General features: G+C 57.5%; 58 protein-coding genes, 1 tRNA gene and 1 riboswitch (2 of these 60 running past the window's edge). Of the genes, 17 read left to right on the forward strand and 42 right to left on the reverse strand.

The window, feature by feature from the left end; translation table 11 throughout:
- From F0155_RS02095 to F0155_RS02115, 5 genes are all read right to left on the reverse strand, one after another.
- Positions 1 to 223 carry the 5' portion of an ACT domain-containing protein gene (locus tag F0155_RS02095; RefSeq protein ID WP_150522826.1) on the reverse strand. It extends 197 nt beyond the left edge of the window, so the window shows 223 of its 420 coding nt (coding positions 1-223); it begins with the start codon at positions 221 to 223; its stop codon lies beyond the left edge, outside the window.
- Positions 224 to 243: 20 nt separating this feature from the next.
- Positions 244 to 630 (reverse strand): cupin domain-containing protein, encoded by a 387-nt coding sequence (locus F0155_RS02100; RefSeq protein WP_150522827.1) that lies wholly within the window; start codon positions 628 to 630, stop codon positions 244 to 246.
- Positions 627 to 1,598, reverse strand: a complete 972-nt coding sequence (gene speB, locus F0155_RS02105) for an agmatinase (RefSeq protein WP_150522828.1) — start codon at positions 1,596 to 1,598, stop codon at positions 627 to 629. Before speB ends, F0155_RS02100 begins: the two co-directional genes overlap by 4 nt.
- Positions 1,599 to 1,694: 96 nt before the next feature.
- The gene (locus F0155_RS02110; protein ID WP_150522829.1) at positions 1,695 to 2,195 is read right to left on the reverse strand and encodes an SRPBCC family protein; all 501 of its coding nucleotides are present in this window, start codon (positions 2,193 to 2,195) and stop codon (positions 1,695 to 1,697) included.
- Positions 2,192 to 2,572, reverse strand: a complete 381-nt coding sequence (locus F0155_RS02115) for an ArsR/SmtB family transcription factor (RefSeq protein WP_150522830.1) — start codon at positions 2,570 to 2,572, stop codon at positions 2,192 to 2,194. The genes F0155_RS02110 and F0155_RS02115 overlap by 4 nt, the downstream gene beginning before the upstream one ends.
- 148 nt (positions 2,573 to 2,720) lie before the next feature.
- Between F0155_RS02115 and F0155_RS02120 the strand changes: the two genes are divergently transcribed.
- On the forward strand, positions 2,721 to 3,323 hold the full coding sequence (locus tag F0155_RS02120; protein ID WP_150522831.1) for a periplasmic heavy metal sensor: 603 nt from the start codon (positions 2,721 to 2,723) through the stop codon (positions 3,321 to 3,323).
- A 593-nt stretch (positions 3,324 to 3,916) separates the two neighbouring features.
- On the opposite strand, the gene F0155_RS02125 is transcribed toward F0155_RS02120, so the two are convergent.
- The 6 genes from F0155_RS02125 to F0155_RS02150 all read right to left on the reverse strand — a co-directional run bounded on the left by F0155_RS02125 (position 3,917) and on the right by F0155_RS02150 (position 8,244).
- Positions 3,917 to 4,720 (reverse strand): hypothetical protein, encoded by an 804-nt coding sequence (locus F0155_RS02125; RefSeq protein WP_150522832.1) that lies wholly within the window; start codon positions 4,718 to 4,720, stop codon positions 3,917 to 3,919.
- Positions 4,721 to 4,875: 155 nt separating this feature from the next.
- Positions 4,876 to 6,048, reverse strand: coding sequence for an isovaleryl-CoA dehydrogenase (locus tag F0155_RS02130; RefSeq protein WP_150522833.1), 1,173 nt, complete (start codon positions 6,046 to 6,048; stop codon positions 4,876 to 4,878).
- An 18-nt stretch (positions 6,049 to 6,066) separates the two neighbouring features.
- Positions 6,067 to 6,513, reverse strand: coding sequence for a GNAT family N-acetyltransferase (locus F0155_RS02135; protein ID WP_150522834.1), 447 nt, complete (start codon positions 6,511 to 6,513; stop codon positions 6,067 to 6,069).
- Between the two features lie 89 nt (positions 6,514 to 6,602).
- Positions 6,603 to 7,046, reverse strand: coding sequence for a PaaI family thioesterase (locus tag F0155_RS02140; protein ID WP_150522835.1), 444 nt, complete (start codon positions 7,044 to 7,046; stop codon positions 6,603 to 6,605).
- Positions 7,046 to 7,447 (reverse strand): MerR family transcriptional regulator, encoded by a 402-nt coding sequence (locus tag F0155_RS02145; protein ID WP_150522836.1) that lies wholly within the window; start codon positions 7,445 to 7,447, stop codon positions 7,046 to 7,048. The genes F0155_RS02140 and F0155_RS02145 overlap by 1 nt, the downstream gene beginning before the upstream one ends.
- Before the next feature lie 86 nt (positions 7,448 to 7,533).
- Positions 7,534 to 8,244, reverse strand: a complete 711-nt coding sequence (locus F0155_RS02150; protein WP_150522837.1) for a glycoside hydrolase family 25 protein — start codon at positions 8,242 to 8,244, stop codon at positions 7,534 to 7,536.
- Positions 8,245 to 8,447: 203 nt separating this feature from the next.
- Between F0155_RS02150 and F0155_RS23865 the strand changes: the two genes are divergently transcribed.
- Both F0155_RS23865 and F0155_RS02160 read left to right on the forward strand, forming a co-directional pair.
- Positions 8,448 to 9,086, forward strand: a complete 639-nt coding sequence (locus tag F0155_RS23865) for a MarR family winged helix-turn-helix transcriptional regulator (protein WP_192913736.1) — start codon at positions 8,448 to 8,450, stop codon at positions 9,084 to 9,086.
- A 250-nt stretch (positions 9,087 to 9,336) separates the two neighbouring features.
- Positions 9,337 to 11,187 (forward strand): amidohydrolase, encoded by a 1,851-nt coding sequence (locus F0155_RS02160; RefSeq protein ID WP_150522839.1) that lies wholly within the window; start codon positions 9,337 to 9,339, stop codon positions 11,185 to 11,187.
- A gap of 79 nt (positions 11,188 to 11,266) precedes the next feature.
- Here the strand turns inward: F0155_RS02160 and F0155_RS02165 are convergent, their stop codons facing one another.
- Positions 11,267 to 11,860 (reverse strand): TetR/AcrR family transcriptional regulator, encoded by a 594-nt coding sequence (locus tag F0155_RS02165; RefSeq protein ID WP_150522840.1) that lies wholly within the window; start codon positions 11,858 to 11,860, stop codon positions 11,267 to 11,269.
- A gap of 75 nt (positions 11,861 to 11,935) precedes the next feature.
- On the opposite strand from F0155_RS02165, the gene F0155_RS02170 reads away from it, so the two are divergent.
- Complete coding sequence (locus tag F0155_RS02170) at positions 11,936 to 12,235, forward strand: DUF1330 domain-containing protein (RefSeq protein ID WP_150522841.1); 300 nt, start codon at positions 11,936 to 11,938, stop codon at positions 12,233 to 12,235.
- Between the two features lie 23 nt (positions 12,236 to 12,258).
- Positions 12,259 to 12,582, forward strand: a complete 324-nt coding sequence (locus F0155_RS02175) for a TfoX/Sxy family protein (protein ID WP_150522842.1) — start codon at positions 12,259 to 12,261, stop codon at positions 12,580 to 12,582.
- A 5-nt stretch (positions 12,583 to 12,587) separates the two neighbouring features.
- Here the strand turns inward: F0155_RS02175 and F0155_RS02180 are convergent, their stop codons facing one another.
- From F0155_RS02180 to F0155_RS02220, 9 genes are all read right to left on the reverse strand, one after another.
- Positions 12,588 to 13,577, reverse strand: a complete 990-nt coding sequence (locus F0155_RS02180; protein WP_150522843.1) for a DUF808 domain-containing protein — start codon at positions 13,575 to 13,577, stop codon at positions 12,588 to 12,590.
- Between the two features lie 42 nt (positions 13,578 to 13,619).
- Positions 13,620 to 15,245, reverse strand: coding sequence for a saccharopine dehydrogenase family protein (locus F0155_RS02185; RefSeq protein WP_150522844.1), 1,626 nt, complete (start codon positions 15,243 to 15,245; stop codon positions 13,620 to 13,622).
- On the reverse strand, positions 15,242 to 15,697 hold the full coding sequence (locus tag F0155_RS02190; protein ID WP_150522845.1) for a thiol-disulfide oxidoreductase DCC family protein: 456 nt from the start codon (positions 15,695 to 15,697) through the stop codon (positions 15,242 to 15,244). The genes F0155_RS02185 and F0155_RS02190 overlap by 4 nt, the downstream gene beginning before the upstream one ends.
- A gap of 38 nt (positions 15,698 to 15,735) precedes the next feature.
- On the reverse strand, positions 15,736 to 17,145 hold the full coding sequence (mgtE, locus tag F0155_RS02195; protein ID WP_150522846.1) for a magnesium transporter: 1,410 nt from the start codon (positions 17,143 to 17,145) through the stop codon (positions 15,736 to 15,738).
- Between the two features lie 380 nt (positions 17,146 to 17,525).
- Positions 17,526 to 20,111 (reverse strand): methyl-accepting chemotaxis protein, encoded by a 2,586-nt coding sequence (locus F0155_RS02200; protein WP_150522847.1) that lies wholly within the window; start codon positions 20,109 to 20,111, stop codon positions 17,526 to 17,528.
- 70 nt (positions 20,112 to 20,181) lie between these two features.
- Positions 20,182 to 21,345 carry an ABC transporter substrate-binding protein gene (locus F0155_RS02205; protein WP_150522848.1) on the reverse strand — a complete coding sequence of 388 codons (1,164 nt, stop codon included), beginning with the start codon at positions 21,343 to 21,345 and terminating at the stop codon, positions 20,182 to 20,184.
- A gap of 230 nt (positions 21,346 to 21,575) precedes the next feature.
- Positions 21,576 to 23,411, reverse strand: a complete 1,836-nt coding sequence (locus F0155_RS02210; protein ID WP_161599738.1) for a hybrid sensor histidine kinase/response regulator — start codon at positions 23,409 to 23,411, stop codon at positions 21,576 to 21,578.
- 227 nt (positions 23,412 to 23,638) lie between these two features.
- A tRNA-Leu gene (locus F0155_RS02215) sits at positions 23,639 to 23,725 on the reverse strand.
- A gap of 182 nt (positions 23,726 to 23,907) precedes the next feature.
- Positions 23,908 to 24,174, reverse strand: coding sequence for a FliM/FliN family flagellar motor switch protein (locus F0155_RS02220; protein ID WP_150522850.1), 267 nt, complete (start codon positions 24,172 to 24,174; stop codon positions 23,908 to 23,910).
- A gap of 110 nt (positions 24,175 to 24,284) precedes the next feature.
- Here F0155_RS02220 and lipB point away from each other — a divergent pair, with 110 nt between their 5' ends.
- Entirely contained in the window at positions 24,285 to 24,992 is a 708-nt protein-coding gene (gene lipB, locus F0155_RS02225) for a lipoyl(octanoyl) transferase LipB (protein WP_150522851.1), read from the forward strand.
- 4 nt (positions 24,993 to 24,996) lie between these two features.
- On the opposite strand, the gene F0155_RS02230 is transcribed toward lipB, so the two are convergent.
- Entirely contained in the window at positions 24,997 to 25,893 is an 897-nt protein-coding gene (locus tag F0155_RS02230) for an NAD-dependent epimerase/dehydratase family protein (RefSeq protein WP_150522852.1), read from the reverse strand.
- 201 nt (positions 25,894 to 26,094) lie between these two features.
- The gene (locus F0155_RS02235; RefSeq protein WP_150522853.1) at positions 26,095 to 27,006 is read right to left on the reverse strand and encodes a DMT family transporter; all 912 of its coding nucleotides are present in this window, start codon (positions 27,004 to 27,006) and stop codon (positions 26,095 to 26,097) included.
- 87 nt (positions 27,007 to 27,093) lie between these two features.
- Positions 27,094 to 27,256: riboswitch (FMN riboswitch) on the reverse strand.
- Between the two features lie 182 nt (positions 27,257 to 27,438).
- Between F0155_RS02235 and F0155_RS23770 the strand changes: the two genes are divergently transcribed.
- The 3 genes from F0155_RS23770 to F0155_RS02245 are packed head-to-tail and all read left to right on the forward strand — an operon-like array spanning position 27,439 to position 28,737.
- Entirely contained in the window at positions 27,439 to 27,621 is a 183-nt protein-coding gene (locus F0155_RS23770) for a hypothetical protein (protein WP_208999092.1), read from the forward strand.
- Positions 27,618 to 28,193: a phytochelatin synthase family protein gene (locus F0155_RS02240; protein WP_208999093.1), complete on the forward strand. Its 576-nt coding sequence runs from the start codon at positions 27,618 to 27,620 to the stop codon at positions 28,191 to 28,193. Before F0155_RS23770 ends, F0155_RS02240 begins: the two co-directional genes overlap by 4 nt.
- Positions 28,194 to 28,239: 46 nt before the next feature.
- The gene (locus tag F0155_RS02245; RefSeq protein WP_150522854.1) at positions 28,240 to 28,737 is read left to right on the forward strand and encodes a GNAT family N-acetyltransferase; all 498 of its coding nucleotides are present in this window, start codon (positions 28,240 to 28,242) and stop codon (positions 28,735 to 28,737) included.
- A 9-nt stretch (positions 28,738 to 28,746) separates the two neighbouring features.
- Here F0155_RS02245 and F0155_RS02250 read toward each other — a convergent pair whose 3' ends face one another.
- A complete protein-coding gene (locus F0155_RS02250; protein ID WP_150522855.1) occupies positions 28,747 to 29,421 on the reverse strand; it encodes an HAD family hydrolase in 675 nt (224 codons plus the stop codon).
- 444 nt (positions 29,422 to 29,865) lie between these two features.
- The gene (locus tag F0155_RS02255) at positions 29,866 to 31,878 is read right to left on the reverse strand and encodes an acetyl-CoA carboxylase biotin carboxylase subunit (protein WP_150522856.1); all 2,013 of its coding nucleotides are present in this window, start codon (positions 31,876 to 31,878) and stop codon (positions 29,866 to 29,868) included.
- A 243-nt stretch (positions 31,879 to 32,121) separates the two neighbouring features.
- Between F0155_RS02255 and folB the strand changes: the two genes are divergently transcribed.
- Both folB and F0155_RS02265 read left to right on the forward strand, forming a co-directional pair.
- The gene (gene folB, locus F0155_RS02260; RefSeq protein WP_150522857.1) at positions 32,122 to 32,493 is read left to right on the forward strand and encodes a dihydroneopterin aldolase; all 372 of its coding nucleotides are present in this window, start codon (positions 32,122 to 32,124) and stop codon (positions 32,491 to 32,493) included.
- 94 nt (positions 32,494 to 32,587) lie between these two features.
- Entirely contained in the window at positions 32,588 to 32,896 is a 309-nt protein-coding gene (locus tag F0155_RS02265) for a hypothetical protein (RefSeq protein WP_208999094.1), read from the forward strand.
- Positions 32,897 to 32,932: 36 nt separating this feature from the next.
- On the opposite strand, the gene F0155_RS02270 is transcribed toward F0155_RS02265, so the two are convergent.
- Positions 32,933 to 33,334, reverse strand: a complete 402-nt coding sequence (locus tag F0155_RS02270; RefSeq protein WP_150522858.1) for a hypothetical protein — start codon at positions 33,332 to 33,334, stop codon at positions 32,933 to 32,935.
- Positions 33,335 to 33,512: 178 nt separating this feature from the next.
- Here F0155_RS02270 and F0155_RS02275 point away from each other — a divergent pair, with 178 nt between their 5' ends.
- Positions 33,513 to 35,300 carry a methyl-accepting chemotaxis protein gene (locus F0155_RS02275; RefSeq protein ID WP_150522859.1) on the forward strand — a complete coding sequence of 596 codons (1,788 nt, stop codon included), beginning with the start codon at positions 33,513 to 33,515 and terminating at the stop codon, positions 35,298 to 35,300.
- 69 nt (positions 35,301 to 35,369) lie between these two features.
- Here F0155_RS02275 and F0155_RS02280 read toward each other — a convergent pair whose 3' ends face one another.
- Positions 35,370 to 36,902, reverse strand: coding sequence for an acyl-CoA carboxylase subunit beta (locus tag F0155_RS02280; protein ID WP_150522860.1), 1,533 nt, complete (start codon positions 36,900 to 36,902; stop codon positions 35,370 to 35,372).
- Between the two features lie 298 nt (positions 36,903 to 37,200).
- Between F0155_RS02280 and F0155_RS02285 the strand changes: the two genes are divergently transcribed.
- From F0155_RS02285 to F0155_RS02300, 4 genes are all read left to right on the forward strand, one after another.
- Complete coding sequence (locus tag F0155_RS02285) at positions 37,201 to 38,625, forward strand: circularly permuted type 2 ATP-grasp protein (RefSeq protein WP_150522861.1); 1,425 nt, start codon at positions 37,201 to 37,203, stop codon at positions 38,623 to 38,625.
- A gap of 3 nt (positions 38,626 to 38,628) precedes the next feature.
- Complete coding sequence (locus F0155_RS02290; RefSeq protein WP_150522862.1) at positions 38,629 to 39,579, forward strand: alpha-E domain-containing protein; 951 nt, start codon at positions 38,629 to 38,631, stop codon at positions 39,577 to 39,579.
- Positions 39,580 to 39,594: 15 nt separating this feature from the next.
- The gene (locus tag F0155_RS02295) at positions 39,595 to 40,407 is read left to right on the forward strand and encodes a transglutaminase family protein (protein WP_150522863.1); all 813 of its coding nucleotides are present in this window, start codon (positions 39,595 to 39,597) and stop codon (positions 40,405 to 40,407) included.
- 355 nt (positions 40,408 to 40,762) lie between these two features.
- A complete protein-coding gene (locus tag F0155_RS02300) occupies positions 40,763 to 41,494 on the forward strand; it encodes a proteasome-type protease (RefSeq protein ID WP_150522864.1) in 732 nt (243 codons plus the stop codon).
- Here F0155_RS02300 and F0155_RS02305 read toward each other — a convergent pair whose 3' ends face one another.
- From F0155_RS02305 to F0155_RS02320, 4 genes are all read right to left on the reverse strand, one after another.
- On the reverse strand, positions 41,495 to 41,833 hold the full coding sequence (locus tag F0155_RS02305) for a DUF4377 domain-containing protein (protein WP_150522865.1): 339 nt from the start codon (positions 41,831 to 41,833) through the stop codon (positions 41,495 to 41,497).
- A 167-nt stretch (positions 41,834 to 42,000) separates the two neighbouring features.
- On the reverse strand, positions 42,001 to 42,771 hold the full coding sequence (locus F0155_RS02310) for an ATP12 family chaperone protein (protein WP_150522866.1): 771 nt from the start codon (positions 42,769 to 42,771) through the stop codon (positions 42,001 to 42,003).
- Complete coding sequence (locus tag F0155_RS02315; protein ID WP_150522867.1) at positions 42,771 to 43,451, reverse strand: HAD-IA family hydrolase; 681 nt, start codon at positions 43,449 to 43,451, stop codon at positions 42,771 to 42,773. The genes F0155_RS02310 and F0155_RS02315 overlap by 1 nt, the downstream gene beginning before the upstream one ends.
- 232 nt (positions 43,452 to 43,683) lie before the next feature.
- Positions 43,684 to 44,412 carry an outer membrane beta-barrel protein gene (locus F0155_RS02320; RefSeq protein WP_150522868.1) on the reverse strand — a complete coding sequence of 243 codons (729 nt, stop codon included), beginning with the start codon at positions 44,410 to 44,412 and terminating at the stop codon, positions 43,684 to 43,686.
- Between the two features lie 191 nt (positions 44,413 to 44,603).
- Between F0155_RS02320 and F0155_RS23570 the strand changes: the two genes are divergently transcribed.
- On the forward strand, positions 44,604 to 44,774 hold the full coding sequence (locus F0155_RS23570) for a hypothetical protein (protein ID WP_192913737.1): 171 nt from the start codon (positions 44,604 to 44,606) through the stop codon (positions 44,772 to 44,774).
- A gap of 36 nt (positions 44,775 to 44,810) precedes the next feature.
- On the opposite strand, the gene F0155_RS02325 is transcribed toward F0155_RS23570, so the two are convergent.
- From F0155_RS02325 to secY, 11 genes are all read right to left on the reverse strand, one after another.
- Positions 44,811 to 45,812, reverse strand: coding sequence for an RluA family pseudouridine synthase (locus F0155_RS02325; RefSeq protein WP_150523077.1), 1,002 nt, complete (start codon positions 45,810 to 45,812; stop codon positions 44,811 to 44,813).
- 111 nt (positions 45,813 to 45,923) lie between these two features.
- Positions 45,924 to 46,310 carry a fluoride efflux transporter CrcB gene (crcB, locus tag F0155_RS02330; RefSeq protein ID WP_150522869.1) on the reverse strand — a complete coding sequence of 129 codons (387 nt, stop codon included), beginning with the start codon at positions 46,308 to 46,310 and terminating at the stop codon, positions 45,924 to 45,926.
- 171 nt (positions 46,311 to 46,481) lie between these two features.
- A complete protein-coding gene (locus tag F0155_RS02335) occupies positions 46,482 to 48,884 on the reverse strand; it encodes a patatin-like protein (protein ID WP_150522870.1) in 2,403 nt (800 codons plus the stop codon).
- 26 nt (positions 48,885 to 48,910) lie between these two features.
- On the reverse strand, positions 48,911 to 50,233 hold the full coding sequence (locus F0155_RS02340; RefSeq protein ID WP_150522871.1) for a replication-associated recombination protein A: 1,323 nt from the start codon (positions 50,231 to 50,233) through the stop codon (positions 48,911 to 48,913).
- A gap of 15 nt (positions 50,234 to 50,248) precedes the next feature.
- Complete coding sequence (locus F0155_RS02345; RefSeq protein ID WP_150522872.1) at positions 50,249 to 51,694, reverse strand: Do family serine endopeptidase; 1,446 nt, start codon at positions 51,692 to 51,694, stop codon at positions 50,249 to 50,251.
- A gap of 244 nt (positions 51,695 to 51,938) precedes the next feature.
- Positions 51,939 to 52,364, reverse strand: a complete 426-nt coding sequence (rplQ, locus tag F0155_RS02350) for a 50S ribosomal protein L17 (RefSeq protein ID WP_150522873.1) — start codon at positions 52,362 to 52,364, stop codon at positions 51,939 to 51,941.
- 84 nt (positions 52,365 to 52,448) lie between these two features.
- Complete coding sequence (locus F0155_RS02355; protein WP_192913742.1) at positions 52,449 to 53,492, reverse strand: DNA-directed RNA polymerase subunit alpha; 1,044 nt, start codon at positions 53,490 to 53,492, stop codon at positions 52,449 to 52,451.
- Positions 53,493 to 53,562: 70 nt separating this feature from the next.
- Entirely contained in the window at positions 53,563 to 53,952 is a 390-nt protein-coding gene (gene rpsK, locus F0155_RS02360) for a 30S ribosomal protein S11 (protein ID WP_008191596.1), read from the reverse strand.
- Between the two features lie 66 nt (positions 53,953 to 54,018).
- On the reverse strand, positions 54,019 to 54,387 hold the full coding sequence (gene rpsM, locus F0155_RS02365; protein ID WP_150523078.1) for a 30S ribosomal protein S13: 369 nt from the start codon (positions 54,385 to 54,387) through the stop codon (positions 54,019 to 54,021).
- 253 nt (positions 54,388 to 54,640) lie between these two features.
- On the reverse strand, positions 54,641 to 55,234 hold the full coding sequence (locus F0155_RS02370; protein WP_150522875.1) for an adenylate kinase: 594 nt from the start codon (positions 55,232 to 55,234) through the stop codon (positions 54,641 to 54,643).
- On the reverse strand, positions 55,231 to 55,709 hold the 3' portion of the coding sequence (secY, locus tag F0155_RS02375) for a preprotein translocase subunit SecY (protein WP_150522876.1). It continues 853 nt past the right edge of the window; only the last 479 of its 1,332 coding nucleotides appear in the window; its start codon lies off the right edge, out of view — the gene reads right to left on this strand; the stop codon is at positions 55,231 to 55,233. The genes F0155_RS02370 and secY overlap by 4 nt, the downstream gene beginning before the upstream one ends.

The raw sequence follows: 55,709 nt of genomic DNA on the forward strand, positions 1-55,709 counted from the left end.
TGATGCGTTTGAACTGTGGCAGGCCGGTCTGGCCCAGCGCTTCGGCAGCCTGCGGCGTCAGGATCGCGGTTAGCCCCTCCGCTTCGTGAAACAGCCCGACCGGATCATGCGCGGCAAGGTCCGCCATCGACGTCTTTTCGAAGGTGCAAAAGACATAGGGCTGCGCGTCAAGCTCAGGACGCATGCCGGAAATCAGCTTTTGCAGATTTGTTTCGCCTGCCACTTATTGCTCCTTAGGCCCTTTCAGGACGCTGTCGGCTCCCAAACCCCATCGACATAAGTTGCTTCTTCATCTCCCGGCCAAGGTGGCATGGAAATGCAGATGAACTTCAAAGGCGTCGTTCCGGTGCAGCGATACTGAAACGAGGTCCCAACGGGAATATCAATCGAGACACCAGCGACAAGATCCACTGTTTCCTCGCCGTCTCCGTTCCTTCGCCAGATCTGTCCTTGCCCTTCCAGAACATGCCAGAACTCGCTGACCGTGCGGTGCCGGGTCGCGCGGTTGATCTGCCCCGGTGGAACCGTCGAATGGATCATGTTGCCGGTCGGACCATCCATGATGAAGCGAATGTCCGCGCCCGCTGGCGACCTTGCATCCGCCACTGCCCCGAGTTTCGTGGTTTTCATGCGTCGACCTTGGAGACCGAAAGCGCCATGTTGCACAGGATCTCGAACATGATCGACACACCGAGATAGGCCGTTGCGCCGCTTTGGTCAAAGGGCGGCGAGACTTCCACCATATCCGCGCCGACGATATTCACGCCATCCAGCATGCGAGCAACCTGCAGCGCCTGATAGGAATTCGGACCGCCAACTTCCGGTGTTCCCGTTCCCGGCGCATAGGCAGGATCGACGAAATCAATGTCATAGGACACGTAGGTTTCGCCCGTCCCGGCAATTTCCTTCGCCTCCGCCATGACATCCTCCGGGCCGCGGGCATGAAACTCCTCGATCGGGATCACGCGAATGCCGACGGAATCGGCAAAATCACGATCTTCATTGTCATAGGCCGTGCCACGAATGCCGATCTGCACCACGCGTTTGGGATCGAGCAGGCCCTCCTCCACGGCGCGACGGAACGGTGTTCCGTGCGTGTACATCATGCCGCCGAAATAGCTGTGAAAGAGATCCGTGTGGCTGTCGAAATGGATCATGCCGAGCGGCTGGTTCTTGGCAAGCGCCCGCAAGATCGGCAGGGAACAAAGATGATCACCCCCGGCGGTCAGCGGGCGAATGCCCTTTTGCACCAACCGCTCATAATAGGCCGTGATCCGCGCCAAACTGTCGTCAAGGCTCGCCGGATTGGGGCCCACATCCCCCAGATCGGCGCAATTGACCATCTCGAACGGGCGAATGCCTGTTGCGCCATTTTGGGCCCGGATCATGGTGGAGGCGTCCCGCAGCTGGCGCGGCGCATGACGCGGCCCCGGCCTGTTGGTCGTGCCCGCATCCCACGGCGTTCCCACCAGTCCGATCTGAACATCGCCAATCCGCTCGTGTTCCAGCGGGACATGTGGCAGGCGCATGAACGTCGGCACACCGGCAAAACGCGGCAGCTCAAACCCTGAAATCGGATGAAAGAACGGATCGGACAAGGGAGGCTCCTGCAAACAGACAAGGGAATATTTAGGGATACCCTAGCCAGTTCCTGTGCCTGCTTCCAGAAGCGGTTTTCCAAATTGCCATTGAAATCACGCGGCCTGCTGCAGCTCGGCGAGAAGCTCTTCCAAAATGGCCATGCCAGCGGCCCACCCCTTGTCCGCGCCAGAAATGGCACCGGCGAAACAGGTTATCTCCGCGTCGGTCGCCTCATGCGGCACCCAGGTCAGTTTCATGACCGTCTCGTTACCAACTTCTTCGAAGGTCACCGTCGTCAAAAGCACGCGCGGCCAGTCGGGCATCATCGGGTTGGCGGTGACCTCCCATTTGTCATTGGTGCTGGCCATAAGGCAAACCAGTTTCGACGGCTCGTCCACCTCGACATATTCTGTGCGCTGATAGCCCGAGTTGCCACCCATCTTCATTTCGTTGAGCCACAGACCGCCGGGGCGCACATTCAATTCGTGAATGACCGTTTCGACATTGGGGCCATACCAGCGCGCCAAAAGCTCGGGATCTGTCCAGGTTTTCCAGACCAACTCACGCGGGGCCTTGAAGGTTCGCTCCAGCACATATGTCGGCAATTCCCTCATGTTTTCGTTCCCTCCCCTTTGGTGTTGTCCTGAACCTGCTGCAAATCTTCCAGCAGCGTGTCGAGCTGATCGAAACTTCCCGACCAGAATTTTCGAAATTCCTCCAGCCAGGCTACAGCCTCTGCCATCGGGCCCGCCTTCAGGCGCGCAGGTCTCTGGGTGCGGTTGATGCCACGCTCAATCAGCCCCGATCTCTCCAGCACCTTGAGATGCTTCGAGATGGCCGGCTGGCTGATTTTAAACGGCTCGGCAAGCTCATTGACCGTCGCCTCCCCTTGGGCCAACCGCACAAGGATCGCTCTGCGCGTCGGGTCGCTCAGAGCCGCAAACACGGCATCCAGATTTCCGTCCGCTTTTCTATAACCAATCAATTCCATAACCTTATGGTTATATAATGAGTGTGCCCTGTCAAGCGGATATGGCCCGGCTGCAATTTGGCATTACGAAGATTTAATGATGGAATAGTGGCCTGACACACCTGCACCTGCTTTACTTTACGGAATATTTCAACGGGAGGGACAGGCCATGCGCAGCTGCACGGCGATTGCGGGTATTCTTTTGGCAGCGATCACCGCGTTTCCCGCGGGAGCGGATAATAGCGGCGGGCACGGATCACCTGACAAGCCATATGCCGGGTTTGAAAATCGCCAGATCAAGAGCCTATCCGACAGTGATTTGAAGCAGTTGCGCGAGGGCTCCGGTTGGGGCCTGGCGCTGCCTGCAGAACTCAACGGACGCCCCGGCCCCGCGCATTTGCTGGAACTGAAGGACCAGATCGGCCTGACGGGCGATCAGGTGGCTGCCATCGAGGAAATCTATGCGGACATGAAACGCGAGGCCATTGCCGCCGGAGAGCGTTTCATTTCAGCTGAAAAGGCCTTGAGCGTCGCCTTTGAAGCGCCCGACCTTGATAGCGCAAAGCTGGAAGCCCTTCTGCAGGAAGCTGAAGACGCCCGCGCAGCGCTCCGCCTCGTACACCTGAAGCGCCACATCGACACCCCGCCGCTTCTGACCGCGCACCAGATCCAGCGCTATCAGGTCCTGCGCGGCTATGCGTCCGACCCATGCTCCAATGTCCCGGATGGCCATGACGCCGAGATGTGGAAGAAACACAATGGCTGCGGGTGAGTTTTGGTGAACAGCTGAGAGGTTGCGGCTCGAAGGCCGGGACTGCAAAGCGGCGCATTCACGTTTATGCGCTGCCCCGGACTTGATCCGGGGCCTACTCGCCATCACCCGACCTGAGACATCGCTTGGCTTCGGTAGGTCCCGGCTCGGAGGCCGGGACGGCACAGCGGATGGAGAAGTGGCACCCGTCTCCCAGTTCGTCATCCCGGCCAAGCGCAGTGCGAGCCGGGATCGGGGAGCCCCGAACCTCGGAGCATGAGCACCCAACCGTGATCCAGGCTCGCCGATCCCGCGTCAAGCGCGGGATGACGACGGAGCGTTGATGCGGCTTATCACTCCGCAGAAAAGCCTATGGTGGCCAAGGATGCACGACAGCTCCCTCTCCCAGTGGGAGAGGGTTGGGGTGAGGGACTGAAATGCTGCGCATCCATTGAGAGACCGCCTCCCCTCACCCGGCGCGGTGCGCCGACCTCTCCCCATGGGAGAGGTGAATGAGAGAACATTTTCTATTAGCCTGCTACAATAAATTAATTGGTTGGGATCGTAACCGACCGTCGAGTATACAATGTTTTCCGGAAAAGACAGAGACTTACTCATTTTTCGCGCTGACTTTGTCTATATCTCTTTATGTATCCTGCATCCTTGATATCGTCAGCGGGCAATTCCAGCGCACAATTCATAATTGTAGCCATTGAATTATCTGAGAGCTGAAAATCGTTGGTAATAAAGCCGCTGTTCCTTTTCTTGTTTTGATCAAGTCCCTCGAAGAAAGCTTTTAAAAAATCGACAAGAGAGCCCCGTTGACCTGTGATCGCGGCTGCGGTCATTGGGTCAGATGCTGAAATTTCAGCCTCATTTGCATCTCTTGCAAGCTCACATAGGAATTCTGAAAGACTAGGCCAATACTTGCAATCAAAACGAGTAATTAACTTCATCATATCTTCTTGAACCCAAAACTTATACATGTAATTTTCGCGCCCAGCGGCATCGAGAACTAAGCAAATATCGTAGTGAGTATCGCTCGAAACACTCGACTTATTGTTAAGTGACCCGCGCTCATCGATCAACTTCGCTAGCTTCAATGACGTTTCATAGATTTCATCGTTGAGCTGCTTGAGTTTTTTCAGCTCCATCCTTGTTGCTCTAACTTTTTCAGGGTTCCAGAATGCGGCACTTATGAATATCAAATGAAACAACTCAGATATTGCCGTCTGATCCCCGTTTAGTTTTCGATAAATCTCCTCGTATACTGGAACGAGTTCATTCCGCCTTTCCAACAAGCGATGCGCAACTTTATTGCAACTGGCAAGAATACCGTGTGCTGAATTGTAATCTACGTGTTCAATGATGACACGCTCACACTCAAGAACTGCAGACTTAGATTTTTCTACACCCATTCGCTAACCTCCTTTGATCAGCACCTTGATTACCAAGGTGAAATGGACCCCTCAGCACCTGAGTGAAAGAAATTTCATCGTTGCTCGTGTACCCTTTGTATCAATTAGCTAAAAAGGGACCGCGCGGGCCCCTTCTCTCAACACGGATTATTGCCTCAAGCGGTCTTGTTGAAAATCTCGCGGCCGATCAGCATGCGGCGGATTTCCGAGGTTCCCGCGCCGATTTCATAGAGCTTGGCATCACGCAGAAGGCGGCCGGTCGGGTATTCGTTGATATAGCCGTTGCCGCCGAGAAGCTGGATGGCATCGAGGGCCATCTTGGTCGCGTTTTCAGCTGCATAAAGGATCGCACCAGCAGCGTCCTCGCGTGTGGTCTCGCCCCGGTCACAGGCCTGCGCCACGGCATAGACATAGGCCTTGGACGCATTCATGGAGACATACATGTCCGCGACCTTACCCTGCACCAGCTGGAACGTGCCGATGGACTGGCCGAATTGCTTGCGCTCATGGATATAGGGGATCACGATGTCCATTGCCGCCTGCATGATGCCGACGGCACCGGCAGCCAGAACCGCGCGCTCATAATCGAGACCGGACATCAGGACGTTGACGCCCTTGCCGACTTCGCCCAGCACGTTTTCTTCCGGAACTTCGCAATCCTGAAACACCAGTTCGCCGGTTTCAGAGCCGCGCATGCCCAGTTTGTCGAGTTTCTGGGCGACGGAGAAGCCCTTGAACCCCTTCTCGACGAGGAACGCGGTGATGCCTTTCGGGCCCGCGTCCGGATCGGTCTTGGCGTAGATGATCAGCGTGTCGGCAGACGGGCCGTTGGTGATCCACATCTTGTTGCCGTTGAGGATGTAGCGATCCCCCTTCTTTTCGGCCTTCAGCTTCATGGAAACGACGTCGGACCCCGCGCCCGGCTCGGACATTGCCAGCGCGCCCAGATGCTCGCCGGTGACCAGCTTGCCGAGATAGCGCTTCTTCTGGTCTTCACTGCCCCAGCGACGGAGCTGGTTCACACACAGATTGGAATGCGCACCGTAGGACAGGCCGATGGAGGCCGAGGCCCGGCTGACTTCTTCCATGGCAATGCAGTGTTCGAGATAACCAAGGCCGGCCCCGCCCCACTCTTCTTCTACCGTAATGCCATGCAGGCCCATTTCACCCATTTCTGGCCAGAGTTCGCGCGGGAACCAGTCCTCGCGGTCGATCTTTTCGGCCAGCGGCGCAATGCGGTCCTGCGAGAACGAGCGCACGCTGTCGCGCAGCATGTCGGCGGTTTCGCCAAGGTTGAAGTTGAACGCTGGAAAATCGTTGCGGATCATGACAGCTCCTTCTCGCGCTCAAGCGCGGTCATAACAAACGTAAGTTGAGAGGGTTCCGATGCGGTCATAGAGCTGACGCGCACGGGCGTTGTCGCCATTTGTGTGCCAGTAGACCTTGCCGGACGCGCCTGCCTTGGCGTCAGCGGCGGCATAAACGGCCTCGATCAGTTTTCGGCCGGCGCCAGTGCCGCGTGTTTCATCGGTCACGAACAGGTCTTCCAGATAGCATTTCAGCTCTCTGGACCATGTGCTGTGGTGGAAGAGATAGTGAACGAAGCCGACCAGCTTGCCGTTCCTTTCGGCGACCAGACCATTGTGGCCCTCGTCACCCAAAAGACGCTTGAACAGCGTATCGGTCACATCCGACGGCAGGGACACTTCATAAAATGCAAGATAGTCCTGCCACAGCGGCTCCCACGCCGCACGGTCTGATGTCTCGATTGGCCGGATTACGATATCGCTCATAAGTCTGGTTTGCCTGTCTTGTTCTTCAATCAAAAAAGCCCGGCATTTTCAGAAATGGCCGGTTTGAACATTCGTTTCAGGTTCTGCGGTCAGTCCTTCACGCCTTCAACACTCATGAGGGTGAAGAGACCCGTTGCCACATGCACCTGCTCGGCATCGCCGAGGCCATAAACATCTGCCTTGGCGATGGTCAGCGTTCGCCCCGGCTTGATGACCCTTCCGCGAGCGATCAGTGTTTGCTGCCGCGCCGGGTTCAAAAGGTTGATCTTGTACTCGCTGGTCAAGACGCCAAACCCGTCCGCAAACAAGGTTAGCGCCGCAAATCCGGCCGCACTATCGGCCACGGAGGACGTTGCACCGGCATGAAAGAAGCCGTGCTGCTGGGTGAGTTCGCCCTTGAGTTCCATCTCGATATCGACGGCACCGGGCGACACATGGGTCAGCCGCGCCCCCAGATGGTCCATGAACTTCTGCGCCGCGAAGCTGTTGCGGACGCGCTGTTCCCAATTCTGGCTTCTTACTTCAAAAAGCATCAGGCACCTTCCTTGTCGAAGGAGCCACCTATGGCTTCCATGCGCGCCTTTGCACCGGCCTCCACCTCATCCAGTTCGGCCAGTGTCAGTTCGATATCCCGTTGCTTTTCCATCAGTTCGGCGCGGCGATTGGAGATACGCTGCATGAGAAGCCGCAGCTGCCCTGCCTCACCCGGCGCCTTGCCGTACATCTCGATCATTTCACTGATTTCAGCGAGGGAAAAGCCGAGCCGCTTGCCGCGCAGGATCAGCTTGAGGCGAGTTCTGTCTGCCGGACGATACAACCGCTGGCGACCACGACGCTGCGGCGACAAAAGTCCCTGCGCTTCGTAAAACCGAAGCGTGCGGGTCGTGATGTCGAATTCCTGCGTCAGCTGGGTGATTGTGTAAAGTCGCTGCATGCCAACTCCCTGTTGGCGCGACACTCACCGCTTTTTACGTTTTAGTCAATACGTTCTTTTTTGCCAATTATTTTCAATATCTTGCTTCATTTCAAAATTGCATCCAGAGCGACACTTCCATCAAGAACGTTCAGATCAACCTCGCCCTGAATGCCCTTGACCGCCCCTTGCTGGTGATACTGCCAGATCACCCAGTCGCGCACATAGCCGGGTGAATGCCAGAGCGAGCGCGCCCACACGCGGCGGTTCAACCCCTGCCCCTTGATGTAGTCGCAATAAAAGTCGTCCGGCACATAGAGGATAACCTCGCGGCCCAGCGCCTTTTCGATCGTCGTAACAAAGGAACTGACTTCTTTCAGCACCTCCTCCACCGAAGGCCGCCTTGCACAATTTCCGGTATATTCCAGATCAACAACCGGCGGCAGCATCTTGTCGCCGACAGGCAGCACGCTGAGGAAATTTTTCGCCTGCTCGAAGCCGGAACTACACAAGGTGAAGAAGTGATAAGCCCCGCGCGCAAGACCGGCCTCGCCCGCGGCCTTCCAGTTTGTCAAAAACGCCTTGTCGCGAAAGTCCCCGCCCTCGCTGGCTTTCATGTAGGCAAAAGCGACATCGTCTGCGGCAACGCTTTGCCAGTCGATCTCGCCCTGATGATGGGAAACATCAATTCCCCTCAACGGATATGTTCCGCGATCCGGTTCCCACGACATGAAGAAATAGGCCACCCCTGCCAGACACAAAATGCCACCAAGAACAGTGTAGAGTACAAACTTCAGAACGGCGTGAAAGAAACGCATGCAGGCTGCCAATAGAATCGAGTTGGCTCCACCCTACAGGTGAGCTGTTTCCCGAACGTAAAAAATGCCAAATCTGCGCCCTTCCCAACGCTCCACGACAGGGTTTTCCAAAGGCTGACAGAAGCTGTGTATGGCTGACACCGAGCCTTGCAGGCCCATCGCGCGCGATTTATTTTGCAGCGATGGAAAATGATCTGTTTCAAATGTCCCTGCTCGCCGGGCTGGTTCCCGACGACGAGCAAGCCGCGAAAAAGACTGCCAAAAAGGCAAAAGCCGGTAAGGCTGCCAACGGCGACCTTGCAGTGGAAAATTCACAGGCTGCGGCTGATAAGCCCGCTCGCAAGACCCCTGCCGGAAACGGCAAGGCTGCCAAGGCGTCTTCCGAGCCGGATGAAACAGCGGCGGTAGACCCCGTTTCAGGCGTTGATGCCCTTTTGTGCTTTGCGCTTTATTCCGCAAACCATGCGATGAACAAGGTCTACAAACCTCTCCTGAATGAGGTGGGCCTGACCTATCCGCAATATCTTGCGATGACCGTTCTTTGGGAAAAGGACAAGGTTCCGGTCGGCGACCTGACCGAAAAGCTGCAGCTGGAGACCAGCACCATCACGCCCTTGCTCAAGCGCATGGAGACCATGGGTCTCGTCAACCGCGCCCGCAGCAAGAAGGACGAGCGCCAGGTCCGCATTTCCCTGACCAAAAAGGGCAAGGACTTGCAGGCCAAAACCAGTCATTTCCAAAAATCCTTTGCCGATGCTACCGGCCTCTCCTCAAAGGCCTATGCGGACCTTCACAAGAAGGTCCTCGCCTTGCGGGAAACCATGCGGGCTTTCGAAGGCTAGGCAACGCGGACGACTTGTCGCATGCGTAATGTTCCCTAGCGCCCGTTGCGGCGCATCAGCACACTCCCCAATTGCACCGTCAGGCGGTTAACGCTACCGTTGTTGCGTCGTGGTTGAAGTCATTTCTTTCAATCGCGCTCATTGCACTCAGCGGCCCGCCTAACGTCAAGACTTGGCGGTTTCCATTGCGTCGATGCAAGGCGGGCGGGCGGTTTCGCTGCGCCCTTGCGTTCAAACGGGACTATCACTGATGAAATTCTTTCGCTCCTTTTCCTCACCTTCCCGCGCCTTCTCGCTGGCCACACTTGCGGTCGGGTTGCTCGCCTCAAGTTCACTTGCAGCACAAGACTTCGCCGATACGATCTATTCCGGTGGGTCTATCCTGACCATCAACGATGCAGCACCTCGCGCCGAGGCTGTTGCCGTCAAGGATGGGCGCATTCTGGCTGTCGGATCACTGGATCAGGTTCTTGCCACCAAGGGCGAGGCTACGAAGATGGTCGACCTGACCGGCAAAACCATGCTGCCGGGGTTCGTGGACAGCCACGGCCATGTTGTCATGGGCGGCATTCAGGCGCTTTCAGCGAACCTTCTTCCTGCTCCGGATGGCGATGTGAATGACATTGCCGCTCTTCAGGCTACCCTCAGCGGCTGGAAGGACGCCAACAAGGAGACCGTCGACAAGGTCAACATGATCATCGGCTTTGGCTACGACAATGCGCAGCTCAAAGAGCTCCGCCACCCGACCCGACACGATCTTGATGCAGTCTCCACCGACATACCGATCATCATCATCCACCAGTCCGGCCATATTGGCGTTGCCAACACCAAGGCTCTTGAGCTTGCCAAGGTAACTGCCGACACGAAGATTGACGGCGGTGTCTTTCAAAAGGACCCGGACGGATCCCCTTCGGGAGTTATGGAGGAATATGCCTTCTTCAGTGTTCTGATCCCGATGCTTTCGGAACTGGGCGCAGAGGGAACGCTGGCCTTTGCCGAGGCAGGTACCAAGCTTTGGGCCAGTTTCGGCTACACGACCGCTCAGGAAGGGCGGAGTTCGGCGGGCGTTGTTGCAGCGCTCCACACGCTGGCAGATGCTGGCAAGCTGGATATCGATGTCGTTGCTTATCCGGATTATTTCGAGGCCAGAGACTTCATCAAGGAGAATGTCTCCAAGACCTATGACAACCGTGTGCGAGTGGGCGGCGTCAAGCTGACCATCGACGGGTCACCGCAAGGCTTCACCGCTCTGCGGGATCGACCGTACTATGCACCGGTCGGCAACTATCCGGCTGGCTATCACGGGTATTCGGCCATCACGATGGACCAGACCGTTGAGGCCATCAACTGGGCCTACGAGAACGATATCCAGATCCTCACCCACTCCAACGGTGAAGGCGCGTCCGATATGCTGCTGGCCGCCATCGGGCAGGCACAGTCCGTCCATGGCAAGAAACCGACCCGCCCGGTGCTCATTCACGGCCAGTTCCTGCGCGAGGATCAGGTTGACACGATCCAGCGGCTTGGCGTCTTCCCGTCCCTCTTCCCCATGCACACCTTCTATTGGGGAGACTGGCACCGCGACCACACGGTCGGTCCGGTCAATGCCGACAACATCTCTCCGACCGGCTGGGTGCATTCGCGGGGCATGATGTTCGGCTCTCACCATGATGCACCGGTCGCCTTCCCGGACAGCATGCGCATTCTGTCCGCAACAGTGACCCGGCGCACGCGGTCCGGCGATATTCTGGGTCCGGCACAGCGCGTTGACGTGATGACTGCCCTCAAGGCCATGACCATATGGCCGGCCTGGCAGCATTTCGAGGAAGACCAGAAAGGCTCTATCGAAACGGGCAAACTGGCGGATTTCGTGATCCTGTCGAAAGACCCGACGGCCATCAACCCCGAAGACCTTGATACGATCCGCGTTCTCGCCTCGATCAAGGACGACAAGATGATCTACGAGGCTCCAACGGGCCAAAAGCGCGCGGATCTTCAGCCGCTTCCCTTTGTCGCCAATCCCGATGCCGCGCACGAAATGCTGCACGTCCTGCATCATGCCATCGGCGGAAAGCCGGGAGCCGACGTACATCGCCACTGATATCGGCCACGGGGCTACTTTCACAAACACAAAGCCGCTGACACCCGTCAGCGGCTTTTTTCATCTGCACGTCAATCGATCAGGCAGCGAGCGTTTCGCAGTGAATTTGCGCGGCTTTTGCCGCATGGCGGATGACCGGTATCGGAGCCTTTGCCCGGATAAGTACAAAGAGACCCACGACTACGGATGTCAGGAAATCCGCTTCCTGCGAAACATCCACATTCGGCATCAACTGCCCGGCCTTGCGCGCGTTTTTAAGCGCATTAGCAAAGGCTCCTGATAGGCGTTCGAAATATCTTTCGACAAACTTGTCTCCGGACGGATCGTCGGCACCAAACTCCACCGCCGTGTTGCACAAAAGGCAACCGAGCCCCGCTGCCGGTCCATCTGCCGCTTCACCATAAAAGGCGAGCAGATCGAGAATATGCTGCAGGCTAGCATCCGGCTGTTCGAGGGGGCCGAAGCGCAGACTGATCACGTCGTCGTTGTAGCGCTGCAGAGCTGCTTCGAAGAGCCCCTGCTTGCTGCCGAAATCGGAATAGAGGCTGTAGCGACTGACGCCGATACGCTCGACAAGGAGATCGGCAGACGTGCCCGCGTATCCCTTCTCTCGAAACACCTGCATTGCCTTCAGCAGCAATTCTTCCCGGCTATGTGTTTTCCTGCGTCCCATACCAGATCCGATTGACAGTCACGCCTCCTGAATATATCAGAATACTTGTTCTGAAATAAATATGTGAGATTTGCCATGAGCGAAACAGCGACACTTGTTGTGACTGCAACCCCAAATCCGGATGAAATGGCTTCTGTTCAGGACTACCTGAAGAGTGTGATGCCTCTGCTGCTTGAAGCTGGTGGTACACCAGTAAAGCGTTTGAAGGTGAGCGATGTCATCAACGGCCATGCGAGTGCAATGGTGCTGGTGATGGACTTCCCGTCTGCCGATGCAGCCCGTGACCTGTTTTCTTCGCCCGCCTATGGTGATCTGGTTGCCACTCGGGACAAGGGATTTCGGGAAATGAACATCCTTATTACGGGCCCGATGTAGGCCACTGACGAAAGGCAGCCCCAATGGCGGAAGATACGGAATTCACATCCTTCGTGCTCGACCAGCTAAGCGGTTTTGGCACGTTCGAGACCAAGAAGATGTTTGGTGGAACCGCGCTTTTGCGCGACGGGGTTGCCTTCGCCAAGGTCAAGCACGGCTGCCTGTGGCTGAAAGCCGATGACCGAAACAGGGCTGATTTTCAGCAGCGTGACATGCCGCAATACACCTACGGCAAGGACAACAGCCGCAAGCTCAACTTCTTCCAGACACCACCAGACATATTGGAAGACGCGGACGAACTGATCGAGTGGGCCCACAAGGCAAATCTGGCAGCTCAGGGGTCCTGAAGAAATCACTGCCCGTCAGGCGCATCCTTCTTGCCGCGCAACATGTGCCAGAGGGGCTCGATCACCTTGGCGACAATGGGGATCAGCAGCAGGCCCAGAGCGAGGCCGAAGACGCCGTCCATGGCGGCTGTTGCAAACCAGGTCACGAAGCCTTCCGCCGTCACGCCCCAGGACAGAGCCATCTGCGTCGCCTGATCGGCAAGGTGATGGATGGTCGTGTAAACGCCCTTCTGGCCGAGGTCCTTCAGGCCGTGAATGACAATTGACCCGCCGACCCAGAGCATCGCTGCCGTGCCAACGGTCGTCAGAACCTTCAGGAAGGTCGGCATGGACTTCACGATGCCCCGACCAAGGGCGCGGAACATCGCAAGAGAGCTTTCCTGAGACAGATGCAGGCCGAAATCATCCGCCTTTACGATCAGGGCGACGGAGCCGTAGACCATTACCGTGATACCGACCGCCACCACAGCGAGTGTCGCGGCTTCCATCCAGATGGTGCCATCGGGGATGGCGGCAAGTGCGATAGTCATGATCTCTGCGGAGAGAATGAAGTCTGTCTTGATTGCCCCGCTGACCCGTTGTTCCTCAAGATGAGCGGCATCGACAGCTTCCGCGACTGTTTTCGGTACTTCCGCGTGTTTGTGGGCAAGGACGTGCCAGATCTTTTCCGCCCCCTCAAAACACAGATACGCCCCGCCAAGCATCAAAAGCGGCGTGATGACCCAGGGCGCAAACGTGTTGAGCAGCAGTCCCGCTGGGAGCAGGAAGACCAGCTTGTTGAAGATCGACCCACGGGCAATGCGCCAGACGATGGGGAGTTCGCGTGCGGGCGAAAATCCGGTGACATATTTGGGAGTGACTGCCGCATCGTCGATCACCGCGCCCGCTGCCTTGGTCCCTGCCTTTGCGGCCTGCGCTATCACATCATCCACAGATGCTGCTGCCACCTTGGCAATCGCGGCAACATCATCAAGAAGGGCAATCAATCCGCTCATGTCCGGTCCTTGAGTATTTTTGCGTGCCCTCGGGTAACGAACCTAAGGTGATTTGGCAATGGGTGGCCGGAGTGAAATTCCCGCAGGGGCACGTGAGAGATGCCCGCGATAGCGAATGATCAGGTGTCCGGATACGGGTGCTTTAAGTGCCACATCGAAATGAAAGCGACCCTCCTCGACATATTCCCGCGCCTCTGACCGGGGCAGCAGGAAGGCCGGGATCGGGAGGACGCCGATGCGCCCGGAAGTGACGGGAAAATGCAGGCTCCCGTCATTGACATGAAGACCGAGCCGGAAGGTCATCAGGCCGAAGCGCTCGGTCATGCCCCGGTCGGTCGGGCTGAGGTGCGAGTGGAAGCGGTTAGCGCCGAACCGCCGCTCCCATGTTTCCCCGGTTTCGTCGGCAGACTTGGTGACTTCAACGTCTACGCCCGCGCCTTGTGCAGGAAACCGCATGACAAAGGCAATCAGCCGAGGAAAGATGCCCTTTCCGCGTTCGACATCGGCCTTTCCCGCCCAGCGGCTGACTCCAATGGTTTCATGGGTTTCGCGGATCTCCGGCGGAAGGCGGTCAAATGCTTCCCTCAACACCTTTCGGAAGGCCGGCACGACAGGTTCGCGGACAATCTCCGTGGTCGTTTTCAGTCCGTCCATTGCGGCTTCCGCCTCTTGAAGCGACACGGCACCAAGGGCGGGCGCAGCTCCTGACGGCAGGCTCTTTCTGCGCAACAGCGCGCGCGCTGAAATTGCCGGGATGAAGGGACCGTCCCCCTCCTCTGCCAGCAAGCGCCAATAACGCCGCTCGCCGCCAGCCACCACCATTACCGACATGCCGCCACTGCCGGTGCCGAAAGGCTCCAGCAGGTCTGCTGCCCGTTTGAACACCTTCACCAAAGGCAGGCTGACCGCGAAAGGAAAGACGCGGCGGAGCAGCGCAAAGGCGGCAAGCCCGTAGCGCATGACGGCAAGCTCCAGTCCGGCGCGAAACAGCACCGTATCCGCGTTGAAATGGGCAGGAAACAGCCGGTGATCCGGCACCGCAATCTGCCAACCCTGACGGACCACGCCTTTGGGCAGGCGATAGGATTTCGGATCGGACCAGCCATGGCTTTGTATCCAATCCCCTCCCCGCCAGACGGAAAACGGACGACCTGCCTGTGACAGAATGGACTGCATTACCGAAAGACCGCGCGGACTGCGGTTCCCCGGCAGGATCGCGGTTTCGATCATCTCCGGCCGGTCCCCAGCGGCAAGCGCTGCGACCGCAGCCGACGAGAGAGCGGGAACCGACGACAGACCCGACAAAACACATACCCCGGCCAGTCTTGCGTGCTCGTCCAGTTCGCTGATGCCGAGGCAGAAATCTGTGTCGTCGCACAGATCCAGATAATGTGTGCCCTGCAGGATCGCCGAGCGGGCGACCCGATAAGGGTCCTGCCCATAGGCATGAAACGGCCCGGCTGCGTCCACCACCACATCGAAATCCGCAATGCAGTCGAGCGGTCCGGACCGGTCGACCCTTGCCGCCAGACAGCCGATATCCGAAGCAAGGCTTTCCGCCTTTTCCAATGAACGCCCGGCCACGGTCACCTCGTGGCCATCGCGCACCAGAAGCCGCGCCAGCCGCTCGCCGAAAACGCCATAACCGCCGAGAATGAGAACTTTCATCGGATCAACCGTTTCTGGAAGTCGGGATCGGGAATGGCGCACATGTCACCCTTGCCGAACAGGCGATAGCGGTTGCGAGCCACCTTGCGATAAAGCCAATCCCGGAGCGGCCTTGGCAGCACTTTCAGCGCAAGAACAAGATTTCCCAACCCGCCGAGGCGCTTGCCCGCGTGAATGATCGCCTCCATGTCCCGGTAGGCCGCGCCGCCGTCCAGAAACAGCCAGCTCTCGGGATCAAGATGGCTAATGTGATGGTGGTCGAGAATGCCTGTTCCCAATGGCGACTGAACGGGACAAATGCGAATGTCTCCGCTTCGGTCCAGCCGATGGATCATCCGCGCGCCCCAGCTGCACAATGCACACTCGGCATCCATCACGGCAATGGGTTTTGGGCCAAAGCCGTCTGAACCGTTCGGGAGCACTTCTTCGGCTGCGGACCATCTCGTCGTCATCAGCCTCACTCCCTCCCGTTACAGATGTTCAAGGTCGCTCAAAGCGGCAAGCCGAACCAGTAGGCCGCGATGCCGAGGAAGGCGAAGAAGCCGACGACGTCGGTGACGGTGGTCACGAAGACGCTTGAGGCGATGGCCGGGTCAACATTCACCTTGTCGAGCGCCATGGGGATAAGCAGGCCCGACAGACCGGCAAAGACCATGTTGATGACAATAGCGCCGCCGATGACGACACCAAGACCCGGGTTGCCGAACCACATCCACGCAGCAACACCGATGAGGATGGCCAGCACCACGCCGTTGAAGAAGCTGACGAGGACTTCACGATTGAGGATGCGCCACATGTTGCGGGTCGTCAGTTCCTGGGTCGCAATACCACGCACGGCAACGGTCATGGTCTGCGTGCCGGCATTGCCGCCCATGGACGCCACAATCGGCATGAGCACCGCGAGCGCGACCATCGCCTCGATTGTGTCCTCAAACAGGGCGATGACGAGCGAAGCCAGAATGGCAGTGCCAAGGTTGACCACCAGCCATGTCAGGCGCGAGCGCGCAGTCGTGAGCACGTTATCGGAGATTTCTTCATCCCCGACACCGGCCATTGCCATGAAGTCTTCTTCGGCTTCTTCCTGAATGACGTCGACGATGTCATCGAAGGTCATGACGCCGACGAGGCGTTCGTTGTCGTCCACCACCGCGGCAGAAACGAGGTTATAGCGCTCGAAGGTTCTGGCGACTTCTTCCTGATCCTCTGTCGCCTCGATTGCGTAGCGGGTTTCCTCCATGATGGAAGTCACCTGCTCGTCCCGGCGGGTTCTCAGGATCTTGTCGAGGTGAACGGTGCCCAGCAGCTTGAAGCCGGGGTCGACAACGTAAATCTGGTAGAAGCTGTCGGGAAGGTCCTGCGCCTCGCGCATGTAGTCTATCGTCTGGCCTATGGTCCAGAACGGGGCGACCGCGATGAACTCGGTCTGCATGCGGCGGCCCGCACTGTCTTCCGGATAATCCAGAGCCTTCTTGAGCTGGATCCGCTCAAGATAAGGCAGCTCTTCAAGAATTGCCGCCTGATCTTCCGCGTCAAGGTCTTCCAGAATGTAGACCGCGTCATCAGAATCCAGTTCGCCAAGACCCTCGGCGATGACCTCGTTCGGCAGGTCTTCCAGAAGCTTGACGCGGATGGCTTCGTCGGTTTCCGTAAGGGCGGTATAGTCGAAGCCAGCTCCCAGAAGGCGAACGAAACCCGTCCGCTCCTCTTCGCTGAGCGCTTCAAGGAGGTCACCGGTATCGGCTTCGTGCAGATCGCTGGCAAGAAGCTCAAGCGCGGCCTTGTCCTGCGCCTCGATGGCCTCTTCAACCGCTTCGATGAAATCGTGGTTGAGATGTCCCTCGTCGTCGCGAACCGGGATCGGAGCAACATCTACCGGATCGGCAAGTACCTCAGCCTGCATGTCCCCTCCTCAAAAGCGCACTATATGCACCTTAACACAACCAGATCGGGTCGCTTTCCCGGTTTGCGATATTTTGCATCGCGCTCCAGATTGACCCGGACACTATCCGGGAACCTGACAGACTTCCAGAGTTACCAAGGGGAAAACCCACAAGGAAGCCAAAGAATTGGAGATTTTTGCTAACGAAAAAGGCGCGCCCCTCCCGGACTGATTGCAGCGCAAAAAAAGGCCAACCCCGCAAGGTTGGCCAGTTATGTGCATCATTACGATAGTGGGACGCATGATGCGGGTGCGATGAACAGGAGCACGGTATCGCGAAGCTCAAACTTTCTGCGGGAACGCGCGACCTTTCTGGCTACGCGTCCCGAACTTGGCTGCCGTCAGGCTGCAGCAACCTTTCTGAGGAAGTCCTCCACAACGGTTTTCATCTGGACGGTCTGGGTCGCGACCAGATTAGAGGTTTCCTCCACCTTCGCAGCGGACAGGGAGCTGTCGGCAACGGCATGCTGGACGGCGGCAATATTGGCGGTGACTTCCTGCGTTCCTTCGGCAACGCCCTGGACGTTTTCGGAGATTCGGGCGGTAGACGCGCCCTGCTCTTCCACAGCACCAGCGATGGAAGTCGTGGTCGTATTGACTTCCTCCATAACGTCCCGGATGGCCTGAATAGCTTCCACGGTTTCCCCGGTGGACGCCTGAATGGCGGAAATCTGCGAGGAAATTTCCTCCGTCGCCTTGGATGTCTGCGTGGCGAGTTCCTTCACCTCTGCGGCCACGACTGCAAAGCCCTTGCCTGCTTCGCCAGCGCGCGCTGCCTCGATGGTTGCGTTGAGGGCCAGCAGGTTGGTCTGCTCTGCAATTGCCTGAATGAGGGTCACAACCTCACCGATCTTTGCAGCCGCCTCTTCAAGGCTCTGGACCTTTTCGGTCGCGCCGCGAGCATTGGCCGTCGCACTGGAGACGATTTCCGTTGCGCGGGTGACGCGCTCGGCGATTTCGGTGATGGAATGCGACAGCTCCTCTGCAGCCCCCGCGACCATCTCCACATTCTTCAATGCCTGTTCGGAATTGCTGGATGCCTGATTGGTCTGGGTATCGGTCTTGCGTGAGGCTTCCGTCAGGCTGGCTGCAGTTTCCTGCATGAACTCCATTTCAGACTGGACAGTTGACAGCGCCGTTTCGATTTCGGTCCGGAAGCTCGTAATCAGGGCTTCCACAGTGGCTTGACGCTTGCGCTGGCCTTCGCTTTCCTTGGTTGCCGCCTGTTCCAACCGCTCGCGCTCTGCGGCATTTGCCTTGAACACGCCCAGCGCCTTGGACAAATCCCCGATCTCGTCGGACCGGTTCATCTCCCGCACCTGAATATCGAGATTGCCACGCGCAAGTTCCTGCAGAGAGCGGACCATTTCCGACAGCGGGCTTACCAGGCCGCGATCGACGACGATAAGGCCGACAGCCGCTGCAATGCCAAGGCTTACCACCCCGATGACCACAAGCGCCGTGGACCCGGTTGCAAACAGGCTACGGATCTTGACGGCCTGCTGGTCGATGGCGCCGACCTCAAGATCGATCAGGCCGGAAACAATACGGCCCAGTTCGTCCACATGAGCGAACATCTCGCCCAGTTCCTGATCTGCTTCGGTCTGGATCTGCAGTTCTTCAGTGTAGTCACTCAGGATGCCGTTTTCGGCATTACCCAGAACGAGCAGCTTCTTGAGCTCGGCGACAACCTTCTGATCACCCATACCCGCCATCGCATTTTCGATCTGCAGACCGGTAGAGAGCAGCTTTTCCTTGATCGGCCGGATCTGATCGATGTCTTCGGCGTTTGCCCCTTGCACGATCGTGGCGATGTACATGTTTGCCAGAGCCTGCGTCTGGAGCATGTTCTTCAGTTCGCCAACCTGCTCGTTCAGGAGTTGATCGATAATGGCCGTGTTTTCGCCAACGGATCGTTCGGTATCGATGGTCAGGTCAAAGGTCTGATCGTCAACCACCTCGACGAGAACGTTGTCGATGGCTTCCTGGAGCGCTTGTGCCCGACTGATGGTCTTGCGCTCACGTACACCGCTGATCCATGTGTTCTTCTTGCGAATGTCGACGACTTCCGCAGCCAACTTCATGAATTCTGTAAATTGCTCGGACGCACCGACATCCGTACCAAGGTCAGCCAATCGGCTCCGGAAGGTATCCAGCTTGGTCATGGAGGCTTGCAGCTTGTCGACAAAGATGGTCGAAACCGAGCTGTCATCCACGAATGTGGCTGCGTTGATCAAACCGACCAGCATGTTGATTTCACCGCGCAATTCCAGCATTGCGCTCAGCTTCGCCATTTCCACATTGGCAAGCGTGTCCATGATTTCGCGGCTTTGCTCGGTCGCTTTTTCCCCGCCAATGACGACGTCGAAATAGGCATCGTCCACAACGGGCAGGATGACCATGTTCAAACCGTCAAAACCGGAGAAGAGCTCCAACAGCTTGCCGTTCACCTTTGTGCGGGTCTGGATCCTGCGATCCGTGATCTGGGTCAGATCGGAGATATTGGTCTCGAAATAGTTGATTTCCTTTGAGAGCGCATCAACCGCAGCCTTGTTGGCGTCCGTGACCACGATGCTGGCCATGTTGGATTTCAACTCGGCGATACCATCCTGAAGCTTGGTAACAGAAACCGACTTTTCATCCAGCGTCCGGCTGTTTGCGACCTTCGACGCGGCATCTGACACATCCGTACTGGCAACAGCCATTTTCGCGGCACTGCCGATTGAGGGCAGGTTTTGCGAGGCCATTTTCTCAAACCCGCTTCCCACTGTGGCAAAGGAAATCAGGCCGATCCCGATGGCAACAGCCGTCAGAGCAATGAAGATCCCCATTGCGGTGTAGAGCTTCCCCTTCACCCTCAAGCCACGAAGGGGGTTCAGAGCGGTTCCGCCGCTCGATTTAGCAGATTTTCCAAAATCAGATTTCACGGCGCTTCACCATTTCTTGCACAAGCATCGGAAAAGAACGGCACCCCCCGGTGCCGTATTGAATGCAGGTTCAGTTTGTGTTTGCGACCGGAGCAAAACTTCCATCCGGCTGGATTTCCGTCAGGAAAACGTCATCCATGCCCTGGCTGTCTCCGGGGCCGAAGGTCAGCTTGATGCCGCCCATATCGAAGGTTCCGGTGTTCCAGATCGTGTTGAGGAAAGAGGCCCGGGTCACGTTTTTGCCAGCCTTTTCAAGAGCCATCACGGTCAAGCGTCCGACGATATAGCCCTCCAGCGTGACGAACTCCGGCTGGGCGGACGCATCGACGGCCTTGAGTGCCGCCTGATACTCGCGCACAAGCGGAATGGTTTCATCCCACGGGAATGGAACCACCTGAGACACGATCACGCCGTCTCCATCCGCTCCGAGCGCCTGTGAGAGCGCCTTGGAGCCAACGAAGGAGATATTCACAAACTCTGCATCGACGTTGATCTGATGAGCCACCTTGATGAACTCGGCGATCGGGCGATAGGCCCCAACCATGACGATGGCCTGCGGTTTCGCCTTGCGGATCTGCAGCAGCGCGGATTTCACTGCAGTCGTGTTTCGCTGATAGGTGCCTCTCGCGACGAGCTCCAGGCCCCTCTTCTTCATGGCCGCTTCAACACCGGCCAGACCCACCCGGCCAAAGCCGTCGTCCTGATAGAGAATGGCGATCTTGTCCATGCCCTTTTCGTCATGCAGATAGCGGATCCACGTCTCGGTTTCAGCGGCGTAGGTGGCCCGAACATTGACGATATTCTTCAGCGCCGGATCCCGCAGGAAACCGGCTCCCGTGAATGGTCCGATGAAGGGAACATTCTCTTCGGTGGCGATTGGCTGGGTTGCTGCTGATGTTGGCGTCCCGACCGGTCCGATGAGGGCAAAGACCTTGTCATCGCGAATAAGCCGCTTCACCTGCATGATCGACTTTCCGGGCTCATAACCGTCGTCATAGCTGATCAGGTCAATACGGCGACCGGCAACGCCGCCCTTCGAGTTGGCTTCGTTGAAAGCAGCCTCAATGCCAAGCTTCATGCCGGTGCCCAAGGCTGCCGCCGGTCCTTCGAGCGCTGCCGCCTGCCCAAACAGGATCGACTTGTCGGTTACGCCAGTCTCAGCCGAAACAGGGGTCGTTGCGAACAAGACACCGGCCAAGGTTGAAAGCAGCAAGCTCCGGGAAGAACGCGACATCGTAAGCCCTCACGAATCTATGGGTGTGTTTTTCATCTACACAACCATAAATTCGGAAACGCTTAACAAAGAGTTTTCCCTGCGTCAGCTTTATGTATTAAGCAGCTCTATATGTCATTTTTCACAATGAAAAAGCGATCTTCACCATAATCAATACTGCTCCCGACCATTAATACCGGATGCTTTACCCACGAGCCGAACAAAGACAACCAGAACAGCGCAAGACATGTTCAATCAGCTTCAGACCGATTCATGTTGGCTTCCAGCTGCTGCAGGAACCCTGCAAGACTAAACGGCTTTCGGAAGAACAAATCTGCTCCGCTTTGCAATGCCGGTTCCCGGAACGTGTCCAATCCGCTAATGGCGCAAATAACGGGTCGATCGGTATTCGAAACGACAGACTTGATGATCTCCAATCCGTCATGCTGACCGGGCATGTTCATGTCCACCACAAGGACGTCAAAATCCTGTTTAGCCAATAGCGACATTGCCGAAGTGCCGTCAGTTGCGGATTTTACGTCAAACCCGCTATCGCCAAGATATTGGCACAGGAGGTCGGTCAGGAGGACTTCATCCTCCACCACGAGGCATGTCTTGCCCGCGCTGCCCGTCCCCTTTGTAGAAGTATCCAGCGCGCGCTCCGTCCTGACCATCTTGGCAATGCAATCCGGTGAGAACACAACACCTGTTTCAAGCAGATCCTCGCAGTTCAGTTCGTGGGCACTTTCGATGTCTTCCCGTATCTTCCAGTAACGCAGCCACGGGCGAACAGCTTCCTTGACCACCTCCTGCCCGACCAGACGAGCATCGCTGAGGGTCGGCTGCTCATAGCGATCGGCGACCACGCTCTCGCCGCCAACGGCAAAGGGAAGTGAAACAGTGAACACCGTTCCTTTCCCGACTGTGGAATTGACGTCTATCTGCCCACCGAGCAGCGCCACAAAGTCTTTCGTGATGGCAAGCCCCAAGCCTGTACCGCTGGTTGAAGCTCCAGTGCGGACATAGGGTTCAAACAGCTCAGTCAGGGCCTTGCCCTCAATCCCCCGCCCCCAATCTTCCACAAGCAGTCGAATGCCACCTTGTGGTTCCTGCTCCAAGCGAACCCGAGCAGCCCGCGTTCCCGAGTGCAGGAGTGCATTTCGGATCAAATTCAGAACGATCTGATGAAGACGCGCTGCATCACCGTTCCAGATCAACGGGAAATCCGGCTTCACATCCAGGACCACGACGACGTCCGGGGCAGCGATATGCGTGCTTTCGCAAGCCCCTTTGACGGCTTCCGGCAAATCGAATGGCTTTTCCGAGACCTTTGCCAACCCCGAATGAGTTGCCCCCATGTCCAGCACATCGTTCATGATCTCGGTCATGTTGCGGGCAGATCTTTCGATGGCCGAAATCATCTGACGGCTGCTTCCGTCTTCCCCGGACTTCATGAGGCGCTCCGCAGCGACCGCGATCGTCATCATCGGCGTGCGCAACTCATGGCTCATCGTTTCCAGAAGTCGGGATTTGCTTTTCTCGGATTTTTTCAGGCTTTCGTTGGTCCTCGCCAGATCCTCAGCGAGCGCTTCAACATTCAGGAGTGCCTCACTCAGACGCTGCTCCCGCTTCAGACGATGGCGATGGACAGCATAGGACGTCGCAGTGCACAGGGCCAGCATTCCAAGCATGTTCGGAAAGCTCAGAGGGTGAGACCAAATCGGATCGCCGACCGGGGCACGAATGCCGGTGATCACGATCCCGATAGCAGTCGCAACTGCCAGAAAGATAATCAGCCTGACACTGCCGGTGAAACTCGCAAAGCACGGGACGGCAAGAAACCAGACGACACCGATATTCGGAACGTCCCGGTGAATGTCCAGATTGATGACTTGGAAAATAACGGCACAAAACAAGGCAACGGCGATTGCCCTTGGAGGATCATTCCTCAGCAAAAACGAAACCCCACCATAAATCGCGCCCCCAGCAAGAACGATGAGGGCGGATTTCACGCTCAAGAACAGACTGCAAATTGCGATGATGAGGGTGAGGCCGCTGACCCAGTAAACATACTGGGTGAATAGCATTTTGTTCGCGAAACTTGCTTTTTCTTCTTTTTCTTCGACCACTCCACCACTCATATGCTGGCGCCATGCCTCCGGTGCGCCTGTTATCATCAGGATGAAAAGCCGAACCGGGTACGGAAACTATTGTTTCCGCTACGATAGACCGAAAATGATCGAGCAACAATGAGCTGGGCAGATAACAAAAAAGCGCCCTGAAAGGACGCTTTTGTTTCAACCTGATGGTTGAATGGTGCGGTCGAGAAGACTCGAACTTCCACGGGTTTTACCCCACAGCGACCTCAACGCTGCGCGTCTACCAATTCCGCCACGACCGCATTTTTCAAGCCCGGCGCGTTGGTAGGAGAAGCGTTTGTCTGCCGCTCCGCGCCGAGGGCCTCCGTGTAGCAAAAGGGATTTTGGCACGCAAGCTGAATTTTCGAAAAGAACGGGTCAGTGGATAAAGTTTTTTGCGTGTAAAGCCAACCGCTGCGTAACCACCCGTCACCTGCGATCATTATCAGAGCGGGCCATCCGTGCGCATGGGCCGGATTTCCGGGCCACGCATGAGAATCTCGGTGATGGAGATGCCGATCCGTTCGCCCAGAAGCACCACCTGCCCTGTCGCAATCAGGGTCTTGTTGGCATAGATCTTCACGTCGTCATCTTCACCGACATCCAGATCGATAACCGCACCACGGCCCATACGCAGCAACTGGTGGATCGGCATCTTGGACGTTCCGAGCACCACGGATATATCTACATAGATGTCATCAAAGGTGGTCATTTGGACCAAGGTTCCTTATGAGAAGACGAACACATACAGGGCCCGTGCGAATTAACAGGCCGTTAACCTTCGATACCGCACCGAAAAAGTTTACAAAAGATTAACAGCACATGCCAGCCCCGGACCGCCAGCAGCTCGCGCTCGACTTTTCCCCCATTGAAGGCTCCCCACCGGTTGAATGGGTCATCGAGGATGACCTTGTTGACTATGAACAGGCCATTGCCGAGATGGAATCCCGGGTTGCGGCCATCAGCGAAGGGAAAGCCAATGAGCGGGTCTGGCTGCTGGAGCACCCTCCCCTTTATACGGCAGGAACCAGTGCGGACGAGGCGGACCTGATCATGCCGGACCGGTTCCCGGTCTACAAGGCTGGCCGGGGTGGCCAGTATACCTACCATGGCCCCGGGCAACGGGTCGCTTATGTCATGCTGGACCTGAAGCGCCGCCAACAGGATGTCCGTGCCTTTGTTGCGGCTCTTGAGGCATGGGTGATCAACACGCTCTGGAACTATCATGTGCGCGGCGAACGGCGGGAAGACCGCGTCGGAGTGTGGGTTCGTCGCCCCGAGCGCAGTGCGACCTCGGAAGACAAGATCGCGGCCATCGGCATTCGCCTTCGCAAATGGGTGACATTCCACGGCATCAGCCTGAATGTGGAGCCCGAGCTGGATCATTTCTCAGGCATTGTCCCCTGCGGCATTCAGGAACACGGCGTCACCAGTCTGGTAGACCTTGGCCTGCCGGTCACGATGCCGGAAAACGACATGGTCATGCGGGCGGAATTCGAAAAGATCTTCGGACCGACGGCGCTGCTTTAGAAGCCTACCTCGCTCCGGCAGCGCCCTGCAGGGCGACGCTCAGGCTGGAGACATAATGTTCCAGCTTGGCTTTGCCACCCGGGTTCCAGCCAAGGACCTTCAGTTTGCCCGGCTCCAACACACCGAGCGGACCGGGTGCGCGTGCAGGTGGCGGCACGGGTATGGCCATCTCACTGGCATAAAGCGACAGCAGCTCGTGGCGATCAAGCAGCAGATCTGAAACATTGAAAATGTCGAAGACGGCGCCCTCCGGCCTTTCGCTCTCCAGAACGAGTGACACCGCACTGGCCACATCCTCGCCATGGACTTCTGTGCCCAGATGCGGCTCGATCTTTGCTCCACGGGCAAAGGCGCTGAAGAGGCTGGACCACTTGTCGCGAGAGCGCCCGGGAGGCGTTCCGTAAACGCTGGCAAGGCGGAGAGCTGTTCCGGCAAAGGTGTCGTCGCACAGGTTTTCTAGCGCCATTTCTCCGGCAATCTTCACCTGACCATACAGACTGTCCGGACCGAGCTCGGCATCTTCCTTCAGCACCGCCCAGTTTCCGCTATTTGCATAGACAGCATCGCTGGACAGGCATATCGCGTGGCGGATACCTGCTAGCTTTGCGGCTTCGAAAATCCGGATCGCTCCGCCGACATTCAGTTCAATGAAGCTATGCGGGTCATCCCCTTCTCCGTCGCGATACTTGCCGGGCACGTGGGAAAACGCCGCATGCACCAGTGCATCAGCTTCGGGAAGTGTCACTTCTTCGTCGGCAAGGTCCCATGCATGGAAGGCAACGCCATCAAGCTCAACGGTTTTGCGGCCAAGACAGGTGACCTTGTGCCCGTCCTCGGCCAAGCGCGCAGTGATAAACCGGCCCACCGTTCCGGAGGCACCCGACACGAGAATATGCTTCATTGTCACCCTAACCAACAGCTTGTCGCCAGTTTCACTATAGCTGAGTCGCCCGTGAAACCGGCCTTTCCGTTAGGGTTGTCACAGCTTATCCAGAGTTCCAACCTGTCCGCTTTGACAAGCGGTGGTCATGGAGCTGTGAGTTTTACCAAGACCAGAGTGGCAGTTTAGCCGTCTGATCGGCACGCCTGCCACCCGAGGCACTCAGGTTCGGGCCGCCGTCGACAGCGTCCGCGCAGCCTTTGCCTCATCCAGCATAACAATGAGCGACGCACCCACGATCACAAGGGCGCCGGGCCAGAAGGCCCCTGTTGGCGCGAACCCGAAGGCGAACCATCCAACCGCAATATTTAGCGGAAGTTTGAGGTGATCAAAGGGCTGAATGAACGCGGCATCCGCTTTTTGATAGGCCAGTGTGAGGAGATAATTCGCCAGAACCGTCAGTAGACCGGCGGCTGGCAACAGCCACAATGCCGTCCCCGAAATGCCGAGGCCCGCATCCCCGAAGGCGAGAAAGGCGTTCACCGGCGTCATCAAAAGCAGCAGGTAAAGGGTGATCGTATCCGCGGCTTCGGTCCGGGTCAGTTTCTTGGTGACAAGTGACGTTCCGGCCCAGAACGCAGCAGCCCCGACGGGCAGAACGGCACCCCAGTGGAAGCTTTCCGTCCAGGGTTCGAGAATGACCATGCCTCCGGCGAAGCCCGCGGCGGTCGCCATCCAGCGCACCCAACCCACACGCTCGCGAAAGAACAGCTTAGCCCCGATGATGACGAAGAAGGGCGACGTCATGACAAGGGCAATGGCCTGCCAGATCTGCACCTGCGCAAGACCGGCGACCCACATCTGGATACCGACAACGGCAAGGCCGGCGCGCACCAGATGCCAACCGAGCTGATCGGTCTTCAGCGCAGACACACCGCCACGCAGCACCCATGGCAGTGCAGCAAGCAGGCCGAAGGCATATTGCCAGAAGGCTGCCGTTGTGGACGCAACGCCCAACTGCATGGTGGACGCCTGCAGCGCACCATTGATAAGCGCGAAGGATGCCCCTGCCCCAACCATGGCCAGCACAGCCAACAGCGGACGCTGAGATGAGGAAGTCGAAAGTTCAGTCATGTTCGGACCTCGTTGCCAGTTTCACAGCGAACAGTCCGAGCACGTAAACCGTGTGCAGGTCCGCTGTTGCGGCCCTTGCACACCTGCCATCGTTCTCTCTCATCCGGACTATGACCGTCGGCTCCGGAATTGCACCGGATCTGCTGTCCCTCGGCCTGATCGACCAAGGCGCTCGCGGGCTTCAGGTTGGAGATTTTGGCCCCGACCTGTCACCGCCGGTGGGGAATTTCACCCCGCCCCGAGAACTGTTCCCCTTCTCCATACCTTCCGTGACGCAGGTTGCAAAGATCATTGCGCAAAATTTTTCAGTATCGCTGAAAGCTCCTTTCGGAAGGGCTCAGCAAATTTCTCGCTCGCCGCCCAAAACAGTGATTGTTGGACGCAAAATTCTCACATACCTTTCCCGCAATTGTTGCAGGAGGCACATTTCACATGCGTTCGCTTTTTCAGTTTTCCGCAGCCCTTTCCATTGCCTTTTCGCTCACCGGCCTTCCGGCTTTGGCTTCGGAGACGGCAGCTCCAAAGCTCGGCCCAAACGCAACGCCGATCACCGCGGACCAGACCTATTTGCGCGGCAGCGAAGCCCCCGATTACTGGGCTTTTCGCCTTTCGTGAAGCCGCAATTCACATCGAGCGCTTGCTCCATCGCCAGCGTGACGGCTGCCATCAACGGCCTGAAAGGTCTTCCGTCCCATGCCGAGGACAAGGTCCTGAGCCAGCCCGAATTGCTGGAGAAAATCGGCGATCCGCTTTGGGCGAAACTTTCGGCGGAAGAAGGCGACGGGGTGACCATCGCGCAACTTGCGGCCTATGCAGGCGCGGCGGTGCAGGCAGCCGATCTTCAGGGCTACGAAGTTGAGAGTTATCAGCCTGAATCTGCCGATGAAGCCTCCCTCAGCCGCGTGCGTGACATCCTTGCCGCCAATGAAAAGTCAGCCAGCGACGCCCTTCTCGTCTATTTCAATCAGGGGGTCGTGACCGGAGACTGGGACGGGCCGCATGTCTCCCTGATCGGGGCCTATGATGCGGACAAGGACCGGGTGCTCGTGCTTGAGGTGGATCAGGACTGGTACATCCCCTACTGGACCCCAACCTCCGTTCTACTTGATGCCATGATCAAGCCGACATCAGCAGAGCACGGCCCTCTGGAGGGCGAAACAGGTGGTTTTGTCTGGCTCAAACGGTGAAACAAACGCCGAATTTCATTTTCTGACCCAATCAGCCGGAAGATCAATGCCCGAAGCGATTACCCTTGAAACAGACCGCCTTGTCTTGCGGCCCATGACCTATGCCGATTGGCCGAATTATCTGGAGCTCATGCAGTCCGACTACTCTGTCGGAATGGGCGGGCCGCACACCACGTCCTTCGCCTGGGGCATGTTTTGTCACGACATTGCCCTGTGGTCCCTCTTCGGCCACGGTGCCTTGATGTTTGACGACAAGGCATCCGGCACGACACTCGGACAGGTCGGCATCAACGCCGGACCGATGTTCCCCGAGACCGAGATTGGCTGGTACGTCTACCCTGAGGCAGAAGGCAAGGGTTATGCCTTCGAAGCGGCAAGCGCCTATCGCGACTGGGCGAGAGAGATCCGCAAGCTCCCGACACTTGTGAGCTACATCGATGCCAACAATACCCGCTCCATCCGCCTCGCGGAACGTCTGGGCGCCACACTGGACCCGGACGCCCGCCGGAATGACCCGGAAGACGTGGTCTACAGGCACTTTTGAGAAAATGGGTCAGGAGTTCTGGTTGACCCAGTCGACGATGAGCCCCGGGCCCTCTGCAAGAAAATCTGGCTTCTCGGCGGAGAGTTCGTCCCGGCTGCCATAGCCCCAGAGGACACCGATGCTGCGCACCGAGTTGTTGCGGGCGCCGATGAGATCGAATTTGCGGTCACCGATCATCACGCATTCAGCTGGCGACAGCCCCTCTTGCTGCAAGATGTGGGCGATCAGCTCAGTCTTGTCAGAGCGCGTTCCATCCGGCTCCGCGCCGTAGACCCTTTCAATCGGCGGCATGAGCCCGAAATGCTCGACGATCTTTCCGGCATAGGAATTCGTCTTGGATGTTGCGACCAGCATGCGCTTGCCCTTGGCATGAAGGGCTTCAACCGCTGCATCGATCCCTTCAATCAAGGTATTCTCGAACATGCCCTTTTCGGCATAGCGCTCGCGGTAAAAGGCAACTGCCTTGTCGGTGACTGTGCGATCTTTTGTGTTCAGGAGAACTTCGAAACTGTCCCACAGCGGCGGGCCGATACACCAGCCTAGCGTAGACGCCTCTGGCACCTCTGCGCCCATCTTCTCCATGGCATATTTGATGCAGCGCGTGATGCCCTCAAACGGATCGCTGAGGGTTCCATCGAGATCAAAGAGGATGGTGGTGACGGGTAGCGGCTTGTCGGCAGACACTTGAGGTTCCTGTCGGGAGATTGCTTGCTCTGGTTTATCCAATTTTTTTCCGTGTGCCTATCCCACCCACAAGCAAGTCTATCCGCGCAAGATATCTCCATCCCCTCCCCCTTGTGGGGAGGGCAAGGGTGGGGGTGAGGATATTTCAACCGAATCTGATACCGAGGTCGGACAAGATATACCCCCACCCCTACCCCCTCCCCACAAGGGGGAGGGGAACTGGGGGCACGAGCAGTTGAGGACGTTTTGCAGAGCCAATAATTAAAGCCCCACCGACCCAAAATCGCTTGCCATTACAGACCTTCTGTCAACCTGCAACGATCATCCAAAGTATTTGCAAGCGCTTGTTTTTATTCACCCCTAGGCACAGTACTGAGGATGGCACCACAAAAAACCGGCGATCATCTCGCCGGTTTTTCATGGTCAATGCAAGCCCAGTAGGACTTATTCGAATTCCATGATCACCGCATCAACGGCAAGGCTGTCGCCAGCTGCTGCCTTGATGGAGGAGACAACGCAATCGCGTTCTGCGCGCAGGACGTTTTCCATTTTCATGGCTTCCACGATGGCCAGCTGCTCGCCGGCCTTCACTTCCTGGCCCTCTTCCACGGCGATAGACACCACAAGACCCGGCATCGGGCAGAGCAGCATCTTGGACGTGTCCGGCGGCATTTTTTCCGGCATCAGGGCGTCGAGCTCGGCAATGCGCGGGGTCATGACCTTGGCAACGACCGAATAGCCCTGCCAGTCGAGGCGGTAGCCGCCCATAACGGGGCGAACCTGCACGGTGACAGCCCGCTCGCCGACCCGGCCATTCCAGAGGCGATCCCCCGGAGCCCAGTCGGATTCGACCGCGGTGACCGGTCCATCGCCGATGGCAACATCGATCTCGATCGGCGTTCCCGGATACCCGGCGGCAAGACGGATCGGAATGTAGCTCTTGTCGATCTTCACCACCCAGTCCTCGCGCACGGCACCCGAATGCGGACGCAGACGGCCGGTCAGGTGATCGAGGCGCTCGCGGTTGAGCGCGCCCATGGACAAGGCAACGGCGGCAAGCAGCGCCTGTGCATTTTCATCCGGCTCTGCGGGGCTGAAACCATCGGGATATTCGTCGGCGATGAAGCTGGTGGACAGATCGCCGGAGCGCCAGCGCGGATGGTTCATCAGCGACGTGAGGAACGGAACGTTGTGCTGGATGCCGTCGACATAAAACGCGTCCAGAGCTTCCGACATTCCGGCAATCGCCTCTTCGCGGGTTGGCGCATGGGTGACCAGCTTGGCGATCATCGGATCGTAGAACATGGAGATTTCCGAGCCCTCGACCACACCGGTGTCGTTGCGGATGGTCAGGCCTTCGGCGACACCCTCTTCCGGCGGCCGGTAGCGGGTCAGGCGGCCGATGGACGGCAGGAAGTTGCGGTACGGGTCTTCCGCATAGATGCGGCTTTCAATCGACCAGCCGTTCAACTTCACGTCTTCCTGGCTGATTTCCAGCTTTTCGCCAGCAGCCACGTGGATCATCTGCTCCACGAGGTCGATCCCGGTGATCAACTCGGTGACCGGATGTTCCACCTGCAGGCGGGTGTTCATTTCAAGGAAGAAGAAGCTCTTGTCCTGACCCGCAACGAATTCGACCGTTCCGGCAGAATCATAGTCCACGGCCTTGGCAAGGGCGACGGCCTGCTCACCCATGGCGCGGCGGGTTTCCTCGTCCAGCAGCGGTGACGGGGCCTCCTCGATCACCTTCTGGTTCCGGCGCTGAATGGAGCACTCGCGCTCACCGAGGTAAACAACGTTGCCGTGCTTGTCGCCAAGGACCTGAATTTCGATGTGGCGCGGGTTCTGGATGAACTTTTCGATGAAGACGCGGTCATCCCCGAAGGAAGACGCTGCTTCCGACTTGGAACGCGTATAACCGTCACGAACTTCTTCCGCGTTCCAGGCAATGCGCATGCCCTTGCCACCACCACCGGCGGACGCCTTGATCATGACCGGATAGCCGATGTCCCCGGCGATTTCGACTGCCTGCTCCGGGCTTTCAATCACACCCAGATAACCGGGAACCGTCGAGACGCGGGCTTCGTTGGCGAATTTCTTCGATTCGATCTTGTCACCCATCGCCTCGATCGCGCGCGGGTTGGGCCCGATGAAGACGATGCCTTCCTTTGCGAGAGCTTTGGGGAAGCTGGCCCGCTCGGACAGGAAGCCGTAGCCCGGATGAACCGCTTCCGCGCCTGTCTGCTTGCAGGCTGCGATGATCTTTTCGGCGATGAGATAGGAATCAGCGGCGGCAGCCGGTCCGATGTGGACGGCCTCGTCTGCCATTTCCACATGAAGGGCGTCCTGATCGGCATCGGAATAGACGGCAACTGTCTTGATGCCCATGCGCTTGGCCGTCTTGATGACCCGGCACGCGATTTCGCCACGGTTGGCGATCAGGATCTTGGAAAACATGTCAGCTCCACCCAAACTTTTCATTTGCAGTCTTGTAGGCGGTGCTTCGCGGCAGTGCAATATATCTAAAGGTTAACTGGCTCGATTTGGCAAAAGCCGAGCTCTGCCAAGGTTGATTGATACGGCACGCTGTTTTTGGAACATTTCGCGACCGTTGGGTTCTTTATTTTCCCGCTACAACCAAGTAAACGATGCAGCTTCAGAGTTGTACCAGTACAAGAACAGAAAACGGGCGACCCCAGCATGGATGCCATTCACCTCGAGGATCTCGCGTTTTACGCCTATCACGGCGTCTATGACGAAGAGGCAAAACTCGGCCAGCGCTTTCATGTTGATCTGACTTGCTGGCTGGATCTCAAATCCGCATCCGAGAGCGACAACTATTCAGATACCGTCTGCTACGCCTCCCTTGCAAAGACCGTTGAAAAGGCTGTGACGACAACCCGCTTCAATCTGATTGAACGGCTTGCCGGAGCCATCGCCCAAAGCCTGTTCGAGGCGGATGAGCGCATTCAACGGGTGCGGGTGCGGGTTCACAAGCCAGGAGCCCCCTTGCCTATCGCCGCTGGAAAAGTGAGCGTCGAGATCCTGAGAAACAGGCCGGGAATCACCTGAATCTGATCAGATCAAGCGAGGCTGGCCACCTTGCCGCCGCATTCAGCCTGCCTGATAGGCGTTCAATTGTTTTGAGACTGCGGAGGCTGATGCCATGCGCAAGCAATCCCGATATTTCGCCCTGTTTCTTGCCTTGAGCGCGATGGGGACCTCATTTGAAGCTCAGGCGCGCCCGGACGTGCGCAAGCTGACCTGCGCCAAGGCACAGCAGATGGTACGGGACCGTGGGGCCGTCGTGTTCACCACGAGCCGGACAACCTATTCCCTGTTTGTTTCCAACTACAAATACTGTGATGCGTGGGAACGGCTTTACCCGCAATATGCCCAGACCAAGGACAATCCGAAGTGTCCCGTTGCCTATGAGTGCAAGGAACCCCTGTTCAACGATTTCTGGCGCGACTGAGCAAGCTGACCTATTTCTGCCGGCTCTCTGAAGCCCCTATTTGCCGGACTTCAGTTTCTGGCGGATTTCCTTTTCGTGGTGTCGCCAGAACAGCTGGTCGCACAGGCTCAGCCTGTAGGCTCCGTTTTCGCCTTTCCTCACCAGCCAGGACATGCGTGTTCCCGCTTTGAGCGAAACACCACATGCGGCACTATGTCTTGCGGTTTCAACGACGATCCTTTTGCCTGCCGATCCGGATATGACCTCAAGAACCCGGATATTCGCCGTGATCCGGCGGTCGTTTTGCATTCCGCGAAGGCTTTCGACCTCCCCTTCAAACAATAGCGTTCCAGGTTCACGGATCATCCGCATGTCGACCGGTCCATTTGCAGGGCGCATGCAGCTGCAGGCCCACGCCTCAGCCGCAAGGGAAAGCCAGAATACAATGAATAAAAGCACATTTTTCACTTCTCAAACCCCAACACATAAAATCCAGGTCGACGTAATATATTGTTTTATCGACTTTATTGCTTAGTCAAAAACACAGCGCGAAGATTTCTACTTAACTTCCATTTAGGGCATTTCCGCTGCCTATAGGGGAACTTAAGGAACCCCCACCTTTTTATGGAAGCTCAACATGCGGATTTCCCAGTATATGGTTGCCGGACTGATTGTTTCGGTTCTGGCCTCTGCTGCACTTGTCTACAACTATACATCGTATAGGACAGCATCGCAGGACTACAAGACTGCATTGAAAAACCAATACGCATCCTACCTTCTTGCTGATGAGCTCCGCCAAAGCTCCGATGACCTGACACGACTTGCAAGAACATATGTCGTGACAGGAGATTCTTCTTACGAAGATCAGTACATGAAGATCCTGGCCATTCGTGATGGCAAAGAGCCGACCCCGGTCGACTATCACCGCATCTACTGGGACTTCGTGGCAAGTGGTGTTGCCAAGCCGCGCCCTGATGGGGAAAGCGTCGGCCTTCTGGACCGTATGCGTGCGGTAGGCTTCACGGACGCGGAATTTGTAAAGCTGGAAGAAGCCAAGGCCAATTCCGATGGCCTCGTCAATCTTGAAGTCGAAGCCATGAACTACGTCAAGGGTCTGGATGCTGCCGGCAATCCGATCGAAGCCAATGACCCGATGAAACCGATCCAGATGCTGCACAGCAAGGACTATCACCGCTACAAGGCCAATATCATGGGCCCGGTGGACGAGTTCTACAAATTGATGGAAGCACGGGTCAGCGCAAGCGTGGAAACGGCAAGGGCTCAGCAGGATTCTGCTCAGGCAATCTTCTATGCCAGCGTCTTCATGATTGTTGTTACCCTCTTCGGGCTGATTGCCTTCGTGTTCTTGAGCATCCTGCGGTCTACTCGCCAGATTTACCTCTCCATGAAAGCCGTTGCCAACAGAGCAATTGAGGACGAGGTAGGGGAAACCCGCCGCAAGGACGAAATTGGCAGCATGGCCCGTGTTCTGGACCAGCTGCGACTGTCCCTTCTGGAGAAGAAGCAGCTTGAAACCTCGCAGGCTGAAGACGAAAAGAAGATGAAAGCGCAGATGGCGAAGGAGCGTGCTGCCTTTGCCGAGAACTTCAACAACAAGATCGCGTCGCTCTTCAACAGCATGAGCGCCACCATCGAGGAAGTTCAGCACAGCACGGTTCGCCTGCTCCAGTATGCTCAAAAGACCGAGCATGAATCGCAAGGCTCCCTTTCTGCAACGTCCGAAGCACGCGCATCGGCGCAGACAGTGGCATCCGCAAGCACCGAGCTTTCTGCATCCATCAGCGAACTGAACAACAGGATCAGTCAGGTGAATGCCCGCATTCAGGATGCAACGGAGGTTTCCTCCAATGCCAGCGAGCAAATGACCGAGCTCAACACCCTTGCTGACAGCATCGGCACAGTGATTGGTCTCATTCAGGACATTGCCGAGCAAACCAACCTTCTTGCCCTCAACGCCACCATCGAAGCGGCGCGTGCAGGCGAAGCAGGCAAGGGTTTCGCGGTCGTTGCTGCGGAAGTGAAGGAACTGGCAACCCAGACATCAAAGGCAACCGACGAGATCCGCACGAAGATCGAAGCCATTCAGGGTTCTACCGGCGACTCGGTCGATGCGATCAAGCAGATCAACGACATCCTCAGCGAAATGAAGGTGTTCGTGGAAGATTTGACGGGATCAGTTTCCCAACAAAGTCAGGCCACTGGCGAGATCGCGGCAGCGGCTGCGGAATCGACACACAACGCCGATCAGATGGCAGACTCGGTCAGCCGCGTTGGCAGCATGACCTCGGAAAACCGGGATCTGGCCTCGCAGCTTGATGATCGTGCCAAGAAGCTTGAGGAAAGCTCGCGCATGATCAAGTCGGCCATTGATGACTTCCTGCACTCAAGCACCCGCGCCGCCTGAGAGCAGCACCTGTAGACAAAAAAAACGCCGCGGTTTTCCGCGGCGTTTTTGTTTGAACCCGACCTTTTGTCAGAGCGGGATGTTGTCGTGCTTCTTCCAGGGCGTTTCCACCTGCTTGGAGCGCAGCAGGGCCAGCGCCTTCGAGACCCGACGGCGCGTGGAATGCGGACGGATCACGTCGTCGATATAGCCGCGCTCTGCCGCCACAAACGGGTTGGCAAAGCGGTCTTCGTAATCCTTCGTGCGCTTGGCGATCTTTTCCTTGTCGGAAAGCTCGGAGCGATAGAGGATTTCGACAGCGCCCTTCGCACCCATCACCGCAATCTCGGCAGTCGGCCAGGCGTAGTTGATGTCGCCGCGGATGTGTTTGGAGCTCATCACGTCATAGGCACCACCATAGGCCTTGCGCGTAATGACGGTCACTTTCGGAACGGTTGCTTCCGAATAGGCAAAGAGCAGCTTTGCACCGTGCTTGATCAGACCGCCATATTCCTGCGCCGTGCCCGGAAGGAATCCCGGAACGTCAACGAATGTGACAATCGGAATGCTGAAGCAGTCGCAGAAGCGAACGAATCGGGCTGCCTTGCGGCTGGCGTCGGAATCAAGCACTCCGGCCAGAACCATCGGCTGGTTTGCAATGATGCCGACCGTGCGCCCCTCGATGCGACCAAAGCCGGTAATGATATTGGCGGCAAAGCTCGGCTGGATTTCGTAGAAGTCGCCCTCGTCCACCGTCTTCAGAACCAGCTCCTTCATATCGTAGGGCTTGTTCGGATTGTCGGGGATCAGGGAATCGAGCGACATGTCGATCCGATCAGCTTCGTCGTGGGTTTCGATTTCCGGAACATCCGCCATGTTGTTCATGGGAAGGAAATCGATCAGCCGGCGCATCTCCAGCAACGCCTCGACATCATTGTCGAATGCGCCGTCGGCAATGGACGACTTGGTTGTGTGGATGGACGCACCGCCCAGCTGTTCCGCCGTAACGGTTTCGTTGGTAACGGTTTTCACCACGTCCGGACCGGTGACAAACATGTAGGACGTATCACGCACCATGAAGATGAAATCGGTCATGGCAGGCGAATAGACGTCACCGCCTGCGCATGGGCCCATGATCAGCGAAATCTGCGGGATGACGCCGGAGGCCTGAACGTTGCGGGCAAACACCTCGCCATAGCCGCCCAGCGCCGCGACGCCTTCCTGAATACGGGCGCCACCAGCATCAAACAGGCCGATAATCGGCGCGCGGTTGCGCAGCGCCATGTCCTGAAGCTTGGTGATCTTTTCCGCGTGGGTTTCCGACAGCGAGCCGCCAAAAACCGTGAAATCCTTGGAGAAGACATAGACCGTGCGGCCATTGACGGTTCCCCAGCCGGTAACCACACCGTCACCCGGGATATGCTGTTCGTCCATGCCGAAATCGGTACAGCGATGCTGCTTGAACATGTCGAACTCTTCGAAGGAGCCTTCGTCCAGCAGGATCTCGATCCGCTCACGTGCTGTCAGCTTTCCCTTGGAATGCTGCGCATCAATCCGTCGCTGTCCGCCCCCCAGGCGCGCCGTTTCGCGGCGGCTTTCCAATTCGGCAAGGATTTCCTTCATTGCATTCTCCAAACCTCTATTTGTCAGGGGTCGTAGCACGCAGTTTTTGCGATGCAAAGTCAGCAGATAGGAGAAGATGCCGCATTTTTGTCCAAACAGGCCGGAAAACCGCCGGAAACAGCCCTCTTGAAACTTCATAGTGCAGCGCGTTTTCAGGCGTTTGTGCCCGCAACACTCATGCCACCGAGCAGGACTGGCCTGCTCTGAGAAGAGGCAAACGCGCCCAATAAAAGAGCTTGGAAAGTATTTTTGCCTCTGTCATGTTTACTGAAAGAAAAAATACAAACAGGGAGAAGCCATGTCTGGTGAGCGAACGTTTTTCAACGAAATGCTCGATGATGCAGGGAACTCAAGACCCGCATATGCAAAACTGGACAGTTGGCTGGCGTCCAAGCCTCCAAATTTTCTGAAGAAGAAGAACCGGGAAGCAGAGACGATATTTCGTCGGCTCGGAATTACCTTTGCGGTATACGGCTCAAGCCAGGCAACCGAACGTCTTATTCCCTTCGATCCCATTCCGCGAATACTGTCCGCCTCCGAATGGCGCCGCCTGTCAGCTGGCATCGACCAGCGGGTACGCGCGCTGAATGCCTTCCTGCATGACATTTATCACCGTCAGGAAATCATTCGCGCTGGTCGCATTCCGGCGGATCTGATCATGCAGAATGAAGCCTTTCTGCCGGAAATGGTCGGCTTCACCCCTGCCCGCAAGGTCTATGCCCATATCATCGGCACCGATCTTGTTCGCGTTGGCGAAGACGATTTCTATGTTCTGGAAGACAACACGCGCACACCATCCGGCGTTTCCTACATGATGGAAAACCGGGAAACGATGATGCGCATGTTCCCCGAGCTGTTCGAGCTTCATCGGGTTGCCCCGGTCGAGCATTATCCGGACTCCCTGCGCCAGACGCTTGAAAGCGTGGGCCCGGACCAGTCCAAATCGAACCAGACCGTCGTCGTCCTGACACCCGGCATCTACAACTCTGCCTATTTCGAGCACGCGTTTCTTGCCGATTCCATGGGCGTTGAACTGGTTGAGGGCCGCGACCTCTTCGTCGATGAAGGCAAGGTCTTCATGCGCACGACCCGCAAACCGAAACAGGTCGACGTCATTTACCGGCGCATTGATGATGCGTTTCTCGATCCCCTCACCTTCCAGCCGGAATCCATGCTTGGCGTACCGGGCCTGTTCGATGCCTATCGGGCCGGCAATGTGACGATCTGCAACGCACCGGGCACAGGCATCGCCGACGACAAGGCGATCTATGCCTATGTTCCGGATATCATCGAGTTCTATACCGGCCAGAAGCCCATCTTGAAGAATGTTCCCACGTGGAACTGCTCACGACCAGACGACCTTGCCTATGTTCTCGACAATCTGGAGGACATCGTCGTCAAGGAAGTTCACGGGTCCGGCGGCTACGGCATGCTGATCGGCCCGACGGCTTCCAAGAAGGAAATTGCGGACTTCCGGAAGGTTCTGGAATCCAACCCGTCGAACTACATCGCCCAGCCCACGCTGGCTCTTTCAGCCTGTCCGACCCATGTCGCCTCAGGTGTAGCTCCCCGTCATGTGGACCTCAGGCCGTATGTCCTGATCGGTGATCAGGTCCGCATCACCCCGGGCGGGCTCACCCGCGTTGCGCTCAAGAAAGGCTCCCTGGTGGTCAATTCCAGCCAGGGTGGCGGCACGAAAGACACCTGGGTTCTGGAGGACTGACCAATGCTCGGAAGAACCGCATCATCCCTGTTCTGGATGTCTCGCTACCATGAGCGCGCCATGAACACCGCCAAGTTGCTGGAAGTGGCTTACCGAACAGCTATCGTTGCCCATGGAGGTCAGGATTCCGAAGACGACTGGCGCTTTGCCCTCCTGTGTGCGGGCTGCGCTTTCGGCTATCAGGAGAAGATCGGCGATGTCTCACCCAAGGGGGTGATCTCCTACATGGTGTTCGACAAGGAAAACCCGTCCAGCGTCCGCGTTTGCCTTGAAACTGCAAGAAACAACGCGCGTGCGGTGCGCACCAGCATCACATCGGAGCTCTGGGAAGCGATCAACACCACTTGGATCGAATTCATGGACACCAGTCCGCAGTCGATCACCCGCGACCGGCTGCCGGAGTTCCTGTCGTGGATCAGCCAGCGCTCACATCTTTTCCGTGGCGCCCTTCTCAACACGCTGCTGCGCGATGACGGCTATTTCTTCAGCCAGCTCGGCAATTTCGTGGAACGGGCAGATAACACGGCGCGCGTCCTCAACACTCAGTACTGGGTCTTGCTGCCGGACAATGACGTGATCGGCGATGGCTCCATGGACCGTTATCAATGGACGGGCATCCTGCGCGCACTTTCGGGACATCGCAGCTACCGCTTTGCGTACCCGGACGCCAAGCTGACAGCCTTCAACATCGCGGAGTTTCTTATCCTTCGGCGGGAAATGCCGCGTTCGCTTGCACATTGCTATGAATGGATCAGCGGATCGGCCAACGATCTGGGACTGTTTTACGGCGAAAAACTGCCGAGCCTGACCATGGCAGACCAGATCAGCGATGATCTGGCAAACACAGAGATGCAAGACATCTATCACAACGGCCTGCACGACTTCCTGAATGATTTCATCATTCAGAACAACAACTTCGCAGGCCAGCTTTCCAAGGACTACAATTTCGCCTGACGGCTAGGACCTTTTATGCGCCTCTTTGTTCGACATACCACACGTTACCACTATGACACGCCGCTCGCCAACGCGATGCAACAGCTGCGCCTCACCCCGAATGACGGTGCCAGCCAGAAGGTTATCGACTGGACGATCGAAACTCCGGGGATGGATCGGGCAGCCAGCTATCAGGATGCCTTCGACAACGTAGTTCATATGGTTTCGACCCATGACATCGTCGAAACCGTGGAGATCACGGCATCTGGAACAGTCGACACGCAAGACACTTCCGGCGTCATCGGTTTTGAAAAGGGGGCAGCGCCGGTTCGCATATATACGCGTGTCACTCCGCTGACCAAGGCTAATCAGGCTATCCGACGCCTCGCGAATGTCGTGGATGAAGATACCCCCTTACCAGGCTTTCACGAGCTCATGCATTCGATCCGCGAGAAGGTGGAATACAAGACCGGTGTAACGGAAACCCATGCCACGGCCATTTCCACTTTCGCGTCGGGCGAAGGAGTGTGTCAGGACCACGCCCACATTTTCATAGCCGCAGCCCGATCCATTGGTATTCCGGCCCGTTATGTGTCCGGATATCTTCTATTGGACGATGCGCAGGCTTCCGAAGCGCATCATGCGTGGGCCGAAGTGTTCATCAAGGATCTGGGTTGGGTGGGATTTGATGTGTCGAATGAGATTTGCCCGACCGACCGCTATATCCGCCTGACGACCGGACTGGATTCCCGATCGGCCGCTCCGATCAAGGGCATTCGCTTTGGCGGCAGGGAAGAAAATCTGCAGGTGGAAGTGGATGTCACCCAAAGTTTGCAACAACAACAGTGACTTCGCGGAAACTTTGTAATATTTCTTCCGCGCTAGCTGATTAGGATCAGGACCCATTAGTGTGGTTGAGATGGTGTTCGAGAAGCCGCGAGATGCTGGGGAAACTCCAAAGAGCGCGGTTCATGCCCCGGTCAAGGACGTTGACGCCACAGAACGCCGTGAAGTCGAGCACCGTGCAAGTCGGGTGTATTTACTCGGATGACAGCTCGAATGCCGCTGGAAGACAAAGCAATTCCTGCCGGTTTACACCTTGTCTCCGCACAAATTTGTCCCGGCCATCTTTACCAGATTAACAGGCCTTGGCCCTAACCTCTCCATAGACAAACAAGAAGACCGCGCGGCAGGAGATCGCACCTTGACCTATTGTGTTGGCCTCAAACTGGATCGGGGGCTGGTTTTCGCCGCTGACACCCGTACGAATGCCGGGTTGGACAATGTTGCCACCTTCAAAAAGCTCCATATCTGGGAGAACGCCGGGGACCGCGTGATCGCGCTTATGTCGGCTGGAAATCTGGCAACTACACAGGCTGTCATTTCGCTGTTGTCCGAGCAAATCGCCCGCGGCGGCGATGGTGAAACGAACCTGATGAATGTCGACACCATGTTCCAGGCGGCCCGGCTTGTTGGCAAGGCCGTTCGCGATGTCGCGCGCATGGACAACGACGGGAGCGGCGCAAATGCCGAAAACTTCTCCGTCACCTTCATTCTGGGTGGACAGATCAAGGGTGAAAAGCCCCGGCTCTTCCAGATCTATTCGGCAGGCAACTTCATTGAAGTGTCGGATGACACGCCTTACCTGCAAATCGGCGAGCACAAATACGGCAAGCCCATCCTTGACCGCGTGACCCAACCGGACATGCGCCTTGGCGAGGCTGCCAAGATGATCATGCTGTCATTCGACTCGACCCTGCGATCGAACCTTTCGGTCGGCATGCCGATCGACCTGCTTCTGTACAACACGGACACATTCTCGGCCGACCGTCAGGTCAGAATTGAACAGGATGACCCGTATTTCCAGAAGCTCTCAAAGGCGTGGTCAGACGGACTGCGCGATGCCTTTTCCTCCATCGAGGAACTGGAAGTCTGATTATTTCTTCAGGACGTAGCGGATTGAAGACGTATCCATGGGCGCCTGAGGTCCGCTGAAGTCATAGCGGATCTCCTCGACCCGAATGGTTTGCCGCCGCCCTTCCCTGAAGGTGTAACCGGAAATGCCGGTATCAAAGCGGATTGTCCGGCCAGTCTTTGTCGTACCCTCAAAACAGGGGAACGGCTCTGGCATCATGCCCATGCAATAGACGCGCTCGGGAGAAATCGTGACTGTCAGCGTTGTGCGCTCCAGCACCGGCAGATGGTCAAATGGGCCTCCCGCCGACGCAGGCAGTGGTGTGGCGAGCAAGATCGCGGTCACAGCCAGTTTTCTCATTCAGCGCACTCCATGCTTTTGACGTCCCTGACTAGAGCTCGTCTCGCATTCACTGAATCACTCGACGTTCTCTAGATATTTGATTTGGCGCATTTCCTGACGGCGAACCGGTATCCACTTCGTCTGGAAAGGCTCTAGATGACGTCAAAAGCAGGCAGAATGATGGTTCAGGATTTCAGAACCAGAACCGCGGCATTGAACTCGGAACGCTTGTAGCTGCGCAGCTTGGCAGCTTCCGCGTCTTCGCCCCAGCGTTCGATGTTCCAGTCTTCCTCGATGAACGCCGCAGACCAGGCTTCATCTGCCGTCAGATGCTCGCCCAGCACTGCAAAGGCCAGCACGGCAGAGCCCATGAGCGTCGTCGCCGTGTGAAAGGCTGCCAATTGCAATGCAGTCAAGTCGCTCAGGCGAGTGCGAAAGGCTTTGAGCAAGGCGTCTGGTTGTTCCTTGTGAATGATGCCTTCGACAAGCACGAAGCGCGCACCAAGCTCCTGCCCTGCCCAGTCCAGAACAGGATCCCAGATCCGTGTTTGCCGTTCAACCAGGGTTTCCGGTTCATCGGCCCGATAACAGACCGCGTCATTGCCGAGGAAGCGCGTGATCTCGTCTGCCACTTCGGCAAACTTCTGCGAAACGGCATCTTGCGCGGAATTTGCGATCCGGGTCAGCGGCATGGCCCCGGGGTTGATTTCCTTTTCCTGCGCTTCCCATTCAGCAGCGACTGCTTCTGCCAGTACTGCGGACGGCAGGGTCAATGTCGACTTGGAGGGTGTCTTCACCGGGCGACCATCCAGATGAATGGCATATCCGCCCGCGATTTCTGCAGCCTCGGCCTTTTTGTAAAACCGCTTGGGCAGCTCGCGGCGAGACAGTTCACGCGCACGCTGTTCCGGATCGCGCGCGGAAGCTTGTTCGATTTCTGACAAATAATCGCGCATCAAGCAGGCTCTCTGTTCAGTTTAAGGCATTCGGAAATTGAGTCGAAGAGCTCATCGAAGTGATTGATAACATTGACAGCTCCGGAGCGGCGCAACGCATCTACTTCATGATAGCCCCAGGAAACACCAATGGGTTGCGTGCGCCCGGCAAGGGCCATTTCCATATCGAAGGTCGTGTCGCCAATCATGACGGCCTTATCCGCCTCCACGCCGGTTTCCGACAAGGCCCGAAGGATCATGTCCGGATGCGGTTTGGAGGGGGAAGTATCCGCCGTCTGGATCGTGACGAACCGGCCATGAAGGTCATGCACGTCCAGCATGTGGTCCACGCCGCGCCGCGCCTTGCCCGTGGCGATGCCGAGCAGAATGTCGTCGCGCTCGCGCAGCCGATCAAGCGCCTCGCGTGCGCCCGGATAGAGCGGATCTTCATCCGCACCGATCTGCCGTCTTGCGATCTTTGCTTCGCGGTACGCCTGGGCCATGTCGGGCGCAAGATGGGCATTGAGCGGACCAACCAGCGTTTCAAACGCCTGTACCAGCGAAAGGCCGACGATAGACAGCGCTGTCTGCCGGTCCGGCATCGGAAGCCCCACTGCGTCGAAGCCCACTTCAAGGCCATGCAGGATCGTGTGCTGGCTGTCGATCAGGGTGCCGTCGCAATCAAATATGACGAGATACATATGGGCTGCTTTCCGGTTCTCTTTCGGAGGACCGCATGTCGCCTTTTTTTGGTGTTGGGTCAAGGGAAAGAAAAACGCCGACCCAAAGGCCGGCGCCGTCTTGCAACGGAATGTGCCGCGTGCCCGCTCCTGGAGCCCGTCTCACATTCACTGAAGCACTCGACGTGCTCCAGATATTTGGTTTGGCGTATTTCCTGACGGCGAACCGGTATCCACTTCGCCTGGAAAGGCTCTAGAACCTGTAGGTCGCGCGTGCCATCAATGACCCGCCCCATGCATTTCCAAGTTCATAAGCTCCGATTGCCTGGGTGGTCGTCCCGAACTGACGAGAATCCCCTGTTCTGAACTTGCCGTAATAGTCCAGATTTGCGCCGAGTTTGAGCTCGAATGCCTCGGTAAGTGCGTGGCTGACTTCAACACCGCCACGGGCAGCAAAGCCTGTTTGCGTGTGACTATCGACAGTTGCGTATGCGACCCTGGTCGTTTCCGGGCTTTCATCAATATCCGACAAGCGGTTGATGGATAAACCCAGACCCGCAATGGCCGAAACAGACGTAGATGAGCTTACATCCATGGAGTAGCTGACATTTGCCAATATGACATGGGATTGCGCTTCACCGTCAAAGCGCGCGCGCTGGGATGCTCGGGGAAACGCCGCGAACCAGCGAACATCTCCGCCGACATAATCGTAGCTCATGAAGACGCCAAGCGCGGATGAGAACTGGTATCCGACTCGGCCACCAACGGTGAGTGCGGTATCAAACTTCACATCTGACACAGTGCCGGTAAATGAAGCGCCACCGTTTTTCGTGTCGCTGGTGGCTGATCGGAAGGATGCACCGGCTCCGATATCCGCGAACCAACCCTGCTCTGCGGGTTCGGCTGCTGCAGTTCCACCGGCCACGGCGGCTGTAATTAGTGCGGCAAGAATGCCTGTACGGACGAGTGTTTTTGTGGCCATGTCAAAACCTTGACGTGATTGACGATCCTAACTTTCTCCTAGGCGATTCCTGATCTCGCAGCCAGCGTGAATTTCTACCTGTAATTGCATTTTCGTGAGAATTTCACGCTATCGGGGCGAAAGGGTTTTCGCTCGACACAGACGCTCGCAGACCCTACGAAGAGGCCATCTGCTGAGAGGATATCTGCCGCGTGACCAAAATCATCATGCTTCTGCTGCTGTGTATTGCCGCCATTCAGGTGATCCGGCCTCTTGGTTGGCCGGGTCTGAAAAAGCGTGCAGACGCGTGGAAGCTGGTTGCAGGCACAGTCGCCCTGACCTTCGCCATGCTTGTGCTCACTGCGTTGTTTCAGGGGCTGTAGCTCGCCTTGGGGCCTGTTGCCTAATCGATAGCCGACTTATTCCGGGTCATCTGCTTCCGGATCATAATCCGAGACATCGAAGCCCAGCAGGTTCCAGGTCTGCTGCATGTGCGGCGGCAGGGGAGCAGACACATCGATCATGCCGTGTCCGGAGGGATGCGGGATAACGATCCGGCGCGCGAGAAGGTGCAGCCGGTTCTGGATGCCACCCGGCAGCTCCCAGTTCTCGATGTTGAAATACTTGTCGTCACCAATGATCGGATGTCCGATATGCGCTGCATGGGCGCGCAGCTGGTGCGTGCGGCCCGTGACCGGCTTCAAGGTCACCCAGGACAGCTTCTGGCCCGACTTTTCAAAGACGGAATAGAGCGAAACTGCGTGCTGGGCTTCATCATCGCCGTGACGGGCAACCCGCATGCGCTCTTCTTCCTCGCTCCGGGCAAGGTAAGTCGAAATCCGGCCCTGGAACGGCTTGGGGACGCCAGCTAGAATGGCCCAGTAGATCTTGCGGGTATTGCGATGGCGGAAGGACTTGGTCAGCTCCTGTGCGGCCTTGCGCGTCTTGGCCACAAGGATGATGCCCGAGGTCTCGCGGTCGAGACGGTGGACGAGCTTCGGCTTTTCGCCCTTCTGGTTGGTGAAGGCGTCCAGCATGCCATCCAGATGGCGCTTGAGGCCGGACCCGCCCTGCACGGCAAGACCTGCGGGCTTGTTCAGCACCATTACATGATTGTCTTCAAACAGCATCATGTCCTCAATGGCGGCGCGGTCATCGGCCACCAGCTTTGAGGACTTCGGGCGGGCGTTCTTCTTGTCATCTGCAGCCAGCTCGACACCGAGTGGCGGAATGCGGACGATCTGCCCCTTTGCAATGCGTGTGTTGCTTTCCGCGCGCTTGCCATCGATACGCACCTGACCGGTACGCAGCAGCTTTTGCAGGCGACCGAAGCCAAGCCCCGGATAGTGGGCCTTGAACCAGCGATCGAGACGCATGCCCGCTTCATCTGCGGTAACTGTTTTCTGCTCAATGGCGGACATGATCGTTCTTTCGTGTGATGCGGTATCAAAGGCGCGGGTTTCCGCGCGGCCCCGTTCGGGCATGAGTTGCCACGCGTATACGCAACAATTGCCCCAGTGAAAAGGGGCGGATCAGGCCGAGCCCAGGCTTCTCATCAAAAAGAGGCCTGCAAAGACCGCCACAAGTGACAAAATCACCGAGGCGGCAATGTAGATCATGGCCAGCATCGTATCCCCGCGCTCCCACAATACAGCCGTATCCAGCGAGAATGCAGAGAAGGTCGTGAACCCGCCGAGAATGCCCGTTGCCACGAAATAGAGCAGCGATTGCATGCCTGCGCCCTCATGGCGGACAAGCCAGCCGATGAAGAGCCCCATGACAAGGGAGCCGATGATATTGACGCTCAAGGTGCCAACCGGAAAGCCGGGTCCAAACGCACGCAAGGTGCCAAGGGACACCAGATGACGCAGGCCCGCGCCAATTCCGCCGCCGAGCATGACGAGAAGCAGGTGATTCATACGCGGATTATAGCGGGCCGATGCCTTGCTGCCAGCGATGATCTTGCGCCCGTTAGAGTATTTCCAGGCGAAGTGGATACCGGTTCGCCGTCAGGAAATGCGCCAAATCAAATATTTAGAGCACGTCGAGTGATACAGTGAATGCGAGACGTGCTCTAACGGCCGACCGGATCAGGCCACGTAATCGACCGGGTCGCTCACGCGCTCCGCGGTCGCCATGGCCTCGATTTTGCGCTCGACCGTATCCATTTCGGCTCCAATCGTGCGCAGGTATGGCCGCTCCTCATCCAGTATGGCACGGAAAATGTCGTGCTTGAGTTTCAGCAAGCGGTCCGGGTCGATCTCGATATCATCGGAGGCCGACAGCACGATGGAAATCAACCGCTCTGCCGTGTTCAATCGTCCCCAAAGATAGTCATGTTCGCGCCAGCTGCGATTGAAGAAGGCTCCAAAAGTGTTGAGTGCCTTGCCCTTCAGCTCGAACCCTTCCTCCTGAAGGGAGGTCGCGTCCTTGGGGCTGATCCGGTCGACAAGCGTTTCGCCGACTTCTGCAAAATCATTTCCCTGCAGGCCGGGGAAAATCACCAGATCATAGAAGGCATAGCCGATATAGGCCTCGATGAGCCGCTTGTACCAGTCGCCTTCAAGCATGTGGGCCGCGACATCCGACAGGATTTCATCCTGCCAGGCGTCCAGCTCGGGAAGGCGCATTTGACCGGCGAGCATCTTCAGGAAAACCACCAGCGCACCCAGCCGTGCCCCTTCCGTGCCGGTCTGGCAGACTTCAGCAAGATTTCGCGCAGCGTCGCTGACTTCCGGTTCGAAGAAGGCACCCGTCCAGCGCGCCTGAAGCAGGTCGATCTGTTCATACAGTCGGCTCTTCAACTGGTCGAACTGGATGCGGGCCCCCTCGCCATCCATCAGCGCGGCCCGTTCCTGATAGAAGCTGTTCAGCCTGCGGATGGTGAAGCGAAGCCGGCGAATGCGGTAATCGACATCGAACTGTTTCAGGAAGTGAATGATGGCGGGCGACGGTTTCAGGTTTCCCCCGCCCGGCAGGTTGGACAAGGTGTCCAGGTAGCCGTTGATCAACCCCACCCAGTCGTATTCAAACGTGTCGTCCGGCTCTGGGTTGGCAAGCTCGCGCAGCAGAGCGGCCAGACTGTCGGAGATCGCGTGCAGCTTCTGGCTCTGATAATTGAGATAGGCATATCCGGCCTGCTCATGCGCCATGGCATTTGCCTTTTCGCGGCAGCTGGACATGGTCTCGGGCTTCATACGCCCCCAAAGTGGCAGGATCTTGCGAACGGCAGGTGCAGCAACGGGGTCAACGGCTGAAATTGTATGGGCGAGCCAACGGCTGCGGCGGTTGCCCGCCTCGATTTCCATCAGGTCGTCGCCCACAGGCTCGTTGCGCGGAATATGGGCGAGAGACGCAAGAATGACACGGAAGAACCCCGGGAGCTCCTCAAGATCGTTCGGCGCGCCCTTGCGGTCCACCGGAACAGGATCGACATAGACCAGCCGCCGGGCGACTTCTCGCGTTGCCGGACGTTGCCGCACCACTTCGATCACAGGTGCAAAGGGCTTGTTCATGACCACGCTGCCATCCACAAAGCAGTGGTGGGCCGCCTTCTCGCCGGTCAGCTCCAAACGCCGCTTTAGGAACTTTTCGCGGTTTGGCCAGATTTCGCCGCGCTCATCCAGAACCTTGTCCATCTCGGCGATGGTTGCGGGCGGAAAGGCTCCCGGAAAGGAGGATGTCGCCCGGGCTGCAAAGACGAGTTCCGGGGCCGCACGGCTATCCAGTTCGCTTTCCAGATCGCCCGTGGCGCGGTGTCGTGCCTTGAAATTGAGGATGCGTCGGTGGTCCCACTCCTCGATGAAAGCAGGATCATCAATCCGGATCTTGCGGCATCGCCCGTGATAGTCGGTGATGGTAACAAAGAGATCGAGTGCCTGGCCTTGCGGGATCAGCGTTGCGCCCGGCTCCGCCCCCTCCTCCATCTTCTGGTAGGCATCCAGCATCCAGCTGATATAGGCCTCACCGGAAAAGGGCGGCGTGAACCACCGTGACTGCATGAAGAGCCGCAATTTCTCGCGGGTTTCAGGCTCCGTAATCTGACGATTGAGCTGGGACGAGATCACCCGGTTGAGCACGGGGCTGACCCCTGACTTCAGGTATCGGGTCAATCCGTCCTGGGGCCTTGCAAGCTCCGTGACATCGGCGTGTTTCAGCCACAGGTCCCGATGGCTATCCAGCGGCAGGTCATGCGCGATGGCTCGCGCCAGCATGACACCATTGACGCCTCCGGCCGACGCGCCGGCAATGGCATCCACCACCACCCGCAAACGCACGGTTTCGCCGACGGCTTCCAAAAGCGCCGCGTAGGCCTTTTCCGACGGAGACAAGGCTCGGCACTCTTCGGGAGTAAATGGGCGGTTCGGTTTGGGGGCGCGGGAAGCGCAGGCTCGAACAAGTGAGAGGATTTCCCGGCTGACCCCATGCATGTAGATGGCAAGGGAAACACCGCCGTAAAACACCAGAGCCAAGCGCAGTTCTATTTCCCTCATGGCCTACCTCCTGCGCTTTTGAAATTTCAAGCGCCCTGCCCGCCCGAACCCCGTTCGCGTCTCAGCCGTGCCCAGTATTCCAGGCGCTTGCGCAGCTCGCGTTCAAATCCCCTGTCCGGCGGATCATAGTAAGTTTGCCTGCCTATGGTTTCCGGAAAGTAATCCTGACCGGAAAAACCGTCGGGTGCATCATGATCGTACTGATAACCGGTGCCGTAACCCTCGGATTTCATCAATTTTGTGGGAGCGTTGAGAATATGTTTGGGCGGCAGGAGCGAGCCGCTCGTCTTGGCGCTGCGCATCGCCGCCTTGTAGGCGACATAATTGCCATTGGATTTCGGTGCGCTGGCCAGATAGATGACCGCCTGCGACAAAGCCAGTTCGCCTTCTGGAGACCCCAGCATCTGATAGGCGTCGCGCGCAGCATTGGCCTGAACCAGCGCATGCGGGTCGGCAAGACCAATATCTTCCACCGCCATGCGGATCAGGCGGCGGGCGAGGTACATCGGGTCCTCGCCCCCGTCCAGCATGCGGCAAAACCAGTAGAGTGCTGCATCCGGGTCCGACCCTCTAACGGACTTGTGCAGGGCAGAAATGAGATTGTAGTGCCCGTCCTGGCTCTTGTCGTAGATCGGGGCGCGCCGCTGAACGATCTGCTGCAGGCGCTCTGCGTCAAACACCTCACCATCATCCGCAGCGCGCCAGACGTCCTCGGCCAGCGTCAAAGCCGAGCGGCCATCGCCATCGGCCATGCGAACCAGTACGGAGCGCGCTTCCTCGTCAACCGGCAGCTTGCGCCCTTCCAGCTCCTCGGCCCGCGTCAGCAATTTGCCGATCGCTTCGGAATTGAGCGAATGGAATGTCATGACATGGGAGCGGGACAGAACAGCGGCGTTCAGCTCAAAAGACGGGTTTTCCGTTGTCGCACCAACCAGTGTGATCGTGCCATCTTCCATCACGGGCAGGAAACTATCCTGCTGGGCACGATTGAAACGATGGATCTCGTCGACAAAGAGCAACGTCCCACGCCCGCCCATGCGGCGCGAGCGAGCCATCTCGAACACCTTTTTCAGGTCCGCGACGCCGGAAAAGATCGCAGAGATCTGTTCAAAGGCGAGATCTGTCTCGTGGGCCAGAAGCCGCGCAATGGTTGTCTTGCCTGTGCCAGGAGGTCCCCAGAAGATCAGCGAACCAAGGCTGCGGGTCTTGAGCATGCGCGACAGGGTACCATCGGGCCCGAGCAAATGATCCTGCCCGACGACGTCCGCCAGCTTCTGCGGCCGCATACGGTCGGCCAGCGGACGGTTCACGTCCTTGTCCAATCCCGATGCGGCAAACAGATCGCTCATGAAACGCCCTTTCCGTCAGCCTCTCAACCGGATGCGCTGGATCTGGTCACCGCGTTCAATCTCAAGATCCCACACCCGCGCATCACGCCGTGTTTCGCGCTCCAGTCGGCGCGTGCTGTCAATCTTCGTTCCATTGACGGAATGAACGATATCACCGACGCGAAGGCCAACACGAGCCGCGGTGCCGCGCGGATCGATCGACGTGATCACCACGCCCTCGAACTCGCCATCAAGACGCAGTTCTTCGGCGACCGCCGGCGACAGGTTCATCACGGTCGCCCCTTCAAACGGGGAATATTCTTCAAGCAGACGCTCGTCACGCGGGACCGTTTCAGGAGCGGCTTCAAGTTCGATCTCGACAGCAGCTTCTCCACCGGAGCGCAGAACCGTGAAGGCAGACACTTCGCCGAGCTGCCGTGTGGCAAACCGGTATCCGAAACTGTCCGGGTCAATCACTTCCTTGCCGTCGACCGAAATGACCAGATCGCCGACACGAAGGCCAGCGCGAGCCGCCGGCGAGCCGTCGAACACATTGGTGATCAGGACGCCGCGCGGGCGGTCCAGCCCGAGGGCTTCGGAAATCTCGGCGCTGACCGTCTGGACAGTAGCGCCCAGCCACGGCCGACGAACCATGTCGCCTTGGCTTGCGGCGGAAGCCACAAAACGCGCCATATGGGAGGGAATGGCAAAGCCGATGCCGTTGGACCCGCCGGAACGTGAGAAGATCGCGGTGTTGATGCCAACCAGCTTTCCTTCCATGTCGACCAGCGCACCACCGGAATTGCCCGGATTGATGGCCGCATCGGTCTGGATGAAGAACTGATAGTCCGTAATGCCCACCTGAGTACGGGCCAGAGCGGACACGATGCCCTGTGTCACCGTCTGGCCGACCCCGAACGGATTGCCGATGGCCAGAACGATATCACCCACCTCCAGGCTGTCCGCCTCGGCAAAGGGAGCGAAGTCGAAAGGCCCCTCCCCCTTGATCTTGAGAACCGCAAGATCTGTGCGCTCGTCCTTCAGCACGATCTCCGCATCGAACTCGCGGCGGTCGTTCAGGGCAACGCGAACCTCGTCCGCATCCTTGATCACGTGATGGTTGGTGATGACCGTACCGTCTTCGGAGATGATCACGCCGGACCCGAGAGACGACTGAACGCGTTCCTGCGGGCGACCGAGATTGCCACCTGGATCCCCGAAGAAACGCCGGAAGAAGGGATCATCGAAGAATGGAGAAACCCGGCGCTGCTGCATGACCTTGCGGCTAGCATAGACGTTGACCACGGCAGGCCCTACCCGCTTCACCAGCGGCGCGAAGGACAGCTTGATTTCCTCCGCCGAGCTCGGCATCTGGCGAACTGTTCCCCCATCCTGAGCCAAAACGCTCCCGGTCGACAAACCAAGTGTGACTGCAAGGACAGCAGACAGTTTCATAACCCGTTGCGCAGCGACAAATGCCATGCCTCAACTCCCAATACGTCTGGCGCGGACCGGCGCTTGACCGCCAGCTGCGCGATTCCTTCTCATCTGGAAGGGCGTACTAGCCAGATAGGGAATTTTAAGGGCAAACACAATCAACCGGCGGTGACGGATGTGTGTGTTGGCGGATTTTGGATGATCTGGGCGCAGCAAACCATCACTTGATCAAACAAAAAGGGCGGACCGATTGGTCCGCCCTCTTCGTATTCAGTCTGAAACGTGAAGCTTATGCAGCTGCTTCAGCAGTTTCCTGAGCTTCAACGCGTGCGCGGTCTTCTGCGCCGCGTGCTTCCGGATCACGGTCGACCAGCTCGATGACAGCCATCGGAGCGTTGTCGCCATAACGGAAGCCTGCCTTCAGAACGCGGCTGTAACCGCCGTTGCGTTCCTTGTAGCGCTCGCCGAGGGTGTCGAACAGCTTCTTGACCATCGCCACGTCGCGGATCTGCGAAATGGCCTGACGGCGTGCGTGAAGATCACCGCGCTTGCCCAAAGTGATGAGCTTGTCGATGATCGGCTTCATTTCTTTAGCCTTCGGCAGGGTCGTGACGATTTGCTCGTGCTTGATCAGCGACGCTGCCATGTTCGCGAACATAGCCTTGCGGTGGCTAGAGGTCCGGTTGAGCTTGCGGCCGGATTTCCCGTGGCGCATGGTGCTCTCCTTTGTCTATCAGGCAGTCTGCTGGTCGATGCCAAGCACTTGCCCGGTGGTTCCGTTCAAGGACGCGTACGCCCCTTAATACTGATGATCTTCGTAACGCTTGGCGAGGTCATCGATGTTCTCAGGCGGCCAGTTGGCGACTTCCATGCCGAGATGGAGACCCATCTGGGCGAGAACTTCCTTGATCTCGTTAAGCGACTTGCGGCCAAAGTTCGGCGTGCGCAGCATTTCCGCTTCGGTCTTCTGAATGAGATCGCCAATATACACGATATTGTCGTTCTTCAGGCAGTTTGCAGAGCGGACGGACAGTTCCAGCTCGTCGACCTTCTTCAGAAGTGCAGGGTTGAAAGCCAATTCCGGGACACTGTCCTCGGCGACTTCGCGCTGCGGCTCTTCGAAGTTGACGAAAATGGACAGCTGGTCCTGGAGAATGCGAGCTGCGAAAGCAACTGCATCATCCGGCTTCACCGACCCATCGGTTTCAACAGTCAAAGTCAGTTTGTCGTAGTCGAGAACCTGACCTTCACGGGTGTTTTCAACCTTGTAGGAAACCTTCTTGACCGGAGAGTAGAGGCTGTCCACCGGGATCAGGCCGATCGGCGCGTCTTCCGGACGGTTCCGGTCGGACGGCACATAGCCCTTGCCAGTGTTGACAGTGAACTCCATGCGGATTTCCGCGCCCTCATCGAGAGTGCAGAGCACCAGCTCCGGATTCAGGACTTCCACGTCGCCTACGGTCTGGATGTCACCAGCCGTTACAACACCAGGTCCCTGCTTGCGCACGACCATGCGCTTGGGGCCCTCGCCTTCCATGCGGATGGCGATTTCCTTGATGTTGAGGACGATGTCGGTCACGTCTTCACGAACGCCCGGAATGGACGAGAACTCGTGAAGAACGCCATCGATCTGCACAGCGGTCACAGCAGCGCCCTGAAGGGACGACAGCAGGATGCGGCGCAAGGCATTGCCAAGCGTCAGACCATAGCCACGCTCAAGCGGCTCGGCCACGACCGTTGCCAGAAAACGCGGGTCATCACCCGGTTTGACTTCCAGCTTGGTCGGCTTGATCAGTTCTTGCCAGTTCTTTTGAATTGTCACGTTTTTTGCCCCTTCGGCTATCCCGCCTGGATGCACAAGTCCCAGACTATTCTTTGCCACTGGAGAAACAGTTGCCCAAAGCCGGACGGCCTTAGACGCGACGACGCTTGCGCGGACGGCAGCCGTTGTGCGGGATCGGCGTCACGTCGCGGATGGACGTGATGAGGAAACCAGCAGCCTGAAGGGCGCGCAGCGCAGATTCACGACCTGAACCCGGACCACGAACTTCAACTTCCAGCGTACGCATGCCGTGCTCGGCAGCCTTCTTTGCAGCGTCTTCTGCAGCAACCTGGGCAGCATACGGAGTGGACTTACGAGAGCCCTTGAAGCCCAGAGCACCAGCGGACGACCAGGAAATCGTGTTTCCCTGTGCGTCGGTGATGGTGATCATGGTGTTGTTGAACGTCGAGTTCACATGCGCAACGCCGGAGGAAATGTTCTTCCGCTCGCGGCGACGGACGCGCGTGGTGTCTTTTGCCATTTGAATTCCTTACTTTGATCTCTTCACTGCCGTAGTGCCGGCAGCTCCACCGCCAATCGGAGGCAATTACTTCTTCTTGCCAGCAATCGGCTTCGCCGGACCCTTGCGGGTACGTGCGTTCGTGTGCGTACGCTGACCACGAACCGGAAGGCCGCGGCGGTGACGCAGGCCACGGTAGCAACCGAGGTCCATGAGGCGCTTGATGTTCATTGCAGTCTCACGACGCAGATCGCCTTCCACCATGTAGTCACGGTCGATGGTCTCGCGGATGGACAGAACTTCAGCGTCAGACAGCTGATTCACGCGGCGGGCAGCATCGATGTTGTTCTTTTCGATGATTTCCTGGGCGAATTTCGCGCCAATGCCGTGGATATACTGAAGCGCGATGACAACGCGCTTGTTTGTCGGGATGTTAACGCCAGCAATACGTGCCACGTTCGTCTCCATGTCATGCAGCCCGTAGGCTGCGGCCATTATTATAACCGCGTCCGGTGGAGGCCGGCCCTTGCGGTTGGTTTTGGTGCGTAGCCTTTGTCAGGCACGCAAAATGCCGTTCCCATGATTCCATGGGAGCGACGCAAACCTTTTTCAGGATTGAGCGCGTGCTTTAACGAAACTCAAACGTTTCGTCAAGACGCAAAAGCGCGCCAAGGGCGCGCTTTTCCTGAGGTTCTCTTGCCAAGCGCCTTCAGGCTTCCTGGCTTTGCTTCAGCACTGCCTCGATCTCTGCCGATACGGCATCGATCGACTGCATCCCATCAACAACCGTCAACAGGCCTGCCTTCTCGTAATAAGGAATCACGACAGCAGTATCGCGGTTATAGGCGCTGAGACGATCCTTGAAGACTTCCGGATCGTCATCCTTGCGTACCGGCTGACCGGCGGCCTTTGCTTCTGCAGCGCGGTTGATGATCCGGTCGACCAGTTTGGTCTGGTCTACACGGAGTTCAATCACCGCATCCAGCTCAAGGCCATTGTCCTTGAGCATGTCTGCAAGAGCGTCAGCCTGTGCGATGGTCCGCGGAAACCCGTCAAGGATGAAGCCGTTCTTGGCATCCGGTTCCTTGATTCGGTCGCGAATGATGCCAACGACGATTTCATCGGAAACCAGTCCGCCGGCATCCATCACAGCCTTGGCTTTCAGACCGATCGGCGTTTCCGCTGCAACGGCAGCGCGCAGCATATCACCGGTCGAAAGTTGCGGGATGTTATGGTTCGCAACCAATCGGGCTGCCTGGGTACCCTTCCCTGCACCCGGCGGTCCCACCAAAATCAGCCTCATCTACGCTTCCCCCTCAGTTTTGCTTTCTTCACCAGACCCTCATACTGATGCGCTAGCAAATGACCCTGGATCTGAGAAACGGTATCCATTGTCACGCTGACGACGATCAGAAGTGAGGTTCCTCCGAAATAGAACGGAACGCCCGTCGCCGATATGAGGAATTCGGGTAATAGACAGACGAGGGTTATGTATATCGCGCCTGCAACCGTGATGCGAGTCAACACATAGTCGATGTACTGAGCCGTACGCTCACCCGGACGAATGCCCGGAATGAAGCCGCCATGCTTCTTCAGATTGTCCGCGGTATCCGTCGGATTGAAGACGATAGCCGTGTAGAAGAAGCAGAAGAAGATGATCATTGCAGCGTAGAAGACCATATACAGCGGCTGGCCGTGGCCAAGCAGAGCCGTAATCGTGGTCAACCACTCATTTCCCCCACCCGTGTTGAAGCCGGAAATCGTCGCCGGCACCAGGA

Origin of the sequence: Roseibium sediminis (assembly GCF_008711325.1) — a bacterium.
GTDB lineage: Bacteria > Pseudomonadota > Alphaproteobacteria > Rhizobiales > Stappiaceae > Roseibium > Roseibium sediminis.

What these genes read in the sequence shown, in the direction of transcription:
- F0155_RS02185 (WP_150522844.1), bottom strand. Translation starts at nt 15,245, where the DNA reads ATGAAAGTTCTCATTCTCGGCGGTTATGGCGTTTTCGGCGAGCGGCTG.
- F0155_RS02345 (WP_150522872.1), bottom strand. Translation starts at nt 51,694, where the DNA reads ATGGCATTTGTCGCTGCGCAACGGGTTATGAAACTGTCTGCTGTCCTT.
- F0155_RS02115 (WP_150522830.1), bottom strand. Translation starts at nt 2,572, where the DNA reads ATGGAATTGATTGGTTATAGAAAAGCGGACGGAAATCTGGATGCCGTG.
- F0155_RS02285 (WP_150522861.1), top strand. Translation starts at nt 37,201, where the DNA reads ATGTCTGGTGAGCGAACGTTTTTCAACGAAATGCTCGATGATGCAGGG.
- F0155_RS02125 (WP_150522832.1), bottom strand. Translation starts at nt 4,720, where the DNA reads ATGGGTGTAGAAAAATCTAAGTCTGCAGTTCTTGAGTGTGAGCGTGTC.
- mgtE (WP_150522846.1), bottom strand. Translation starts at nt 17,145, where the DNA reads ATGCAGGCTGAGGTACTTGCCGATCCGGTAGATGTTGCTCCGATCCCG.
- F0155_RS02265 (WP_208999094.1), top strand. Translation starts at nt 32,588, where the DNA reads ATGCGCAAGCAATCCCGATATTTCGCCCTGTTTCTTGCCTTGAGCGCG.
- F0155_RS02205 (WP_150522848.1), bottom strand. Translation starts at nt 21,345, where the DNA reads ATGTCGCGTTCTTCCCGGAGCTTGCTGCTTTCAACCTTGGCCGGTGTC.
- F0155_RS02190 (WP_150522845.1), bottom strand. Translation starts at nt 15,697, where the DNA reads ATGACGACGAGATGGTCCGCAGCCGAAGAAGTGCTCCCGAACGGTTCA.
- F0155_RS02210 (WP_161599738.1), bottom strand. Translation starts at nt 23,411, where the DNA reads ATGCTATTCACCCAGTATGTTTACTGGGTCAGCGGCCTCACCCTCATC.
- F0155_RS02165 (WP_150522840.1), bottom strand. Translation starts at nt 11,860, where the DNA reads ATGGGACGCAGGAAAACACATAGCCGGGAAGAATTGCTGCTGAAGGCA.
- F0155_RS02120 (WP_150522831.1), top strand. Translation starts at nt 2,721, where the DNA reads ATGCGCAGCTGCACGGCGATTGCGGGTATTCTTTTGGCAGCGATCACC.
- F0155_RS02245 (WP_150522854.1), top strand. Translation starts at nt 28,240, where the DNA reads ATGCCCGAAGCGATTACCCTTGAAACAGACCGCCTTGTCTTGCGGCCC.
- F0155_RS02230 (WP_150522852.1), bottom strand. Translation starts at nt 25,893, where the DNA reads ATGAAGCATATTCTCGTGTCGGGTGCCTCCGGAACGGTGGGCCGGTTT.
- F0155_RS02310 (WP_150522866.1), bottom strand. Translation starts at nt 42,771, where the DNA reads ATGCGCGATTATTTGTCAGAAATCGAACAAGCTTCCGCGCGCGATCCG.
- F0155_RS23865 (WP_192913736.1), top strand. Translation starts at nt 8,448, where the DNA reads ATGTCCCTGCTCGCCGGGCTGGTTCCCGACGACGAGCAAGCCGCGAAA.
- F0155_RS02175 (WP_150522842.1), top strand. Translation starts at nt 12,259, where the DNA reads ATGGCGGAAGATACGGAATTCACATCCTTCGTGCTCGACCAGCTAAGC.
- F0155_RS02325 (WP_150523077.1), bottom strand. Translation starts at nt 45,812, where the DNA reads ATGTCCGCCATTGAGCAGAAAACAGTTACCGCAGATGAAGCGGGCATG.
- F0155_RS02145 (WP_150522836.1), bottom strand. Translation starts at nt 7,447, where the DNA reads ATGCAGCGACTTTACACAATCACCCAGCTGACGCAGGAATTCGACATC.
- folB (WP_150522857.1), top strand. Translation starts at nt 32,122, where the DNA reads ATGGATGCCATTCACCTCGAGGATCTCGCGTTTTACGCCTATCACGGC.
- F0155_RS02170 (WP_150522841.1), top strand. Translation starts at nt 11,936, where the DNA reads ATGAGCGAAACAGCGACACTTGTTGTGACTGCAACCCCAAATCCGGAT.
- F0155_RS02315 (WP_150522867.1), bottom strand. Translation starts at nt 43,451, where the DNA reads ATGTATCTCGTCATATTTGATTGCGACGGCACCCTGATCGACAGCCAG.
- F0155_RS02110 (WP_150522829.1), bottom strand. Translation starts at nt 2,195, where the DNA reads ATGAGGGAATTGCCGACATATGTGCTGGAGCGAACCTTCAAGGCCCCG.
- F0155_RS02255 (WP_150522856.1), bottom strand. Translation starts at nt 31,878, where the DNA reads ATGTTTTCCAAGATCCTGATCGCCAACCGTGGCGAAATCGCGTGCCGG.
- F0155_RS02320 (WP_150522868.1), bottom strand. Translation starts at nt 44,412, where the DNA reads ATGGCCACAAAAACACTCGTCCGTACAGGCATTCTTGCCGCACTAATT.
- F0155_RS23770 (WP_208999092.1), top strand. Translation starts at nt 27,439, where the DNA reads ATGCGTTCGCTTTTTCAGTTTTCCGCAGCCCTTTCCATTGCCTTTTCG.
- F0155_RS02160 (WP_150522839.1), top strand. Translation starts at nt 9,337, where the DNA reads ATGAAATTCTTTCGCTCCTTTTCCTCACCTTCCCGCGCCTTCTCGCTG.
- F0155_RS02370 (WP_150522875.1), bottom strand. Translation starts at nt 55,234, where the DNA reads ATGAGGCTGATTTTGGTGGGACCGCCGGGTGCAGGGAAGGGTACCCAG.
- F0155_RS02295 (WP_150522863.1), top strand. Translation starts at nt 39,595, where the DNA reads ATGCGCCTCTTTGTTCGACATACCACACGTTACCACTATGACACGCCG.
- F0155_RS02130 (WP_150522833.1), bottom strand. Translation starts at nt 6,048, where the DNA reads ATGATCCGCAACGATTTTCCAGCGTTCAACTTCAACCTTGGCGAAACC.
- F0155_RS02280 (WP_150522860.1), bottom strand. Translation starts at nt 36,902, where the DNA reads ATGAAGGAAATCCTTGCCGAATTGGAAAGCCGCCGCGAAACGGCGCGC.
- F0155_RS02220 (WP_150522850.1), bottom strand. Translation starts at nt 24,174, where the DNA reads ATGACCACCTTTGATGACATCTATGTAGATATATCCGTGGTGCTCGGA.
- F0155_RS02150 (WP_150522837.1), bottom strand. Translation starts at nt 8,244, where the DNA reads ATGCGTTTCTTTCACGCCGTTCTGAAGTTTGTACTCTACACTGTTCTT.
- F0155_RS02305 (WP_150522865.1), bottom strand. Translation starts at nt 41,833, where the DNA reads ATGAGAAAACTGGCTGTGACCGCGATCTTGCTCGCCACACCACTGCCT.
- F0155_RS02340 (WP_150522871.1), bottom strand. Translation starts at nt 50,233, where the DNA reads ATGAGCGATCTGTTTGCCGCATCGGGATTGGACAAGGACGTGAACCGT.
- rplQ (WP_150522873.1), bottom strand. Translation starts at nt 52,364, where the DNA reads ATGCGCCACGGGAAATCCGGCCGCAAGCTCAACCGGACCTCTAGCCAC.
- F0155_RS02290 (WP_150522862.1), top strand. Translation starts at nt 38,629, where the DNA reads ATGCTCGGAAGAACCGCATCATCCCTGTTCTGGATGTCTCGCTACCAT.
- F0155_RS02180 (WP_150522843.1), bottom strand. Translation starts at nt 13,577, where the DNA reads ATGAGCGGATTGATTGCCCTTCTTGATGATGTTGCCGCGATTGCCAAG.
- F0155_RS02235 (WP_150522853.1), bottom strand. Translation starts at nt 27,006, where the DNA reads ATGACTGAACTTTCGACTTCCTCATCTCAGCGTCCGCTGTTGGCTGTG.
- F0155_RS02335 (WP_150522870.1), bottom strand. Translation starts at nt 48,884, where the DNA reads ATGAGGGAAATAGAACTGCGCTTGGCTCTGGTGTTTTACGGCGGTGTT.
- F0155_RS02275 (WP_150522859.1), top strand. Translation starts at nt 33,513, where the DNA reads ATGCGGATTTCCCAGTATATGGTTGCCGGACTGATTGTTTCGGTTCTG.
- rpsK (WP_008191596.1), bottom strand. Translation starts at nt 53,952, where the DNA reads ATGGCAAAAGACACCACGCGCGTCCGTCGCCGCGAGCGGAAGAACATT.
- F0155_RS02135 (WP_150522834.1), bottom strand. Translation starts at nt 6,513, where the DNA reads ATGAGCGATATCGTAATCCGGCCAATCGAGACATCAGACCGTGCGGCG.
- F0155_RS02100 (WP_150522827.1), bottom strand. Translation starts at nt 630, where the DNA reads ATGAAAACCACGAAACTCGGGGCAGTGGCGGATGCAAGGTCGCCAGCG.
- lipB (WP_150522851.1), top strand. Translation starts at nt 24,285, where the DNA reads ATGCCAGCCCCGGACCGCCAGCAGCTCGCGCTCGACTTTTCCCCCATT.
- crcB (WP_150522869.1), bottom strand. Translation starts at nt 46,310, where the DNA reads ATGAATCACCTGCTTCTCGTCATGCTCGGCGGCGGAATTGGCGCGGGC.
- F0155_RS02140 (WP_150522835.1), bottom strand. Translation starts at nt 7,046, where the DNA reads ATGCTTTTTGAAGTAAGAAGCCAGAATTGGGAACAGCGCGTCCGCAAC.